Source organism: Streptomyces sp. NPDC022910 (assembly GCF_055561075.1).
Genome location: NZ_JBVHHL010000023.1, coordinates 1 through 56,519, shown reverse-complemented (window position 1 = coordinate 56,519; position 56,519 = coordinate 1). Strand labels below are relative to the sequence as shown.

The 56,519-nt window shown below is 70.4% G+C and carries 48 protein-coding genes, 1 tRNA gene and 5 pseudogenes (1 of these 54 running past the window's edge); 26 read left to right on the top strand and 28 right to left on the bottom strand.

Annotation, left to right across the window (positions count from 1 at the left end):
• A protein-coding gene (locus ACZ3TS_RS22170) for a GntR family transcriptional regulator (protein WP_467620378.1) crosses the window boundary here: on the top strand, positions 1-184 show its 3' portion. 488 nt of this gene lie to the left of the window's left edge; only the last 184 of its 672 coding nucleotides appear in the window; its start codon lies beyond the left edge, outside the window; its stop codon occupies positions 182-184.
• A 431-nt stretch (positions 185-615) separates the two neighbouring features.
• Here ACZ3TS_RS22170 and ACZ3TS_RS22165 read toward each other — a convergent pair whose 3' ends face one another.
• A complete protein-coding gene (locus ACZ3TS_RS22165) occupies positions 616-1,317 on the bottom strand; it encodes a uracil-DNA glycosylase (protein WP_467620375.1) in 702 nt (233 codons plus the stop codon).
• A 108-nt stretch (positions 1,318-1,425) separates the two neighbouring features.
• On the opposite strand from ACZ3TS_RS22165, the gene ACZ3TS_RS22160 reads away from it, so the two are divergent.
• The gene (locus ACZ3TS_RS22160; RefSeq protein WP_467620372.1) at positions 1,426-2,154 is read left to right on the top strand and encodes an RNA-binding S4 domain-containing protein; all 729 of its coding nucleotides are present in this window, start codon (positions 1,426-1,428) and stop codon (positions 2,152-2,154) included.
• Between the two features lie 78 nt (positions 2,155-2,232).
• On the opposite strand, the gene ACZ3TS_RS22155 is transcribed toward ACZ3TS_RS22160, so the two are convergent.
• The 3 genes from ACZ3TS_RS22155 to ACZ3TS_RS22145 all read right to left on the bottom strand — a co-directional run bounded on the left by ACZ3TS_RS22155 (position 2,233) and on the right by ACZ3TS_RS22145 (position 4,618).
• A complete protein-coding gene (locus tag ACZ3TS_RS22155) occupies positions 2,233-2,682 on the bottom strand; it encodes a DoxX family protein (protein ID WP_467620369.1) in 450 nt (149 codons plus the stop codon).
• A gap of 119 nt (positions 2,683-2,801) precedes the next feature.
• Positions 2,802-3,527 carry a class I SAM-dependent methyltransferase gene (locus ACZ3TS_RS22150; RefSeq protein WP_467620367.1) on the bottom strand — a complete coding sequence of 242 codons (726 nt, stop codon included), beginning with the start codon at positions 3,525-3,527 and terminating at the stop codon, positions 2,802-2,804.
• A 107-nt stretch (positions 3,528-3,634) separates the two neighbouring features.
• Positions 3,635-4,618, bottom strand: a complete 984-nt coding sequence (locus ACZ3TS_RS22145; protein WP_467620364.1) for an acyltransferase domain-containing protein — start codon at positions 4,616-4,618, stop codon at positions 3,635-3,637.
• Positions 4,619-4,734: 116 nt separating this feature from the next.
• On the opposite strand from ACZ3TS_RS22145, the gene ACZ3TS_RS22140 reads away from it, so the two are divergent.
• Positions 4,735-5,001 carry a DUF6343 family protein gene (locus tag ACZ3TS_RS22140; protein WP_467620361.1) on the top strand — a complete coding sequence of 89 codons (267 nt, stop codon included), beginning with the start codon at positions 4,735-4,737 and terminating at the stop codon, positions 4,999-5,001.
• A gap of 70 nt (positions 5,002-5,071) precedes the next feature.
• On the opposite strand, the gene ACZ3TS_RS22135 is transcribed toward ACZ3TS_RS22140, so the two are convergent.
• The 5 genes from ACZ3TS_RS22135 to rpsA form a co-directional block, all read right to left on the bottom strand.
• Entirely contained in the window at positions 5,072-5,452 is a 381-nt protein-coding gene (locus tag ACZ3TS_RS22135; RefSeq protein ID WP_467620359.1) for a tetratricopeptide repeat protein, read from the bottom strand.
• Between the two features lie 50 nt (positions 5,453-5,502).
• Positions 5,503-6,111 carry a dephospho-CoA kinase gene (gene coaE, locus ACZ3TS_RS22130; RefSeq protein ID WP_467620357.1) on the bottom strand — a complete coding sequence of 203 codons (609 nt, stop codon included), beginning with the start codon at positions 6,109-6,111 and terminating at the stop codon, positions 5,503-5,505.
• A 52-nt stretch (positions 6,112-6,163) separates the two neighbouring features.
• Entirely contained in the window at positions 6,164-7,102 is a 939-nt protein-coding gene (locus ACZ3TS_RS22125) for a PAC2 family protein (RefSeq protein WP_467620356.1), read from the bottom strand.
• Positions 7,103-7,232: 130 nt separating this feature from the next.
• Positions 7,233-8,759, bottom strand: coding sequence for a flavin monoamine oxidase family protein (locus ACZ3TS_RS22120; protein WP_467620521.1), 1,527 nt, complete (start codon positions 8,757-8,759; stop codon positions 7,233-7,235).
• Between the two features lie 309 nt (positions 8,760-9,068).
• Complete coding sequence (gene rpsA / locus ACZ3TS_RS22115; RefSeq protein ID WP_310775576.1) at positions 9,069-10,559, bottom strand: 30S ribosomal protein S1; 1,491 nt, start codon at positions 10,557-10,559, stop codon at positions 9,069-9,071.
• Between the two features lie 288 nt (positions 10,560-10,847).
• Here rpsA and ACZ3TS_RS22110 point away from each other — a divergent pair, with 288 nt between their 5' ends.
• The 3 genes from ACZ3TS_RS22110 (at position 10,848) to hrpB (ending at position 14,860) form a co-directional block, all read left to right on the top strand.
• Complete coding sequence (locus ACZ3TS_RS22110; protein ID WP_467620518.1) at positions 10,848-11,768, top strand: class I SAM-dependent methyltransferase; 921 nt, start codon at positions 10,848-10,850, stop codon at positions 11,766-11,768.
• A 136-nt stretch (positions 11,769-11,904) separates the two neighbouring features.
• On the top strand, positions 11,905-12,231 hold the full coding sequence (locus tag ACZ3TS_RS22105; protein WP_467620353.1) for a hypothetical protein: 327 nt from the start codon (positions 11,905-11,907) through the stop codon (positions 12,229-12,231).
• A gap of 25 nt (positions 12,232-12,256) precedes the next feature.
• Positions 12,257-14,860, top strand: a complete 2,604-nt coding sequence (hrpB, locus tag ACZ3TS_RS22100; protein ID WP_467620350.1) for an ATP-dependent helicase HrpB — start codon at positions 12,257-12,259, stop codon at positions 14,858-14,860.
• Here hrpB and pgfA read toward each other — a convergent pair.
• From pgfA to ACZ3TS_RS22085, 3 genes are all read right to left on the bottom strand, one after another.
• Positions 14,850-15,842, bottom strand: a complete 993-nt coding sequence (pgfA, locus tag ACZ3TS_RS22095) for a cell envelope lipid trafficking protein PgfA (protein ID WP_467620348.1) — start codon at positions 15,840-15,842, stop codon at positions 14,850-14,852. The two genes, hrpB and pgfA, sit on opposite strands and share 11 nt — an antisense overlap.
• A 72-nt stretch (positions 15,843-15,914) precedes the next feature.
• Positions 15,915-16,049: an SPW_0924 family protein gene (locus tag ACZ3TS_RS22090; protein WP_467620345.1), complete on the bottom strand. Its 135-nt coding sequence runs from the start codon at positions 16,047-16,049 to the stop codon at positions 15,915-15,917.
• Positions 16,050-16,192: 143 nt separating this feature from the next.
• Complete coding sequence (locus ACZ3TS_RS22085; protein WP_467620342.1) at positions 16,193-17,899, bottom strand: lytic transglycosylase domain-containing protein; 1,707 nt, start codon at positions 17,897-17,899, stop codon at positions 16,193-16,195.
• A 274-nt stretch (positions 17,900-18,173) separates the two neighbouring features.
• Here ACZ3TS_RS22085 and ACZ3TS_RS22080 point away from each other — a divergent pair, with 274 nt between their 5' ends.
• Positions 18,174-19,025, top strand: coding sequence for a DUF4184 family protein (locus ACZ3TS_RS22080; RefSeq protein ID WP_467620340.1), 852 nt, complete (start codon positions 18,174-18,176; stop codon positions 19,023-19,025).
• Here ACZ3TS_RS22080 and ACZ3TS_RS22075 read toward each other — a convergent pair.
• Both ACZ3TS_RS22075 and polA read right to left on the bottom strand, forming a co-directional pair.
• Entirely contained in the window at positions 18,955-19,416 is a 462-nt protein-coding gene (locus tag ACZ3TS_RS22075) for a hypothetical protein (protein WP_467620337.1), read from the bottom strand. The two genes, ACZ3TS_RS22080 and ACZ3TS_RS22075, sit on opposite strands and share 71 nt — an antisense overlap.
• A 254-nt stretch (positions 19,417-19,670) precedes the next feature.
• On the bottom strand, positions 19,671-22,397 hold the full coding sequence (polA, locus tag ACZ3TS_RS22070; RefSeq protein WP_467620334.1) for a DNA polymerase I: 2,727 nt from the start codon (positions 22,395-22,397) through the stop codon (positions 19,671-19,673).
• Between the two features lie 495 nt (positions 22,398-22,892).
• Between polA and ACZ3TS_RS22065 the strand changes: the two genes are divergently transcribed.
• The 8 genes from ACZ3TS_RS22065 (at position 22,893) to ACZ3TS_RS22030 (ending at position 32,477) form a co-directional block, all read left to right on the top strand.
• Complete coding sequence (locus ACZ3TS_RS22065) at positions 22,893-25,172, top strand: FdhF/YdeP family oxidoreductase (protein WP_467620331.1); 2,280 nt, start codon at positions 22,893-22,895, stop codon at positions 25,170-25,172.
• 55 nt (positions 25,173-25,227) lie between these two features.
• Positions 25,228-25,716, top strand: coding sequence for a PaaI family thioesterase (locus ACZ3TS_RS22060; RefSeq protein ID WP_467620328.1), 489 nt, complete (start codon positions 25,228-25,230; stop codon positions 25,714-25,716).
• Positions 25,717-25,872: 156 nt separating this feature from the next.
• Positions 25,873-26,541 (top strand): hypothetical protein, encoded by a 669-nt coding sequence (locus tag ACZ3TS_RS22055; RefSeq protein ID WP_467620326.1) that lies wholly within the window; start codon positions 25,873-25,875, stop codon positions 26,539-26,541.
• A gap of 226 nt (positions 26,542-26,767) precedes the next feature.
• A complete protein-coding gene (locus tag ACZ3TS_RS22050; protein WP_467620515.1) occupies positions 26,768-27,991 on the top strand; it encodes a branched-chain amino acid ABC transporter substrate-binding protein in 1,224 nt (407 codons plus the stop codon).
• Between the two features lie 142 nt (positions 27,992-28,133).
• The gene (locus ACZ3TS_RS22045; RefSeq protein WP_467620323.1) at positions 28,134-29,060 is read left to right on the top strand and encodes a branched-chain amino acid ABC transporter permease; all 927 of its coding nucleotides are present in this window, start codon (positions 28,134-28,136) and stop codon (positions 29,058-29,060) included.
• Positions 29,061-29,065: 5 nt separating this feature from the next.
• The gene (locus ACZ3TS_RS22040; protein WP_467620320.1) at positions 29,066-30,871 is read left to right on the top strand and encodes a branched-chain amino acid ABC transporter permease; all 1,806 of its coding nucleotides are present in this window, start codon (positions 29,066-29,068) and stop codon (positions 30,869-30,871) included.
• Between the two features lie 5 nt (positions 30,872-30,876).
• The gene (locus ACZ3TS_RS22035) at positions 30,877-31,764 is read left to right on the top strand and encodes an ABC transporter ATP-binding protein (protein ID WP_467620317.1); all 888 of its coding nucleotides are present in this window, start codon (positions 30,877-30,879) and stop codon (positions 31,762-31,764) included.
• Positions 31,761-32,477 (top strand): ABC transporter ATP-binding protein, encoded by a 717-nt coding sequence (locus ACZ3TS_RS22030; protein ID WP_467620314.1) that lies wholly within the window; start codon positions 31,761-31,763, stop codon positions 32,475-32,477. Before ACZ3TS_RS22035 ends, ACZ3TS_RS22030 begins: the two co-directional genes overlap by 4 nt.
• Before the next feature lie 87 nt (positions 32,478-32,564).
• Here the strand turns inward: ACZ3TS_RS22030 and ACZ3TS_RS22025 are convergent, their stop codons facing one another.
• On the bottom strand, positions 32,565-33,215 hold the full coding sequence (locus ACZ3TS_RS22025) for an ANTAR domain-containing response regulator (RefSeq protein ID WP_467620311.1): 651 nt from the start codon (positions 33,213-33,215) through the stop codon (positions 32,565-32,567).
• A gap of 103 nt (positions 33,216-33,318) precedes the next feature.
• Here ACZ3TS_RS22025 and ACZ3TS_RS22020 point away from each other — a divergent pair.
• Both ACZ3TS_RS22020 and ACZ3TS_RS22015 read left to right on the top strand, forming a co-directional pair.
• Positions 33,319-33,393, top strand: a tRNA-Leu gene (locus ACZ3TS_RS22020).
• Positions 33,394-33,498: 105 nt separating this feature from the next.
• Positions 33,499-34,264, top strand: a pseudogene (locus tag ACZ3TS_RS22015) (helix-turn-helix domain-containing protein).
• 57 nt (positions 34,265-34,321) lie between these two features.
• Here ACZ3TS_RS22015 and pyk read toward each other — a convergent pair.
• Entirely contained in the window at positions 34,322-35,758 is a 1,437-nt protein-coding gene (gene pyk, locus ACZ3TS_RS22010; protein WP_467620309.1) for a pyruvate kinase, read from the bottom strand.
• A 189-nt stretch (positions 35,759-35,947) separates the two neighbouring features.
• Positions 35,948-36,664 (bottom strand): SIMPL domain-containing protein, encoded by a 717-nt coding sequence (locus tag ACZ3TS_RS22005; protein ID WP_467620306.1) that lies wholly within the window; start codon positions 36,662-36,664, stop codon positions 35,948-35,950.
• 139 nt (positions 36,665-36,803) lie between these two features.
• On the opposite strand from ACZ3TS_RS22005, the gene ACZ3TS_RS22000 reads away from it, so the two are divergent.
• Positions 36,804-38,600, top strand: a complete 1,797-nt coding sequence (locus ACZ3TS_RS22000) for a bifunctional metallophosphatase/5'-nucleotidase (RefSeq protein WP_467620304.1) — start codon at positions 36,804-36,806, stop codon at positions 38,598-38,600.
• Positions 38,601-38,684: 84 nt separating this feature from the next.
• On the opposite strand, the gene ACZ3TS_RS21995 is transcribed toward ACZ3TS_RS22000, so the two are convergent.
• The 5 genes from ACZ3TS_RS21995 to ACZ3TS_RS21975 form a co-directional block, all read right to left on the bottom strand.
• Positions 38,685-40,094, bottom strand: coding sequence for a lysine N(6)-hydroxylase/L-ornithine N(5)-oxygenase family protein (locus ACZ3TS_RS21995; RefSeq protein WP_467620301.1), 1,410 nt, complete (start codon positions 40,092-40,094; stop codon positions 38,685-38,687).
• Complete coding sequence (locus tag ACZ3TS_RS21990; protein WP_467620298.1) at positions 40,091-41,446, bottom strand: pyridoxal phosphate-dependent decarboxylase family protein; 1,356 nt, start codon at positions 41,444-41,446, stop codon at positions 40,091-40,093. Before ACZ3TS_RS21990 ends, ACZ3TS_RS21995 begins: the two co-directional genes overlap by 4 nt.
• 185 nt (positions 41,447-41,631) lie before the next feature.
• The gene (gene pepN / locus ACZ3TS_RS21985; RefSeq protein WP_467620296.1) at positions 41,632-44,202 is read right to left on the bottom strand and encodes an aminopeptidase N; all 2,571 of its coding nucleotides are present in this window, start codon (positions 44,200-44,202) and stop codon (positions 41,632-41,634) included.
• A 277-nt stretch (positions 44,203-44,479) separates the two neighbouring features.
• Entirely contained in the window at positions 44,480-44,827 is a 348-nt protein-coding gene (locus ACZ3TS_RS21980; protein WP_467620293.1) for a chorismate mutase, read from the bottom strand.
• 214 nt (positions 44,828-45,041) lie between these two features.
• Positions 45,042-45,821 carry a S1 family peptidase gene (locus ACZ3TS_RS21975; protein ID WP_467620292.1) on the bottom strand — a complete coding sequence of 260 codons (780 nt, stop codon included), beginning with the start codon at positions 45,819-45,821 and terminating at the stop codon, positions 45,042-45,044.
• 229 nt (positions 45,822-46,050) lie between these two features.
• Between ACZ3TS_RS21975 and ACZ3TS_RS21970 the strand changes: the two genes are divergently transcribed.
• A complete protein-coding gene (locus ACZ3TS_RS21970) occupies positions 46,051-46,947 on the top strand; it encodes a hypothetical protein (protein WP_467620512.1) in 897 nt (298 codons plus the stop codon).
• A 103-nt stretch (positions 46,948-47,050) separates the two neighbouring features.
• Positions 47,051-47,794, top strand: a complete 744-nt coding sequence (locus ACZ3TS_RS21965) for an ankyrin repeat domain-containing protein (RefSeq protein WP_467620289.1) — start codon at positions 47,051-47,053, stop codon at positions 47,792-47,794.
• Positions 47,795-47,880: 86 nt separating this feature from the next.
• Here ACZ3TS_RS21965 and ACZ3TS_RS21960 read toward each other — a convergent pair whose 3' ends face one another.
• Positions 47,881-48,501: an MFS transporter gene (locus tag ACZ3TS_RS21960; protein ID WP_467620287.1), complete on the bottom strand. Its 621-nt coding sequence runs from the start codon at positions 48,499-48,501 to the stop codon at positions 47,881-47,883.
• 203 nt (positions 48,502-48,704) lie between these two features.
• Positions 48,705-49,226: pseudogene (locus ACZ3TS_RS21955) on the bottom strand (MFS transporter); the annotation flags it as partial.
• A 232-nt stretch (positions 49,227-49,458) separates the two neighbouring features.
• On the opposite strand from ACZ3TS_RS21955, the gene ACZ3TS_RS21950 reads away from it, so the two are divergent.
• Positions 49,459-49,974, top strand: coding sequence for a MarR family winged helix-turn-helix transcriptional regulator (locus tag ACZ3TS_RS21950; RefSeq protein WP_467620284.1), 516 nt, complete (start codon positions 49,459-49,461; stop codon positions 49,972-49,974).
• Positions 49,975-50,038: 64 nt separating this feature from the next.
• On the opposite strand, the gene ACZ3TS_RS21945 is transcribed toward ACZ3TS_RS21950, so the two are convergent.
• Both ACZ3TS_RS21945 and ACZ3TS_RS21940 read right to left on the bottom strand, forming a co-directional pair.
• Entirely contained in the window at positions 50,039-50,947 is a 909-nt protein-coding gene (locus ACZ3TS_RS21945) for an SDR family oxidoreductase (protein WP_467620282.1), read from the bottom strand.
• Between the two features lie 120 nt (positions 50,948-51,067).
• A complete protein-coding gene (locus tag ACZ3TS_RS21940; RefSeq protein ID WP_467620279.1) occupies positions 51,068-51,835 on the bottom strand; it encodes an SDR family oxidoreductase in 768 nt (255 codons plus the stop codon).
• Between the two features lie 82 nt (positions 51,836-51,917).
• Between ACZ3TS_RS21940 and ACZ3TS_RS21935 the strand changes: the two are divergent.
• From ACZ3TS_RS21935 to ACZ3TS_RS21920, 4 genes and pseudogenes are all read left to right on the top strand, one after another.
• Positions 51,918-52,660, top strand: a pseudogene (locus tag ACZ3TS_RS21935) (enoyl-CoA hydratase family protein).
• The gene (locus tag ACZ3TS_RS21930; protein WP_467620276.1) at positions 52,661-53,521 is read left to right on the top strand and encodes a CoA transferase subunit A; all 861 of its coding nucleotides are present in this window, start codon (positions 52,661-52,663) and stop codon (positions 53,519-53,521) included.
• On the top strand, positions 53,518-54,273 hold the full coding sequence (locus tag ACZ3TS_RS21925) for a CoA-transferase subunit beta (RefSeq protein ID WP_467620274.1): 756 nt from the start codon (positions 53,518-53,520) through the stop codon (positions 54,271-54,273). Before ACZ3TS_RS21930 ends, ACZ3TS_RS21925 begins: the two co-directional genes overlap by 4 nt.
• Positions 54,273-54,788: pseudogene (locus tag ACZ3TS_RS21920) on the top strand (NAD(P)H-dependent flavin oxidoreductase); the annotation flags it as partial. The gene ACZ3TS_RS21925 and the pseudogene ACZ3TS_RS21920, both read left to right, overlap by 1 nt.
• 4 nt (positions 54,789-54,792) lie before the next feature.
• Here the strand turns inward: ACZ3TS_RS21920 and ACZ3TS_RS21915 are convergent.
• Positions 54,793-55,404 carry a TetR/AcrR family transcriptional regulator gene (locus tag ACZ3TS_RS21915; protein ID WP_467620272.1) on the bottom strand — a complete coding sequence of 204 codons (612 nt, stop codon included), beginning with the start codon at positions 55,402-55,404 and terminating at the stop codon, positions 54,793-54,795.
• Between the two features lie 42 nt (positions 55,405-55,446).
• Complete coding sequence (locus tag ACZ3TS_RS21910; RefSeq protein WP_467620270.1) at positions 55,447-56,232, bottom strand: SDR family oxidoreductase; 786 nt, start codon at positions 56,230-56,232, stop codon at positions 55,447-55,449.
• A 60-nt stretch (positions 56,233-56,292) separates the two neighbouring features.
• On the opposite strand from ACZ3TS_RS21910, the pseudogene ACZ3TS_RS21905 reads away from it, so the two are divergent.
• Positions 56,293-56,436: pseudogene (locus ACZ3TS_RS21905) on the top strand (acyl-CoA dehydrogenase); the annotation flags it as partial.
• Between the last annotated feature and the right edge of the window lie 83 nt (positions 56,437-56,519).

Here is a 56,519-nt window from a genome sequence, read left to right as displayed (position 1 = left end):
CACCCGCCAGAACGAGGAATGGCCGCAACTCCTCACCGAACACCGGGACTTGTACGAGGCGATCGCCTCCGGCGACCCGGATCGCGCCCGGGCGCACGCCCTCGCGCACGTCCAGGCCAACTATCGCTCGACGGTGCGGCACCTGTTCGGGGAGACCGGCGTGGAACAGCGGCGCCCGGAGTGAAGCGTCAACCGGCTGTCAACACGTTTCCGACCTTTCCGACACCAACGGGCGAGGGAACATGGTCGGCAGACGGGGCTGTTGAGCGGAGCGGCGATCGCCGGCGTGGGCGCGATGACCGGCGTCAGCGCGGTGACCGGCTACGCCGCCGATGCCTCCGGCGAGCTCGCGCGCTACCGGTGGAGCGTCGACACGGGGTCGGCGAAGACGTACACGGTCGCCCAGCGGCCGATTGCGGGGCTCGCGTCGTCCGAGCCCACGCTCACGTCGCCCGAGCCGCGTCCGGGGAGGACGCCGCTCGGTGGCGGTGTACGTGCCCGTCGCCGCCACCAGGGCCCTGGTCCCCATCGCGCGCCCGATGCCGTCCACCGCGATCAGCTCGAAGCCGCGCGAGGCGTGATGGAGCCACCACACCGTGGCCCCCTCACCCCGGTCTACCGCTCGGTCGGCAGCCCCGCCGCCTCCGCCGCCGTGCGCAGCACGGCCCGCAGCATCTCGGGGGTGAGCCGTCCCGTGAAGGTGTTGCGCTGGCTGACGTGGAAGCAGCCGAAGAGCTCCAGTCCGTCCAGCGAGACCCGGGCCCCATGCCCGAAGACGGGCCGGGGCCGTGGCACCGGCCGGCCCGCCTCCGCGAGAGCGCTCAGAGTGGACTGCCAGCCGAAGGCGCCGAGCGCGACCACGGAGCGCAGCGACGGGCGCAGCAGTCGCAGCTCCTGGACGAGCCACGGCCTGCAGGTGTCCCGTTCCTCAGGCGTCGGCTTGTTGCCGGGCGGGGCACAGTGCACCGGTGAGGTGACGCGCACGCCGTACAGCTCCAGACCGTCGTCGGCGGACACCGACGTGGGCTGCGACGCCAGCCCCACCGCGTGCAGTGCCGCGTACAGCACGTCTCCGGACCGGTCCCCGGTGAACATCCGCCCGGTCCGGTTCCCGCCATGGGCCGCGGGCGCGAGACCGACCACGAGCAACCTGGCGTCCGGCGGTCCGAAGCCCGGTACCGGCCGTCCCCAGTACGTCCAGTCGGCGAACGCGGCACGCTTGGTACGAGCCACCTCCTCCCGCCACGCGACCAGGCGCGGGCAGGCACGGCAGCCCGTGATCCGCTCGTCCAGCCCGGCGAGACTGCTGCTGTCCATGCCTCCACCGTAGGGCCGGGCGGGGGCGGCCCCGAGCCGGGGCTGCCTACGGCCGCCGTGTGGAAAAGCCGTCCGGTCCACCCAGCTCAGGGGACTAAGGTCGGGAACATGGCTTCTGCAGGTGCGGACGACGACAGGCCGGGCGGGACCGACACGACCCGTGCGGCTGACACGGGCCAGGAATCCGGGACGAGCCGGGAATCCGGGACGAGCCGGGCCCCCGAGGCGGACGGCCGGAACCCCGGCGCGGCGGAGGAGGGCCGGGCGGCCGACTCCTCGGGCCCCACCGACCCGAAGGCCGTGGGCACGAAGAAAGCCGACGCGGAGGCCGCCGCCGAGGCGGCCGGTCCGTCGAGCGGAGAGAGCGTGCGCATCGACAGCTGGATCTGGTCCGTGCGGCTCGTCAAGACCCGCTCGATCGGTGCCACCGCCTGCCGGGGCGGTCATGTGCGGGTGAACGGCGAGCGTGTGAAGCCCGCGTACGCGGTCCGCGTCGGCGACGAGGTGCGTCTGCGGCACGAGGGCCGGGAGCGGGTCGTCATCGTGAAGCGTCTGATCCGCAAGCGGGTCGGGGCCCCGGTGGCCGTCCAGTGCTACATCGACAACAGCCCGCCCCCGCCGCCGCGCGAGGCCATGGCTCCGGCCGGCATCCGCGACCGCGGCGCCGGTCGCCCCACCAAGCGCGACCGCCGTGAGATGGAACGCCTCCGCGGCTTGAAAGCGGCACCGGGCGGTGGCTTCGCGGACGCCTACGGGGCTCAGGACCGGTCGGGGAGCCAGCGGCGGTCCGGAGGTCGGAGCCGGCCGGGTGGCCGGGGCGGCTCCGAAGGGCTCTGAGGGCTCTGAGGACGGGACAGGACGGGACGGATCTGATCCGTCCCGTCCCCGACGCCCTCGGTTTCGTGTGCGGGGTGGTCATGCCCGGCGGTGTACCAGGCGCATCAGGTCTGCCGTGCGGTGGCGGCGGGCCCAGGCGATCAGGAGCAGCGGGACCATGAGGATCAGCGGGGTCGCCGCGTACTGACCCTCGAAGACGGTGAGCTGGACGATGAACGCGCCCACCATCAGCCCGGACAGCGCCACCGCCGCGACCGACGACAACACCGGGATCAGCAGCGCGACCGCTCCGGCCAGTTCGAGTGCGCCGATGATGTACATCCCCGTGCTCCCCCAGCCGATCTTGTCGAACGGCTCGGCGGCCGACGGGTCGGCGATCAGCTTGGGCAGCGCGCTCGCGATCCCGTAGAAGAGCGCGAGCGCGATCTGCAGAGCGCGCAGGGAGATCTCGGCGCGACGGCTCCGGCTGTACCCGCGACCCACAGAGGTGGTGGCGGCGTGGGTGGCGGAAGCGGTGGTCTCGGACATGGGGTCCTCCTCGGGGAAACGGATCAGCGGTGCTTCACAGAGGTAGACCCGCCCCGGTCCCCCAACTCATCGCCTCCCGGCCGGACCCTTCACAGGCACGCGACCCGGTGCCGCTGCGTTCACCGGGCCCGCCGCCCTCCCGGCTGCCGCTCCGCCCACCCCCTCTGCTCCGTCCGCACCGCCCTCACCCACACCCGGTCCTCCGTCAGATAGCGGTCCACCCTCAGCTGTGCCTCCCCCAGCGCCTCCTCGAACTGTTCCTCGCTCAGCGGCCGGGTCAGGAACGTCTGTGTCCAGGTCGCGTCGGAGAACTCGTACTCCGCGCGTACCGAGTTGACCCCGTCCCCGACCGGCTGCGAGGACACGATCCGTACGGTGAAGCCTCCCGGGTCGACCCGCTCGCGTGGCACGTCCGAGTGGTAGTCCTCACCCTCGCGCTGGATCAGCACGCACCCGTCGTCGGCCACATGCCGCGCGCAAGCCCTCAGCAGTCCTCGCCGCACCTCCACGTCCCCCGCGTGCACGAGGAACGATGCCAGCATCACCACGTCGAACGTGTCGTCCAAAGCGAGGGCCTCGATCGGGCTGCATATCGTGCGCGCGCCGCGCACACGCTCCAGCATCTCCGGCGACTCGTCCACCGCCGTGACCGTGAAACCGCGCTCCAGCAGCGGATGGGTCATCCGCCCCACACCACTGCCCAGTTCCAGAATGTGCGCGCCCGCGGGCACCGCCGCGGCGATGATGTCCGGCTCGTCCCCGACGGGCAGTCGCGAGTACAACTCGACCGCGCAGCCGTCGGGTGTGATCGCGCCGGGGCCCGTGCCCTGGTAACCGTCCCGCATTTTCACCCTCATGCCCGTCCAACGGACCGCCTTCCGCGCCCCGTTCCCCCTCCCCCATCACCCGATGGGGTGAACGTTCGACGGCGGAACATCTGCACGGGGATCTGTCAGAGAACGAACCAGCCATGCCCTCCGTACCAATGCCCGCCGGCCCGCAGATGGTCCCCCACCGCCCGCTCGACACTGCTCCGCCGTGGCAGCCCTTCCACCGGCAGTTCGGGGTCGCCGAAGACGAAGCCGACCGGCACGCCGTCGTCCGGCGTCGTCTCCTGGTACGCGAGCTCGAAGCGGTCCTGGAAGCGGATGATGTTGGAGTCGGCCGGCAGATAACGCTTGAGCTGCGGATCCAGCAGCCAGGAGTGGCACAGGGCGATCTCGTGGCGCTCGTCGGGGTAGTGCTCGGCGAAGAAGTCACGGGCCAGCGCGAGGGACCGCTCGCAGGCGGACGGCGACAGCGGGCCGTGGAAGTCGGGTATGTGCAGGCTCAGACAGGGGTCGCCGGGGCCCAGCCCCCGGCCCGCCGCCGCGACGGCCCGCCCCGTGCGCTGCCCCAGCCGCGCGCGCTGGAACTGCAGCCGCCCCAGCTGGAACAGCTCCCCGTGAAAGTGCAGCGCCAGCCACCACGGGAACAGCAGCCCGCCCGTGCCGCGCCGCCGCCGGTGCACGGCCATGTGCCGGCCGAGGTCGGCCAGCGTGCGGCGGGTGACCTCCTCCGGGACACCGCGCTCCCGGTGGTAGGCGCGCACGTGAGGAAGCGCGGCGACGAAGACGTACAGGTGGAAGAACCGACCGAGCGCCCCTGCCGAGTCGGGGAACGACGGCGGTTCCCAGCCCTTGCCTATCTCCCCCATGTCCCGAACGAAACGGGCGACGCACCGCGTCAGCAGCGTCATCGCCTCGGTGTCCTGCGCCAACCGGACGCGCAGCGCGACGAGGTCGTTGATGTCCTGGTGGGGTACGGAAAGGTCGAGCAGGACGTCGGGCAGCTCGTCCGCGTCGGGCAGGGCCGCCTCTACGGGCGCGTCGCCCTCGCTCGCGAGGTCCTTCAGCCATTCGGCGAGCCTCGCGTCCGCCCGCAATGCCTTCAGCACCGTCGCCTCCCCCAGGGACCCGCCCCGCGCCTTCCGCGGCCTTCCGGATCCGGTCGCCGCTCCATGGTGAACGTGCACCTCGAAGGGTACTTGTCCGGATAGGAGTGGTGATCTGGATGCGTACGGGCAGTGAACCAACGACAGCGCGCAGTGCCCTGCGGGCACGCTTCTGGCTGAGCGTCTGGGGCCTGATATGGGCCACCTTCGGAACGGTCGTCTTCGCCCTCGTCGGACTCCCAGGCTGGGCGGTCGCATGTGGCGTGCTGTGGCTTGTGGTGGCCGTCGACATGGCCTTGATCCTGCGGCATCTGCACCAGGGTCCCCACTGGCAGCCGGGCCGCGAGGTCCCGCCGTATCCGCCACCGGAAGACCGTCGCCGGTGACCCCGCCGCGGGGCCTGGGCCGCCCTCTGAGCTGTCGCTGCCACGCGCCGGGCGCGGCGCGGCCGCGCGCCTACGAGTCGAAACGCGCCGCCTTCAGGTACTGAGGGTTCGGATCCAGCGCGGCCGCCAACCGAAAGTGACGCTTCGCCTGCTCGGGCCGCGCCAGGCGCTCGTACGTGCGGGCGAGTGCGAAGTGCGCGAACGCGTTGTCCGGCTCGCGCTCCAGCACGATGCCGAACTCCAGCTCGGCGGGCCGAAGTTGCGCGGCGGCGAAGAACGCACGCGCGCGCAGCAGCCGCGCCGCCGTGTTCTCGGGGTGGGCGGCGATCACCGCGTCGAGCAGCTTCACCGCGCCCCGTGGGTCCCGCGCGGCGAGCAGTTGCTCGGCGGCGCGGAAGTCGATCACATGCGTCTCCGGAGTACGTCCGGTCGGATCGCTGGTCTCGGGCACGGCAGAGTCCTTCCCTTGCTGGAGGAATTCAACGCCCCCGGGGGCAAGCGCTATTCCTGTGGGCGCTGTGCCCTGCGCACGAGATCCGCCCATACGTCCCTTACGCTCCGCTCCAGCTGCTCCAGCGGCACGTCGTTGTCGATGACGATGTCCGCGATCTCCAGGCGCTTCTCGCGTGTCGCCTGGGCGGCCATGCGCGCGCGTGCGTCCTCCTCGGTCATGCCGCGCAGGCGGACGAGCCGATCGAGCTGGGTGGCGGGGCTCGCGTCGACGACGATCACCACGTCGTAGAGCGGGGCGAGCCCGTTTTCGGCGAGGAGCGGGACGTCATGGACGACCACGGCGTCGCCGGGTGAGGCGCTCTCCAGTTCGCGGGAGCGTGCGCCCACCAAGGGGTGCACGATCGAGTTCAGGACGGCGAGCTTCTCCGGGTCGGCGAAGACGATGGAGCCCAGCTTGGGCCGGTCCAGTCCGCCGTCCGGCGCGAGGACCTCTGCCCCGAAGGCTTCGACGACCGCGGCCAGCCCGGTCGTTCCGGGTGCGACGACCTCGCGCGCGATACGGTCCGCGTCGATCAGCACGGCCCCGCACTCCACGAGCAGCCGCGACACCTCGCTCTTGCCGGCACCGATACCGCCGGTCAGGCCCACCTTCAGCATGACGGGAAGCCTACGGCCTGCCACCGACGGTCCCGGTGACAGGCCCCTGCGGTCAGCCGTCGCCCTCGCGCTCGGCCAGGAAACGCTCGAATTCCTGCCCGATCTCGTCCGCGGACGGGATCTCGACGGGCTCGGCGAGCATGTTGCCGCGCGTCTCGGCACCCGCGGCGGCGTCGTACTGGTGCTCGAGGCCCTGCACGAGCGCGACCAGTTCCTCGTCGCCCTCCTGGATCTGCCGGTCGATCTCCGTCTGCGTGCGGTACGCGTCCGTGCGCAGGGAGTGGGCGACGCTCGGCAGAACGAGTCCCGTCGCGGCCGTGATGGCCTCCAGGACGGTCAGAGCCGCGTCCGGATACGGGGAGCGGGCGATGTAGTGCGGCACGTGCGCCGCGACGCCCAGGACGTCGTGCCCGGCTTCCATGAGCCGGTACTCGACCAGGGACTCGGCGCTGCCGGGGACCTGGGCCTCCTCGAAGAGGCTGCCGTGGCCCGGCACCAGGTCGTTGCGGTTGCCGTGCGGGGTGACGCCCACCGGCCGGGTGTGCGGCACGCCCATGGGGATGCCGTGGAAGTTCACGGACAGACGGACGCCGAGCCGCTCCACGATCTGCCGGACGGCCGCGGCGAAGCGCTCCCACTCCACATCCGGCTCCGGGCCGGACAGCAGCAGGAAGGGCGCCCCGGTGGCGTCCTGGACGAGGCGCACGTCGATCGTGGGCTCCTCGTAGTCCGTCCAGCGGTCACGCTTGAAGGTGAGCAGCGGGCGCCGCGCGCGGTAGTCCACGAGCCGGTCGTGGTCGAAGCGGGCCACGACCTGGTGGGGCAGTGAGTCGAGAAGCCGGTCGACGATCTGGTCGCCGGTCTCCCCCGCGTCGATGTAGCCGTCGAAGTGGTAGAGCATGACCAGTCCGGCCGACTCCTGGGCAAGCGCCATGTCGACGACGGCCAGGCCCTTCGGCTCCCATGCGTACAAACCCTGCGGATCAAGCACTGTAGACCGCTCCTCCTCGTGTTCGTACTCCACAACGCGGGGCGGGACACGGTCATTCCCGACCGTGCCCCGCGACCACGACACTCAGTCACTGCTCAGGACTCTCCTGCACCCTAAGACCCCGGATGACCTACGAGGAGAGCACGCGCGCGTGGAGCGCGGTGACCGCCCTGCGGGCGGACGTGAACGCCCCGTGCTGCCAGGCGTCGGTGTAGCTGAGCCAGTCGCCGGCGAAGTAGACGCGGCCGGTGGGCTCGTTCAGGGGCTTGTAGCGGGCGTCGTCGGGGCCGCCCGGTGTGTCGTGCCAGGCGGCCTCCAAGTGGGGCGTCTGGCGCCAGTGGTGGGAGAAGGAGGAGGCGAGTTCGGTCCGGTACTTGTCCCCGTAGATCTTCACGCCCGCGGCCACCGCCCGCTGCTCGCGCTCCTTGGGCGTGAGCTTGGCGTAGGAGTCCGCGTCGCCGCCGTAGTTGTAGTAGCCGATCAGCACGCCTCGTTCGCCCTGGAAGCCGTACGAGGGGTGCCAGATGTGGGTGACGTCCTGATCGGTCTCGGTGATGCCGCCGTAGATGCCGTGGTCGAGCTCCCACCAGCGGGACCTGTACTCCAGGCCGATCTTGGCGGCCGAGGACGGGGTGATGGCCTCCAGCGCGGTCTGAACGCCGGAGCCCAGGTTGTGCGGGACCTTGGCGAGGATGTTGGGCGGCATCGCGGCGACGCAGTAGTCGGCCTCGACGACCTTCGTGCGGCCGCCCTCGGTGTAGGTGACGGAGACGCCGCTCCCCTTGTCGGTGATCTTCGAGACGACGGCGCCCGTACGGATCCGGTGGGCGCCGATCGCCCGGGTGAGCGCCTTGGGTATCTGGTCCATGCCGCCGACCGGCTGGAACATCAGCATGGCCTGGTCGAAGCCGAACTCGAAGGAGAAGTAGCGGCCGACGCCGCTGGCGAAGACCTCGGAGGCGGTGGGTATGTCGCCGAGAAGCACACCGGGGGTGCCGGCGGCGGCCGGAACGACCGAATAGCCGCGCCGTTCGCCGCCGTCGTAGGTCAGTTTGTCGCCCAACTCCCCCCAGTCCTTCAGGAACTCGACAAGCATCTCCTGGTCGGAGGCGGTCAACTCCTTGTCCAGGGCCCCCTTGTCGGTCGCCTTGGCGAGCAGCTCGGAGACATAGCCGTACACGTCGGCCTTGGCGGTCCGGTACCGCTCGGGCTTCGTCATCCCGGACTTCTCGTTGAAGAGGTACGCGTCGGCGTTGACGTTGGTGAACACCTCGATGGGAACGCCGAGTTCCCGACAGTAGTCGAGGGTGACCATCCACTGGGGGATGCGGGCGGGACCGGCGTTCATGTACTGGCCTTCGCCGAAGTGAGCGGTCTGCTTGTTGCCGTTGAGGTCGGTGGTCGAATCGCCGCCGCGGACGGTGAAGTTGCGGCCGCCGGTGCGGTCTCTGGCCTCCAGGACCGTACAGTCGTAGCCCGCCTTGCCGAGTTCGTAGGCGGTGGCGAGTCCGGCGATGCCGCCGCCGACGATGACGACTTTCGCGGCGGCACGTCCGGTGAGGGTGAAGTCGCTCGGCTTGAGGGCGCGGAACTGCTGGTCGCGCTGGGCCGCCTCGGCGGTGGGGGCGAGGCCGAGGGCGCCCATGGTGGCGAACATCGCGCCGGCGCCACCGGTGAGACCGACATTCCGCAAGAACGATCGCCGACTCGTACCCGGCAGGCTGTGAGGCTGTGCCATGTGGTGAGCTCCCCTTTCGATCTTGAACGACCGGGGAAGCGTGTCAATGGCCGGTTACGGTCCCACTGGTGTTCGTGTATCCCGCACGTTGCTGCGCGCGCACACGTTCAACGGGCTGCACATAGCGGGGCCGCCACCGCAGACCCGGAGCAGCGGACGACGCACCGAGGGCCCGCACCCCAGTGGGGTGCGGGCCCTCGGTTATGGGCTAAGCCTCAGCGGTGAGCGTCAGCTCTGGCCGCCGGCCAGCTTCTCGCGCAGGGCAGCCAGCGCCTCGTCCGAGGCGAGCGCACCGGAGGTGTCGCCGCCCTCGGAGGAGTACGAACCGCCGGTCGCGGCCGGAGCGGCGGCCTCGCCACCCTCGGCAGCGGCGGCAGCGTCGGCCTCGCGGGACTTGATGACCTGCTGCTGGTGCTGCTCGAAGCGCTGCTGCGCCTCGGCGTACTGGCGCTCCCACTCCTCGCGCTGCTTCTCGTAGCCCTCGAGCCAGTCGTTGGTCTCGGGGTCGAAGCCCTCGGGGTAGATGTAGTTGCCCTGGTCGTCGTAGGACGCAGCCATGCCGTACAGGGTCGGGTCGAACTCGACCGAGGCCGGGTCGGCACCGAAGGACTCATTGGCCTGCTTCAGCGAGAGGCTGATGCGACGGCGCTCGAGGTCGATGTCGATGACCTTGACGAAGATCTCGTCGTTGACCTGGACGACCTGCTCCGGGATCTCCACGTGGCGCTCGGCCAGCTCGGAGATGTGGACCAGACCCTCGATGCCCTCGTCCACGCGGACGAACGCACCGAACGGAACCAGCTTCGTGACCTTGCCGGGCACGACCTGGCCGATCTGGTGGGTGCGGGCGAACTGCTGCCACGGGTCTTCCTGGGTCGCCTTCAGCGACAGGGAGACGCGCTCGCGGTCCATGTCGACGTCGAGGACCTCGACGGTGACCTCCTGGCCGACCTCGACGACCTCGGACGGGTGGTCGATGTGCTTCCAGGACAGCTCGGAGACGTGGACCAGACCGTCGACGCCACCCAGGTCCACGAAGGCACCGAAGTTGACGATCGAGGAGACCACACCGGAACGGACCTGACCCTTCTGCAGGGTCGTGAGGAACGTCTGGCGGACCTCGGACTGGGTCTGCTCGAGCCAGGCGCGGCGGGACAGAACCACGTTGTTGCGGTTCTTGTCCAGCTCGATGATCTTCGCCTCGAGCTCCTTGCCGACGTACGGCTGGAGGTCTCGGACGCGGCGCATCTCGACAAGAGAGGCCGGGAGGAAGCCGCGGAGGCCGATGTCGAGGATGAGACCACCCTTGACGACCTCGATGACGGTACCGGTGACGATGCCGTCCTCTTCCTTGATCTTCTCGATGGTGCCCCAGGCACGCTCGTACTGTGCGCGCTTCTTCGAGAGGATCAGGCGGCCTTCCTTGTCCTCCTTCTGGAGGACAAGGGCCTCGATCTCGTCGCCGACGGCAACGACCTCGTTCGGGTCGACGTCGTGCTTGATCGAGAGTTCGCGGCTCGGGATGACACCTTCGGTCTTGTAACCGATGTCGAGCAGGACCTCGTCCCGGTCGACCTTCACGATGACGCCGTCGACGATGTCGCCGTCGTTGAAGTACTTGATCGTCTCGTCGATCGCCGCGAGGAAGGCTTCCTCGTTACCGATGTCGTTGACCGCTACCTGCGGGGTGGTGGCGGTGGTCTCGGTGCTGCTCGTCATGTGGGAAAGGGCTCCGGTACGGACATTGAAGTCGTAGGTACTGCTTACGCCGGGAGCCCGTTTCGCTCTGTAGAAGCCGGACAGCCAAGGAAGCGCCACCTTTGGACACCAGGTGTCCGATGGCGCCTCGAGAACCGAGGGGACATACAACAGATGCGAGCGCAGCCTGCTACGTCTGAGGTGCGCAGGCCCGCAGCGCAACTTGTAGCATACGGGGGCAGCCGGACAGGGTCAATGCGCGAAGCCGCACACCCGGGGCGGATCACCGCATTCCTGGCACAAGACGCCATGCGACGCCCCGCACATCGGGCAACGCCACGGGGCACGGAAGCCCAGGACACCTCTTCCGTGACACCGCCGAGGCGGGTTGGACGGAAGAGTACGACGAGGGAGCCGATCATCCAAGAGCCCGAACAGTTCGAGCCTGAGGCCACCCGGCGTACGGCGGGGGCCACGGAGAGTTCCAGGGCCAATCGGGGCTGGTGGGACCGGAACGCGGACGAGTACCAGATCGAGCACGGCACGTTCCTCGGCGACGACCGCTTCGTATGGGGCCCCGAGGGCCTCGACGAGGTGGAGGCCGAGCTGCTCGGCCCGGCGGAGGACCTCAAGGGCAAGGACGTCCTGGAGATCGGGGCCGGGGCGGCGCAGTGCTCGCGCTGGCTGGCCGGCCAGGGCGCGCGTCCGGTGGCCCTCGATCTGTCCCACCGCCAGCTCCAGCACGCCCTCCGCATCGGCGGGGCCTTCCCCCTCGTCCAGGCCGACGCGGCCGCCTTGCCCTTCCCGGACGCGTCCTTCGACCTGGCGTGCTCCGCCTACGGGGCGCTGCCGTTCGTCGCGGACCCGGTCCTGGTCCTGCGCGAGGTGCACCGGGTGCTGCGTCCCGGCGGCCGTTTCGTCTTCTCGGTGACGCACCCGATCCGCTGGGCGTTCCCGGACGAGCCGGGGCCCGAGGGTCTGTCGGTGTCGGCCTCGTACTTCGACCGCACTCCGTACGTGGAGCAGGACGAGCGGGGCCGGGCGGTGTATGTCGAGCACCATCGGACGCTCGGCGACCGGGTCCGGGACATCGCGGCCTCCGGTTTCCGGCTCGTCGATCTGGTCGAGCCGGAGTGGCCGGCCTGGAACACGACGGAGTGGGGCGGGTGGTCACCCCTGCGCGGCAGCCTGATACCGGGGACGGCGATATTCGTGTGCGACCGGGGCTGAGGGGGCGGTTCCGGCCAATCCGCGGCGATGGCGGCCCCACGCGTATGGCCGGGGTACGGGCAGGGCACAAACGACTGGTCGGCAAGTCGTCCCTCAGGGCTGCGCTGCGCAGTACGGGGCGTTCGGGGGTGGGCGCATGCACATCTGCCCGGTCTGCGAGCAGAGTGACAGGACCACGAAGCTCAGCGCCCACTGGAGGACGCTGCCGCCCGAGGGGCGGGCCCAGGCACCACACCTCGCACGTCCCTCGCTGCACGACGAGCGCTGGACGGCGCCGCTCGGACTGCTGACCCTGGGCTGCGCACTGCTCGTCTCCGAGGCGTGGCTGGGGTTCGTCGGGGTGGCCGGCGGGGGCCTGTGGTTCGTGTCGCTGCGTGACAAGGTGGCCCAGACGGCGAGGCAGCGGGCCGACTGGCACAGGAAGCTCTTCTGCCGCCGGTGCCACCACGCTTTTCTGCCCTGACGGTGCCGCCTGGAACACTGGTGCGGTGATCCGCCACGACGCCCTCGACCGCCTCCCCGTCCGTTCCGCCGTCCCCGCTCTTCGCGGCGCGCTGGACGAACAAGGTGTCGCGGTGCTGTGCGCGCCGCCCGGTACCGGCAAGACGACGCTCGTGCCGCTGGTCCTCGCCGGACTGGTCGGCGAGGGCCCGCCACGCCGTGTGGTGGTCGCCGAGCCTCGGCGGATCGCCGCTCGGGCCGCGGCCCGGCGGATGGCGTGGCTGCTCGGGGAGAAGCCCGGGGAGAGCGTCGGCCACACCGTGCGCGGCGAACGGGTGATGGGACGGCACGCGCGCGTGGAGGTCGTCACGACCGGTGTACTGCTCCAGCGGCTGCAGCGGGACCAGGAGCTTGCGGGCGTGGACATGGTCGTGCTCGACGAGTGCCACGAACGGCACCTGGACGCCGACACGGCCGCCGCCTTCCTGTTGGACGTACGGGAGGCCCTGCGGCCCGGGCTGCGGCTGGTGGCGGCGTCCGCGACGACGGACGCGGAGGGCTGGGCGCGGCTGCTGGGCGGTGCTCCTGTGGTCGAGGCGGAGGGGGTGTCGTACCCCGTCGAGGTGGTCTGGGCGCCTCCCCCGGCGCGTCCCGTAAGGCCGCCGCACGGGATGCGTGTGGACCCGGCGCTGCTGAACCATGTGGCGTCGGTGGTGCGCCGGGCGCTCGCCGAGTGCGAGGGCGACGTGCTGTGCTTTCTGCCCGGCGTGGGGGAGATCGCGCGCGTGGCGGGCCAGCTGGGCGACCTGCGCGATGTCGAGGTGCTCCAGGTGCACGGGCGGGCGCCGGCGGCCGTCCAGGACGCGGTGCTCTCCCCTGGCGCCGGACGGCGGGTGGTGCTGGCGACGTCCGTCGCGGAGTCCTCGCTGACCGTGCCCGGGGTACGGGTGGTGGTCGACTCCGGTCTCGCGCGGGAGCCGCGGGTGGACCATGCGCGCGGGTTGAGCGCCCTGACGACGGTACGGGCCTCGCAGGCCGCGGGCCGGCAGCGCGCAGGCCGGGCGGGGCGCGAGGCCCCGGGCCGGGCATATCGCTGCTGGTCCGAGATGGAGGACACGCGGCTGCCCCGCTTCCCCACGCCGGAGATCAGACTGGCCGACCTGACGGCGTTCGCCTTGCAGGCGGCGTGCTGGGGCGACCCTGACGCGTCCGGGCTGGCACTCCTGGATGCACCGCCGGGCGGGGCCATGGCGGCTGCGCGGACGGTACTGACGGCGATCGGCGCGGTGGACGCGGCGGGGCGGGCCACGGAACGGGGCGTTCGGATGTCCCGGCTGGGTCTGCATCCGCGGCTGGCCCGGGCGTTGCTGGACGCGGCCCCGGAGATCGGCGTGGACCGGGCCTCCGAGGTGGTCGCCCTGCTCAGCGAGGAGCCGCCGCGGGAGTACGGGGACGACCTGGCGGCCTCGTGGCGGGCGGCCCGGCGCGGGGGCGACGCGTACGCGGCCCGCTGGCGCGACGAGGCGCGCCGGCTGCGGGCCGCGGCGGGCGACGTTTCCGACGTTCCTCCCCGGAGTGGCCTTGCCTCCGGATCCCAGGCCGTTGCCTCCGGCCTCGAAGCTGTTGCCTCCGACCTCCACGGCCCCTCCTCGGGCGCTCACGGCGCGGCGCGGGGGCAGGACGATCATGTGGTGGGACTCGTGGCAGCTCTCGCCTTTCCCGAGCGGCTCGCGCGGGCCGATGCCGGTTCGTATCTGATGGTGAACGGCACCCGCGCCGAACCGGCGGACGGCTCGCGTCTGCGCGGAGCCCCGTGGCTCGCCGTCGCCGTCGCCGACCGGCCCGTCGGGTCGGGGCACGCGCGCGTGAGGCTCGCCGCCGTGGTCGACCAGGATGTGGCGCGACGGGCCGCCGCCGCTCTGCACTCCGAAGGCGACGAGGTGCACTGGGCCGACGGGGACGTGGTCGCCAGGAGCGTCGAGCGGCTCGGGGCCGTCGAGCTGACCGTGCGGCCGCTGAGGGAGCCTGCCTCCGTCCTCGTCCGCGAAGCACTTCTGGAAGGGCTGCGGGCGGAGGGCTTCGAGCTGCTGCGCTGGTCTCCGGAGGCCCGCCTTCTGCGGCAGCGGCTTGCCTTTCTGCGACGGCACCTGGGTGAGCCCTGGCCGGACGTCACCGACGACGCGCTTCACGCGCGTGTGGACGAGTGGCTCGAGCCCGAGCTGAGCCGCGCCCGGCGGCGAGCCGGCCTCGCGCGGATCGACGCCGGACAGGCCCTCGCCCGGCTGCTGCCCTGGTCCACCGGGGATGCCACCCGGTTCGACGAGCTCGCCCCCGAGCGGATCACGGTGCCCAGTGGGTCCAGAATCCGGATCGACTACGCGGACCCCGAGCGGCCCGTCCTGGCCGTCAAAGTGCAGGAGATGTTCGGGCTGCAGGAGTCACCGGAGATCGCGGGTGTCCCGGTTCTCGTGCATCTGCTCTCCCCCGCGGGGCGCCCCGCCGCCGTCACCGCCGACCTCGCGTCCTTCTGGCGGGACGGCTACCGGGCCGTACGGGCGGAGCTGCGGGGCCGCTACCCCAAGCACCCCTGGCCCGAGGACCCGGCGGGTGCGGAGCCGACCCGGCACACGAACGCGCGGCTCAGGCGGTGACCGGCTCCGGTTCCACGGCCTCGGTGGGCGCCGCCTCGCCCGGGCGCCGCCCGCGTGCCTCCAGGTAGAGGGACAGCGACAGCAGACAGACACCCAGGACGAGGAAACCCCAGGGCAGGTAGGACGTCAGCATCAGCACCAGCAGGCGGTTGTGCTTGACGAGGGCGACCGTCGACCTGATGTAGTCCTCGCGCATCTTCACATGGCCCGCGAACGCCGTGACCTTGTCCCGGCCCCCCAGGAGCGTGCCGCCGCGCAGCTCCTCCTTGTGGATCTCTTCGCCGTAGACGGGCGCACCGGTCACGGGCTCTACCCAGAACTTGCGGACCGTGGTGTACCAGCGGGTCGTGCCGGTCTTCGCGACCGACTCGGGCGTGATGCCCTGAACAGGCATGGCCTTGGGGAAGGGGACCTTCGTCCAGGGGATGGTCTGTTCGAAGTAGTACACCTTCACCCCCCGGAAGGTCTGCGTGCCCCGGTAGTGGATGGGCGCCGTGATGCGCGCCTGCGCGTCGAAGTACTCGTAGTCCCTCTTCTGCGTCAGGAACGGCCATTTGAACTCGATGCCGTCGCGCCTGACGGGGTCGCCGTCGACCATCTCGCCGGTCGCGTGGACGGGTTCCTGGCTGTGCGCGTCGAAGATGTAGCGCTCGGGGATGCGGGAGACCATCTTGCCGTCGGGACCCCGCACATAGGACAGGCCGTCCCAGACCACCACGTCCCGGCCGGCCGTCTTCTCGATCTTCTCCGCGGCCTCCACGTTCCCCTTGAGGGTCTGCACGATGGTGACCTCGGGAACCGTGCGGGACTGCATGGTGCCGTAGTCGAGGAGGGTGGCGTTCTTCGCCTCCAGGACCATGTCCTGGTACTGGTTCGCGGGGACCTCGGCCATGCGTGGGAAGACGTACCAGCGCAGCAGCGGGGACAGCGCCGTGAAGAACACGGCGAAGGCGAGCAGGATCAGGCCGGCCTTGCGGCGCATCTCGGGGTCCTCCCTGTGCGTGCGGTGGGTGTCCGGGTCCCGTCGTGCGTCACGGCGCTCGGGACCCGTGCGTCACGGATGGCTGGGGACCGTCGTCAGCAGCGGCTTCGGGGACGTCTTGCCGGTTGGCGAGCCCGTGGCCGTCAGGGTGAACACCAGCGCGAGCGCCGCGCCGAGTCCGATCGCGGCTGCGATGAGGGCGCGCATACGGGCCTCCCGGGACCGTAACTGATACGTCGTCAGGCCCGGCACCGTAGCAACGGGCGCGCGAGATGAGAACACGTCGCACGCACGACGGCGGCGCCCCTCCGAAGTGGAGGGGCGCCGCCGTCGTACGCGAAGGAAGGCGCCTACGAGCTGGGGCTGGGCGACGGGGTGGCCGCGGCGACGTTGAGTTCGACCGTCAGGGTCGCGCCGCCCGCGGTGGTGATGCGGAGCAGGAACGTGCCGGTCGCGTCGTCGGCGTACAGCTTGGGAAGCGTCAGCAGACCGTTCGCGTCGGTCTTCAGGCCCGTGAGGGTGCGTACGGTCGTGCCGTCCGCGTCCTTGAAGTAGGGACCCTTGTCGTTCTCGGTCGGGTCGTCGGCCGACTTGATGAGGGTCGCGGTGGCCGCGACGCCGTCCGCCACGGCACCCTTGTAGGTCGCCTTCACCTCTACCTGGTCCGCGAACTCGCCCCCCGGGGCGCAGGTCAGCTCGGTGGTGCTGGTGCGGGCGAGGGCGTCAGCCTGGCGTTCGGTCACGGTGGCCGGGTAGTCGAGGCCGGTGACCGTGCGGCCCACGACGAGGGCGCGGACCTTGAAAGCGCCGGTCGTCTGCCCGGCGACGAGCGCGGGCGCGGTGGCCTTGCCCGAGCTGTCGGTGACGACGGTGGCCACGGTCTCGCCACCCGTGAAGGCGGCGTCCGTGTCGCCGCTGATCGTGAACCGCACGCGAACCTTCGGCACGGCCTTGCCTGCCTTGGTCACGGCCTTCACCACGACCTTCTGACCGAACGTGTCGCCCGCCATGGCGGAGAGCGTGCCGGTGCCGCCGTCCGCCAGGTGGTCCACCGTGTCGGTGGGGGTGGGCGGCGGCGTCGAGGGCGTCGGCTTGCCCGGCGTGGGCGGGGTCGGGCTGGGGCTGGGGCTGGCGGAGCTGCCGTTGCCCGGCTTGTGGGTGCCGGGCTTCGGGCTCTTCGACGGCGGGGTGGGGCTCGCTCCGGAGTTCTCGTCGCTGCGGTGCGACGGCAGCGTGCCCGTGCCGTCCGGGATCGAGTGGGTGCCCTTGCGGTAGTACTCGTACCAGGACAGAACGGTGTTCAGATACTCCTGCGAGTTGTTGTAACCGAGTATCGCCGCGTTCATGTCGGACTGGACCGACAGGTCACGGTCGAAGCGGCAGAGGTAGTGGCCGGCGGCGAGGGCGGCATCGTAGATGTTGTTGGGGTCCTTGACGCCGTCGCCGTTGCCGTCGCGGCCCGCCCACGCCCACGTCGAGGGGATGAACTGCATGGGGCCGACCGCGCGGTCGTAGACGCTGTCGCCGTCGTAGGCACCGTTGTCGGTGTCCTTGATCGACGCGAAGCCGTTGCCGTTGAGGACCGGGCCGAGGATCTTCGAGTACGTCGTGCCGCTCGCGTCGACCCGGCCGCCGCGTGCCTGGCCGGACTCGACCTTGCCGATCGCGGCCAGCAGTTGCCAGGGCAGATTGCAGCCCGGCTTGGACTGCCGGAGTTCGGCCGCGGCCTTCTTGTAGGCGCCGAGGACGGTGGCGGGGATACCCGCCTCCGAGCCACCGGTCGTACCCGTCGTGGGGCCGCTGCTCGGGCTGGGCGACTCGGTGGGGCTGTTGAGCGGCGGGAGGTCGGTGTAGTAGCCGCCGTTGCCGGTGGCCGTGTCACCTCCGCTGCCGCCACCGGTCGCTTCAGGCGCGGCCTGGGCACCGGTGGTCTCTCTGCCCTGGTCGTCGGTGGCCGCTCCCGGAGCCTGGGAGGCGGCCAGAGCCGCGACCGCGGCCGCGGCCGCAGCGGTGGTTGCCGCTCCCTTGCGCAGCCTCCTGCCGAATTGCGCCGTCATTGAGTGAACCCCTCCCGTCGACGACCCTGCGTTCGCCCGTTTGTGGTGCTACGTGCGTTCGACCACGCGCCCGGCGCAGCGACCAAGTGACCCTACGACAACTTCCGTCGCCCCGGCACCGGTTGGTGCCCGGTTTTCACCAGTTGGTCATGTCCGGTTGGGTGGAACGCAGGAGCCGGGCCGATCGCCTCACCTTTTTCATGCGTCCCTCATACTGGACATCCGTGATCGCCGGGTGGTTGTACCCGGCCACCGACTGCCGCCGGGAGCCGACTTGCCGTTCACTCTCAGCCATGCCGCGGCCGTGCTCCCCGCCGTGCGCGGGGACGGCTCCGGCCGCGGGCGGCTGGTGCCCGCGGTCCTCGTAGCGGGGTCCTTCGCGCCCGACATGACCTATTTCGCGGCGAGTGCGGTGCCCGGCGCGATGGAGTTCGGCGTCGTCACGCACTCCTTCGCCGGGGTGTTCACGGTCGATGTGCTCATCGCGTTCGCGCTGGTCTGGGCCTGGCTGGCACTGCGGGAGCCGCTGGTGGCGCTGCTGCCCCGGGCCTGGCAGGGACGGGTGGCGTCGCTGGTGCGCTGTGGCACTCCGCAGCGAGGAGTCTCGCTCGCTCTCGCCTTCCGGTGGTACGTCTCCGCGGCGCTGGGTGCGCTGACGCATGTCGTGTGGGACGCGTTCACGCACCTCGACCGGTGGGGGACCCGCTTGTTTCCCGTGCTGGAGCGGCAGATCGCGGGTTCGCCCCTGTTCTGGTATCTGCAGTACGGAAGTTCGGCGGTCGCGGCGGTGGTGATCGCGGTGTTCGTGGCGGTGGCACTGCGGCGTCTGCCGGCCGGTTCACCGATCGTTTCGCGGGTACCGCTGCTGTCCTGGGCCGACCGATGGCTGGCGGCTGCGGTGATCGGCGGGTGCGCGGCGGCGGGGGCGGCGCAACGGGCGTCACGGTGGTGGGCCTACTGGGGGGCGACCGCGAAGCCGTGGGAACTGATCCCGACGGTGTGCTTCGGCGCGGGCGCGGGTCTCGTCGTGGGGCTGGCCCTGTACGCGGCCGGGGTCAGGTCGTTGCGTCCGGCCGCCGCCGACCCTGCGGGCACTGCGGAGCCGATCCGGCCGCCGACCCACTGACCGCCTTGGCTGGGCGGGCCGGAAAGCGGGGGCGGTGGACGGCGAGGCCGTGCAGCAGTTCCCGGGCAGCGGTGAGGAGTGCCCGGAGCCGTGCCGTGGCCGTGGCATCCGCGGGGTGTTCCTGCCGGTGCCCGACGCGGGAACAGGACGGGCCCGAGCCGCGCAGCAGGGCCCTGGGGAAGGCCCTCAGCCGGGAGGCGAACGCGGTTCGGACGTTCTGGAGGCCTCTTGCCACCCTGGCCGTGAGCGCGGAGGCGCGGGCGGCGAGGGAGGGAGCCGGCAGCCGGCCGGTGCCCGCACCGAGTGCGTAGGCCGGGAGGTGGGGCAGCAGAGCGGCGCATACGACGGCCCCGCGGATCGCCGTGCGACGGGGAAGCACGCGTATACCCATGGGGCATCTCTACGCCGCCTTCGACGCGGGGGCCTTTTCGCGGGGGCCGGCCGAGTGACGGCTCCCTCCGGGGTGCGGTCGCGGTCTGCGGTGCCCGGACCGGGGGTCGTGCCCCGTTGCTCGACGTCGCGGCGGACAGCGCCGCCTCTCGGCATTTCACCCGGCACTGAGCGCGGGGGTGTGAGGGACGGAGCGCACCGAGATGCGAGCCGTCTCCCGAAGGACAGCTCGCACCCGTCACCCCGCCGCCTCGGCTAGTGCGCCGCCGACTCCCAGTCCCCTCCGGCTCCCACCGACACATCCAGCGGCGCCCTCAGCTGTACCGCGCCCGCCATCTCACGGCGCACGAGTTCCTCCGTCTTCTCGCGCTCGCCCGGCGCGATCTCCAGGACGATTTCGTCGTGGACCTGGAGGAGGATGCGGGACTGGAGGCCGGCCCCGCGAAGGGCCCGGTCCACGTTCAGCATGGCGATCTTGACGATGTCCGCGGCCGTGCCCTGGATCGGGGCGTTCAGCGCCATCCGCTCCGCCGTCTCCCGGCGCTGACGGTTGTCGCTGTTCAGGTCGGGCAGGTAGCGGCGGCGGCCGAAGAGCGTCTCCGTGTAGCCCGTGGCCCGCGCCTCGTCCACCACGCGCCGCAGATAGTCCCGCACACCGCCGAAGCGCTCGAAGTACGTGTCCATCAGGGCACGGGCCTCCGCCGCCTCGATGTTCAGCTGCTGGGACAGGCCGAACGCGGACAGACCGTACGCGAGGCCGTACGACATCGCCTTGATCTTGCGCCGCATCTCCGCGTCCACCGCGTCGCGGCCGACCCCGAACACCTGAGAGGCGACCGTGGTGTGCAGGTCCTCCCCGGACGTGAACGCCTGGATCAGGCCCTCGTCCTCGGAAAGGTGAGCCATCACGCGCAGTTCGATCTGGCTGTAGTCCGCCGTCATCAGCGATTCGAAGCCCTCGCCGACCACGAAGCCGCGCCGGATCGCCCTGCCCTCGTCCGTGCGCACCGGGATGTTCTGCAGGTTCGGGTCCGTCGACGACAGGCGGCCGGTCGCCGCGACCGTCTGGTTGAACGTGGTGTGGATGCGACCGTCCGTCGCGACCGTCTTGATCAGGCCCTCGACCGTCACCCGCAGCTTCGCCTGCTCGCGGTGACGCAGCATGATCACCGGCAGTTCGTTGTCCGTCTGGGCCGCGAGCCACGCCAGCGCGTCCGCGTCCGTCGTGTAGCCCGTCTTGGTCTTCTTGGTCTTGGGCAGGCCCAGCTCACCGAAGAGGACCTCCTGGAGTTGCTTGGGCGAGCCCAGGTTGAACTCGTGCCCCGCCGCCGCGTACGCCTCCTTCACCGCCTGCTGGACGGCACCCGCGAACAACTGTTCCATGGCCTCCAGGTGGGTGCGGTCCGCGGCGATGCCGTGCCGCTCCATACGGGCCAGCAGCGCGGAGACGGGCAGTTCCATGCCGCGCAGCAGGTCGGCCGCGCCCACCTCCCGCAGCTTCTCCTCGAACGCCTGGCCGAGGTCGAGGATCGCGCGGGCCTGGATCATCAGCGCCTCGGCCTCGGCGCCCTCGTCCGTGCCGAAGGCGAGCTGCCCGTCGGCCGTGGCCGCGGGCGCCAGCTCACGGCCCAGGTACTCCAGCGACAGCGCGTCCAGCGCGAAGGAGCGACGGCCCGGCTTCACCAGGTACGCGGCGAGTGCCGTGTCCATGGTCACGCCCTCGACGGACCAGCCGTGCTCGGGGGCGACCCGCATCGCGCCCTTGGCGTTGTGCAGCACCTTGGGTTTCGCCGGGTCGGCGAGCCACGCCGCGAATGCGTGCTCGTCCGCTTCGTCCAGCTCCGCGGGGTCGAACCATGCCGCCGCCCCGTCGGCCGCGGCGAGCGCGATCTCGGCCACCGCGCCCGTGCCCAGCGCCCACGAGTCGACCGTGGCCACCCCGAGGGTCTGCTCGCCGTGCTCGGCGAGCCACGGCTTCAGCTCGCCCGCGCCCAGGACCGAACCGTCCAGTTGGACGCCGTCCGCCGCGACCGGGGTCACCTCGGCCTCCTCGGCACCTGGGTCGACGGCGAAGAGCCGCTCGCGCAGCGAGGGGTTCCTGATCTCCAGGGTGTCCAGGACCATCGCGACGGACTTGCGGTCGTACGGGGCCCGCTGCAGGTCGGCGACCGCCTTCGACAGCTCCACCTGCCGCTCGAGCTCCGTGAGCCGGCGGTTGAGCTTCACCGACTCCAGGTGGTCGCGCAGATTCTGCCCGGCCTTGCCCTTGACCTCGTCGACGCGCTCGACCAGGTCCGCGAACGAACCGAACTGGTTGATCCACTTCGCGGCCGTCTTCTCGCCGACGCCCGGGATGCCCGGCAGGTTGTCCGACGGGTCGCCCCGCAACGCCGCGAAGTCCGGGTACTGCGCCGGCGTCAGTCCGTACTTCTCGAAGACCTTCTCCGGGGTGAACCGGGTCAGCTCCGAGACGCCCTTCGTCGGGTACAGCACCGTGGTGTGCTCGGTGACCAGCTGGAAGGAGTCGCGGTCACCGGTGACGATCAGCACCTCGAAGCCCTCGGCCTCGGCCTGGGTGGCGAGGGTGGCGATGACGTCGTCCGCCTCGTACCCCTCGACGGCGAAGCGCTGGGCGTGCATCGCGTCCAGCAGCTCGCCGATCAGCTCGACCTGTCCTTGGAACTCGTCCGGGGTCTTCGAACGGTTCGCCTTGTACTCGGTGAACTCCTCGGAGCGCCAGGTCTTGCGCGAGACGTCGAACGCCACCGCGAAGTGCGTGGGCGCCTCGTCGCGCAGCGTGTTCGCCAGCATCGACGCGAAGCCGTAGATCGCGTTCGTCGGCTGGCCCGTCGCGGTCGTGAAGTTCTCCGCGGGCAGCGCGAAGAACGCGCGGTAGGCCAGTGAGTGCCCGTCCATGAGCATCAGCCGGGGACGGCTGCCGCCGGAGGTCTTCTCGGTCTTCTTCGATGCTGTCTCTGCCACGCCCCCGATCCTGCCACGACCCACTGACACTCGGCCCCGCCCGCGGGTGCCTCCGGCGGGCGCGAGGCGGATTCCGGGGTTCCGGCCGGTTCGGCGCCGCCGGACCACGCCCTCGTGGCGACCCGCCGTCGCGGCGGCGATGCGGAGCCGCAGCGCGGCAGGGCGACGCAGGGCCGCAGGGCCGCAGGGAGCCGCAGGGCCGCAGGGAGCCGCAGAGCCGCAGGGAGTCGGAGCCGCGGGAGGGCGCGGGAGTCCCGACGGCGGCACCGAGTCGCAGCACGGCGCGCAGCCGCACGACGCAGCACGGACCCGCATCATGCAACGCGCAGCCGCACGACGCAGCACGGACCCGCATCATGCAACGCGCAGCCGCACGCCGTCGGCCGACCGCAACCATCGCTGCCGTCCTCGGCCCGACCGGGCGCGATCGCTGTCACCGCCGCGTGCGAGGATCGGAGGCATACCTCACAGGTGTACGCGAAGGGGAGGGCCGAGATGGCCGGCAAGCCGCCCAAGAGTGACCCGGTTCAGGACGCGCCGCAGGTCGCCGGTCCGAGGCACGCGGCGGCGGGGCTGCCCGCCATCGGACACACCCTGCGCATCGCCCAGCAGCAGATGGGTGTGCGCCGCACAGCGCTCACCCTCCTGCGCGTGAACCAGAAGGACGGCTTCGACTGCCCGGGCTGTGCCTGGCCCGAGCCCGACCACCGGCACACAGCGGAGTTCTGTGAGAACGGCGCGAAGGCGGTCGCCGAGGAGGCCACGCTGCGCCGGGTCACGCCGGAGTTCTTCGCCGCGCACTCCGTGGCCGACCTCGCGAACCGCAGCGGCTACTGGCTGGGACAGCAGGGTCGCCTGACGCATCCCATGTACCTCCCCGAAGGGGGAGATCACTACGAGCCGGTGAGCTGGGAGCGCGCCTTCGACATCGTGGCCGAGGAGATCGCCGCGCTCGGCTCCCCCGACGAGGCCGTCTTCTACACCTCGGGCCGCACCAGCAACGAGGCCGCGTTCCTCTACCAGCTCTTCGCCCGCGAACTGGGCACCAACAACCTCCCCGACTGCTCGAACATGTGCCACGAGTCGTCCGGCTCCGCGCTCTCCGAGACGATCGGCATCGGCAAGGGCAGCGTCCTGCTCGAGGACCTCTACAAGGCGGACCTGATCATTGTCGCCGGGCAGAACCCCGGCACCAACCACCCGCGCATGCTCTCGGCCCTGGAGAAGGCCAAGGCGGGCGGCGCGAAGATCATCAGCGTCAATCCGCTGCCCGAGGCGGGACTGGAGCGCTTCAAGAACCCGCAGACCCCCCAGGGCATGCTCAAGGGCGCCGCCCTGACCGATCTGTTCCTGCAGATCCGCATCGGCGGCGACCAGGCCCTCTTCCGCCTCCTCAACAAGCTGGTCCTCCAGACGGAGGGCGCGGTCGACGAGGACTTCGTCCGCGAACACACCCATGGCTTCGAGGAGTTCGCCGAGGCCGCCCGCGCCGCCGACTGGGACGAGACGCTCAAGGCGACCGGTCTCACCCGCGAGGAGGTCGAGAAGGCGCTGCGGATGGTCCTCGCCTCCCGGCGCACCATCGTCTGCTGGGCCATGGGCCTCACCCAGCACAAGCACTCGGTGCCCACCATCCGCGAGGTCGTCAACTTCCTTCTGCTACGCGGCAACATCGGCCGCCCCGGTGCGGGCGTGTGCCCGGTGCGCGGTCACTCGAACGTGCAGGGCGACCGCACCATGGGCATCTTCGAGCGCCCCGCGCCCGCCTTCCTGGACGCCCTGGAGAAGGAGTTCGGGTTCGCACCGCCGCGCGAGCACGGCTACGACGTCGTACGGGCCATCCGTGCCCTGCGCGACGGCGAGGCGAAGGTCTTCTTCGCGATGGGCGGCAACTTCGTGTCCGCCTCCCCCGACACCGAGGTGACCGAGGCGGCCATGCGCCGCGCCCGGCTCACCGTGCACGTGTCCACCAAGCTGAACCGCTCGCACACCATCACGGGAGCTCGTGCCCTGATCCTGCCCACCCTCGGACGCACCGAGCGCGATCTGCAGGGCAGCGGCGAGCAGTTCGTGACCGTCGAGGACTCCATGGGCATGGTGCACGCCTCCCGCGGCCGCCTGGAGCCGGCGAGCCCCCATCTGCTGTCCGAGCCGGCCATCGTGAGCCGTCTGGCCCGCCGCGTGCTCGGCGCGGACAGCAACGTCCCGTGGGAGGAGTTCGAGAAGGACTACGCGACCGTCCGCGACCGCATCGCGCGCGTGATCCCCGGCTTCGAGGACTTCAACGCGCGCGTGGCCCGCCCCGGCGGCTTCACCCTCCCCCACGCGCCCCGCGACGAGCGCCGCTTCCCCACCGCCACCGGCAAGGCCAACTTCACGGCGGCCCCTGTGGAGTACCCGAAGCTCCCCGCGGGCCGGCTCCTGCTGCAGACCCTGCGCTCGCACGACCAGTACAACACCACGATCTACGGCCTCGACGACCGCTACCGCGGCATCAGGAACGGCCGCCGCGTCGTCCTCGTCCACCCCGAGGACGCCCGTGCGCTGAGCCTGGCGGACGGCTCGTACGTCGACCTGGTCGGTGAGTGGAAGGACGGCGTCGAGCGGCGCGCCCCCGGCTTCCGCGTGGTGCACTACCCCACCGCCCGCGGCTGCGCGGCCGCCTACTACCCGGAGACGAACGTCCTGGTCCCGCTGGACGCCACCGCCGACACGAGCAACACCCCCGCGAGCAAGTCCGTCGTGGTCCGCCTGGAACAATCGGCGACCGACTGAGCGTTTGCTCAGCCACAGCCGAGTGACCGATCACCGACGAACGGAGCCGTGCCCCATGGGCGAGCAGCACACCGTGAAGTTCCCGCAAGAAGTCGTCGACGAGTACGCCGCGCTCGGCGTCGACCTGCCCGCCCTCTTCTCCGCCGGGCACCTCGGCACCCGCATGGGCGTGCAGATCCTCGAGGCCTCCGCGGAGCGGGTGGTCGGCACCATGCCCGTGGAGGGCAACACCCAGCCGTACGGACTGCTGCACGGCGGGGCCTCCGCCGTGCTCGCCGAGACCCTCGGCTCCGTCGGCTCCATGCTCCACGGCGGCAGTTCCAAGATCGCCGTCGGCGTCGACCTGAACTGCACCCACCATCGCGGGGCGCGCTCCGGCCTCGTCACCGGCGTCGCCACCCCCGTCCACCGGGGGCGCTCGACCGCGACGTACGAGATCGTGATCAGCGACGAGGACGGCAAGCGCGTGTGCACCGCCCGTCTCACCTGCCTGCTGCGCGACGTGAAGCCGGGCGACGGGGACCACATCCGCGCCGCAGGCTGACCCCCGGGGGGTGCCCGAAGCCCACGGACACCCCCTCAGCCATCAGCGCCTCCCGGCACATACGCGCCCGCTCGACCGGCCACGCTCGCAAGCCACATCACCGCACCTTCCCGGCCGGCTCCCGCACCCCTACCGTGGCCTCATGGGGCCCCGGCGATGAGCGGCATCGGACCGGTCGAACCCGTCGAGTCGACCGAACCTGAGCCCGGTCACGACGTCGTCGGCAGCGACGCACCCCGCCTGTCCGACCGATGGACCCGGCTGCCTGCAGGCACCCGCAGAGCCGCTCTGGGCGCCGCCGCTGCCCTCGCCGTCACGGGCGCACTGCTGCTCCTGCCCGCACCGCCCTCCACCGCACCCCCCGAACCGGTCATGCCGCCCTGGCCCGTGAACGTAACGGAGTTCTCCTACGCGGGAGTTGCCCACCGGGCCACCACCGCATCCCCCGTCAGCGCCTTCCGGTTCGACATCTCCGTCCGCAGCGGGCCGCCCGTGACCGTCTACGGCATCAGGGCCGGGTTCACCGGACTCCATGCCCGGACCATGCCCAACGCGTCCATTACCGTGCGCTCCGGCACAAGACGCCGCATCGCACTCGAGATATCCGTATTCGACTGCTCCGGACTGCCACTGAATCCGGATCTTCCTTTTCTTGATGTAACGCTACGTAACACGCGCGCAATACAGGAGCACAGTTTCATCTTTGACGGCGCCTACTCCCGCGACCTTTCCGCGCTGCTCCACACCGCCTGCGACACCCCTCGCCGAGGGGCCCGCGCAAGACCAAGCGGAAGTGCGCGTTCTCAAAATGCGGACTACATGTAAATTCCACCAAAACGGCCAAGAGCCGCCATCCCTGATACCCATCAACCGGCACGTCATAACAAGAAAGTCACAAGCCAGCCCGCGACGATGCCCCATCCCTCGGACCAGGCTTAGAGTCACGGCCAGTCACCGCTCCATCGGGAGTTCGGTACCAGCGTGGCACTTGCGCAGCCCCACAGGACGGCGGCCACGCCCGCGGAAAGGACTGATTGTGCAACAGCGTTCTCTGGTGATCCTCACCTCCGTGCTCACCACTGGAGCTCTGACCCTCACCGCGTGTGGCTCCCGCGACGACAACAACAAGAGTGGCGACAGCGGCTCCTCCACGACCCTCACCATCGGCGTGGACGCCCCGCTCTCCGGCGAGAACTCGACCACGGGTCTCGGCATCCAGTACGGCGTCCAGATCGCCGTCGACGACGCCAACAAGAAGAACACCGTTCCCGGCGTGAAGTTCAAGGTCAAGGCCCTGGACGACAAGGCGCAGCCGGCCAACGGCCAGCAGAACGCCACGGCACTCGTCGGCGACAAGAGCGTCGTCGGCGCCGTCGGCCCGCTCAACTCCGGTGTGGCCCAGTCCATGCAGCAGGTCTTCGCCTCCGCCAACATGGTCGAGATCTCCCCCTCGAACACCAACCCGACCCTGACGCAGGGCAAGGACTGGCAGACCACGAAGACGCGTCCGTACAAGACGTACTTCCGCACCGCCACCACCGACGCCCTCCAGGGTGGCTTCGCCGCCGACTACGCCTACAACGGCCTCAAGAAGAAGAAGGCCTTCGTCGTCGACGACAAGCAGACCTACGGTGCCGGCCTCGCCAAGATCTTCAACGACTCGTTCAAGAAGCTGGGCGGCGCGGTCGTCGGCACCGACCACGTCAACACCGGTGACAAGGACTTCGGTTCGCTCGTCACCAAGATCAAGAACTCGAAGGCCGACATCCTCTACTACGGCGGCCAGTACGACGAGTCCGAGCTGATCACCAAGCAGCTCAAGGACGCCGGCGTCAACATCCCGCTGTTCGGCGGCGACGGCATGTACGCCACCACCTACATCGAGACCGCCGGCAAGGCCGCCGAGGGCGACCTGGCCACCGCGGTCGGCGTGCCGGTCGACACCCTGCCCGCCGCCAAGACGTTCGTCGAGACGTACAAGGCCAAGGGCTACAAGGGTGACTACGGCGCCTACGGCGCCTACGCCTACGACGCCGCCACCGCCATCATCAACGCGGTCAAGACCGCCAAGGACGCCAACGGCGGCAAGCTGCCGACCGGGGACGACCTGCGTTCCAAGGTCGTCGACGGCGTCCAGAAGAGCGACTTCGACGGCATCTCCGGTCACGTCTCCTTCGACGAGTACGGCGACACGACGAACAAGCAGCTCACCGTTTACCAGGTCGAAAAGGGTGCCTGGAAGGCTGTCAAGACCGGTACGTACAACCCCAGCTGAACGAGTACGTAACCCAGCCGACCCCTAGTACTGCACCGACGGGCCGCGCGGAAGGAGGACCCCGACCGCGCGGCCCGTTTTCACACCCCGTCCTGCACACGACAGTGCACTACACGACCACCAGCGACATGGAGGCCACGCGGTGAACACCCTGCCGCAGCAGCTGGCCAACGGGCTGCTCCTAGGCTCGATGTACGGGCTGATCGCCATCGGCTACACGATGGTGTACGGCATCGTCCAGCTCATCAACTTCGCACACGGCGAGATCTTCATGACCGGAGCCTTCGGCGCTCTCACGGTCTCGCTGATCCTCCCCTCCGGCACCCCGATGTGGGCCCTCGTGCCCCTGATGCTGATAGGCGGCGGAATCGTCGCCGTCCTCATCGCCGTCGGAGCGGAACGGTTCGCCTACCGGCCACTTCGCGGAGCACCGAGGCTGGCACCGCTCATCACCGCCATCGGCCTCTCCCTGGCGCTCCAGGAAGTCGTCCGCAACTTCTACCCCCAGGCCGACCGCGCCCGCGCCTTCCCCGGCCTCGACACGACGCACGACCTCGGCTCCGTCACCATCAAGGACGCCGACATCTTCCTCATCGTCGCCGCAGCCGTGTGCATGGCCGCCCTCGCCGTGTTCGTCCGCCGCAGCCGCACCGGACGCGCCATGCAGGCCACCGCGCAGGACCCCGACACCGCGCAGCTGATGGGCATCGACACCAACCGCATCATCGTGATCGCCTTCGCCATCGGCGGCTTCTTCGCCGCCGTCGCCGCCGTCGCCTACGGCCTCAAGTACGGCAGCATCGACTACCGCATGGGCTTCCTCATGGGCCTCAAGGCCTTCACCGCGGCCGTCCTCGGCGGCATCGGCAACATCTACGGCGCCATGCTCGGCGGCGTCGTCCTCGGCATCGCCGAGACCCTCGCCTCCGCCTACATCAACAACATCCCCGGCATGCAGCAGCTCGGCGGCGCCAGCTGGGCCAACGTCTGGGCCTTCTGTCTCCTCATCCTCGTACTGCTGTTCAGGCCCCAGGGCCTCCTCGGCGAGCGCGTCGCGGACAGGGCGTGATCACCATGACCGACACGAAGACCCCCGAGATCCCCGAGACGCCGACGGTCACCGAGCGCGGCCTCATCCCGCTGCCGACCGTCGCCGCCCGCGCCCTCACCCTCGTCGGCGGCATCGCCACCGCAGCGTCCGCCTTCCTCGCCTGGACCTGGACCCCCGACTTCCCCGGCGACCTCACCGTCTACGGCTACCCGGGCGGCCTCCAGTGGCTCACCTTCGTCGGCGGCATCCTCGTAGCCCTCTTCGCCCTCGCCGGATACGGCGTCAAGGGCCTCAGCTGGCTCACCCCCGCCCGCAACAACGCGCCCACGGTCCTCGTCGCCCTCGGCGCCCTCGGCACCACCTGGTTCACCGTCATCGCGATCGCCGCCAAACTCGGCGGCCTCGTCAACCTCGAACCGGGCGCCTACGTCGCGGCCGTCGCCTCCCTGCTCCCCATCCTCGGCGCCCTCGCCCTGTCCCAGCCCGGAGCAGGCGAACAACCCGCCAAGGAAACCCTGCGCGCCTACATCGCCAAGCCGGACCGCATCCCCCCGGCCGGCGCCACCGCCCCCTGGGTCCAGCGCGCCGTCATCACCGCCGTCACCATCGTCGGCCTCTTCGCCTTCGCCTATGGCATCGACACCGAATACGGCGAACTCTTCATCGGCTACCTGATCGTCGTCGTCTTCGCCGTCTGGGCGGCGCACACCGCGGGCCTCCTCGACCGCTTCTCGCACCTCGTCGCGGCCAACCGCAGCTTCACCCTCGCGATGGGCTTCGTCGCCGCGATCGCCTTCCCCTTCACCCAGACCGACGACCACTACGCCAACATCGGCGTGAACATCCTCATCTTCGGAACCGTCGCACTCGGCCTGAACATCGTCGTCGGCCTCGCGGGCCTCCTCGACCTCGGATACGTCGCCTTCCTCGGCGTCGGCGCCTACACCGCCGCCCTCGTCTCCGGCTCCGAGTTCTCCCGCTTCTCCGGCGTCCAGTTCCCCTTCTGGGCCGCCGCCCTGGCCGGCGCCGCCGCGTCCCTCGTCTTCGGCGTCCTCATCGGCGCCCCCACCCTGCGGCTGCGCGGCGACTACCTGGCCATCGTCACCCTCGGCTTCGGAGAGATCTTCCGCATCGCCGTCAACAACATGGACGGCGACTCCGGACCCGACATCACCAACGGCCCCAACGGCATCCCGTCCATCCCCGACCTGAACTTCTTCGGGTTCAACTTCGGCGAGTCGCACGACCTCGGCAGCTTCACCATCGGCCGCTTCGCCAACTACTACCTCCTGATGGTCCTCATCATGGCCATCGTCGTCCTCGTCTACACCCGCGCCGCCGACTCCCGCATCGGCCGCTCCTGGATCGCCATCCGCGAGGACGAGACCGCCGCCACCGCCATGGGCATCAACGGCTTCCGCGTCAAGCTCATCGCCTTCGCCCTCGGCGCCTCCCTGGCCGGACTCGCCGGAACCGTCAGCGCGCACGTGACCTACAGCGTGGTACCCAACCCCTACCAGTTCGCGGGCTCCACGCCCCCCAACTCGGCCTTCCTCCTCGCGGCCGTCGTCCTCGGCGGCATGGGCACCGTCGCGGGCCCCCTGCTGGGCGCGGCACTGCTGTACCTGCTCCCGGAGAAGCTCGTCTTCCTCCAGGACAAGTCGCTCCTCGCCTTCGGCATCGCCCTCATCCTGCTGATGCGCTTCCGGCCGGAAGGCATCATCGCCAACCGCCGCCGCCAGCTCGAATTCCACGAGACCGGCCAACTCGACGTACCCCAACAAGCGACGCTGACCGACGAACCGGCCGTCACCAAGGCAGGGGCGTAAGAACCATGACCACTCCTGTACTCGAAGCCCGCGACGTCACGATGCGCTTCGGCGGCCTGACCGCCGTACGCTCCGTCGACTTCACCGTCAACAGCGGCGAGATCGTCGGCCTCATCGGCCCCAACGGCGCCGGCAAGACCACCTTCTTCAACTGCCTCACCGGCCTGTACATCCCGACGGAGGGCACGGTCTCCTACAAGGGCACGGTCCTGCCCCCCAAGCCCCACCTGGTGACGCAGGCCGGCATCGCCCGCACCTTCCAGAACATCCGGCTCTTCGCCAACATGACCGTCCTGGAGAACGTCCTCGTCGGCCGCCACACCAGGACCAAGGAAGGCCTCTGGTCGGCCCTGCTGCGCGGCCCCGGCTTCAAGAGGGCAGAAAAGGAGTCCGAGGCACGCGCCACGGAACTCCTCGAATTCGTCGGCCTCGCCGCCAAGCGCGACCACCTCGCCCGCAACCTCCCCTACGGCGAGCAGCGCAAGCTGGAGATCGCGCGAGCACTGGCGAGCGAACCGGGACTGCTCCTGCTGGACGAGCCCACGGCCGGCATGAACCCGCAGGAAACGCGAGCCACCGAGGAACTCGTGTTCGCGATCCGCGACAAGGGCATCGCCGTCCTCGTCATCGAGCACGACATGCGCTTCATCTTCAACCTCTGCGACCGCGTCGCCGTCCTCGTCCAGGGCGAAAAGCTCGTCGAAGGCACCTCCGAGGTCGTCCAGGCCGACGAGCGCGTCATCGCCGCCTACCTCGGCACCCCCTTCGAAGGCGAACCCGGAGAAGAGGAAGCCGCCGAGGTCGCAGCGGCCGAAGCCGTCGCCGACGCGACCGACGCGACCGACGCGACCGCGGACAGCACCACCGGCAGCACCAAGGGAGAGACCCAGTGACCGCACTGCTCGAGGTCGAAGACCTCAGGGTGGCCTACGGCAAGATCGAAGCCGTCAAGGGCATCTCCTTCAGCGTCGAAGCCGGCCAGGTCGTCACCCTCATCGGCACCAACGGCGCCGGCAAGACGACCACCCTGCGCACGCTGTCGGGCCTGCTCAAGCCCACCAGCGGCAAGATCACCTTCGACGGCAAGCCGCTGACCAACGTCGCCGCCCACAAGATCGTCGCGCTGGGGCTCGCCCACTCCCCCGAGGGCCGGCACATCTTCCCGCGCCTGACGATCGCGGAGAACCTCCAGCTCGGCGCCTTCCTCCGCAAGGACAAGGAAGGCATCGAAAAGGACATCCAGCGGGCCTACGAGCTCTTCCCGATCCTCGGCGAACGACGCAAGCAGGCCGCAGGCACCCTCTCCGGCGGCGAACAGCAGATGCTCGCCATGGGCCGCGCCCTCATGTCCCAGCCGAAACTGCTCATGCTCGACGAACCCTCCATGGGTCTCTCGCCGATCATGATGCAGAAGATCATGGCCACGATCGCCGAGCTGAAGTCCCAGGGCACCACCATCCTGCTCGTCGAGCAGAACGCCCAGGCGGCCCTGTCCCTCGCCGACCATGGCCACGTGATGGAGGTCGGCAACATCGTCCTGTCCGGCACGGGACAGGACCTGCTGCACGACGAGTCGGTACGCAAGGCGTACCTCGGCGAGGACTGAGCACGCCGCTCCCGGCATACGAAGAGGCCCGCACCCCGAAGCTTCAGGGGGTGCGGGCCTCGCCGTACACGCGTGCCGCCGCGGACGTCAGCCCTTCGCGGCCTTCTTCTCCTCCGCGTCCTGGATGACCGCCTCGGCGACCTGCTGCATCGACATGCGCCGGTCCATGGAGGTCTTCTGAATCCACCGGAAGGCGGCCGGCTCGGTCAGCCCGTACTCCGTCTGCAGGATCGACTTCGCCCGATCGACGAGCTTGCGCGTCTCCAGCCGCTGTGTGAGGTCCGCGACCTCCTTCTCCAGCGTCTTCAGCTCGTTGAACCGCGAGACGGCCATCTCGATCGCCGGAACGACATCGCTCTTGCTGAACGGCTTCACGAGATACGCCATGGCACCCGCGTCCCGCGCCCGCTCGACCAGGTCGCGCTGCGAGAAGGCGGTGAGCATCAGCACCGGGGCGATGCGCTCCTCGGCGATCTTCTCGGCCGCCGAGATGCCGTCGAGCTTCGGCATCTTGACGTCCAGGATCACCAGGTCGGGCTTGTGCTCACGGGCCAGCTCGATGGCCTGCTCACCGTCGCCGGCCTCACCGACGACGCTGTAACCCTCTTCCTCGAGCATCTCTTTGAGGTCGAGCCGGATGAGCGCCTCGTCCTCGGCGATGACGACACGGGTCGTCAGCGGAGGCACGTGCGACTTGTCGTCGTCGGCAACGGGCTGGGGCGACTCGGGGGCGGTCACTCGGGCTCCTCGTTCCAGGGCAGGCAGGTACTGCTCCCAAGAGCGTACCTAGCTGCGGTAAGGTGGTCAGGCAGCGGGTCGAGGGTAACCTTCGATTCGTTGGGCCCCGGTAGCCCAATTGGCAGCAGGCAATGGATTCAAAACCCATACAGTGTCGGTTCGAGTCCGACCCGGGGCACTTTTCCTTAAATTCCAAGGTCGGAATCCAAAAGCGGATGTTCCGTTCTCGTGAACATTCGCTTCTCGGTGCGCACGGTCACGAGCAGTCGCAGAGAGTGTCCACGTGTACGACATGAGCACACGTAAACGAGCTCTGACTCTGGTCGCTCAGGGACGCAGTCTGAACTCGGTGAGCAAAGAGACCGGTATTTCCCGGGCGGCCATCCGCTCCTGGCAGATACGCCTCGAACCCCTCGAACGAGAACGCTCAACTCCGTGCCCCCCGTGGCCGCGACACACCCGGCGCACCTGATGAGCCCGCCTCTTACGCGTACTTATCGGGCCTCTACCTCGGAGACGGCTGTGTAAGCCCTCTCCGAACAGGCAGCTATTTCCTCCGCATTGCGTGTGCCGACGCTTGGCCGGGTCTCATCGACGCCTGCGCCGACGCCATGCAAGCGGCGTGCCCCGCCAACAAGGTGTTCCGTGTTCAGCGGAAGGGTTGCCAGTACGTCACCTGCTACAGCAAGCACTGGCCGTGCCTGTTCCCCCAGCACGGCCCCGGCAAGAAGCACGAGCGCCGGATCGCCTTCGAGCCCTGGCAGCAAGCCATCGTCGACACCCACCCCTGGGACTTCATCCGTGGCTTGATCCACTCGGACGGTTGTCGCATCACCAATTGGACAGCCCGCCTGGTGGCCGGGAAACCGAAGCGCTACGAGTATCCGCGGTATTTCTTCACGAACCTGTCCAGTGACATCGTCCGGCTCTTCACGGACACACTCGACCGCGTGGGCGTCGAATGGAAACTGGCCAACCCCCGCAACGTCTCCATCGCCCGCAAAGCCTCCGTAGCCTTCCTCGGCACCCACGTGGGCCCCAAGTACTGACCATACTCAGCAAGAAGGGCCCCTTCGAAAGAGGGGCCCTTCCGCACACACCTCGTCTTACTTCGGGCTGTCGTCCTCCCCGATGTGGTGCACCCGCACCAGGTTCGTGGAGCCCGACACCCCGGGCGGTGACCCCGCCGTGATCACCACGATGTCGCCCTTCTCGCAGCGGCCGTACTTCAGCAGCAGCTCGTCGACCTGCTCGACCATCGCGTCCGTGGAGTCGACGTGCGGGCCCAGGAACGTTTCCACACCCCATGTGAGGTTGAGCTGGGATCGCGTGGCCGGCTCGGGGGTGAAGGCGAGGAGCGGGATCGGGGAGCGGTAGCGGGAGAGGCGGCGGACCGTGTCGCCTGACTGGGTGAAGGCGACCAGGAACTTGGCGCCGAGGAAGTCACCGATCTCCGCCGCGGCGCGGGCGACCGCGCCGCCCTGGGTGCGCGGCTTGTTGCTCTCGGTCAGCGACGGGAGGCCCTTGGCGAGGATGTCCTCTTCCGCTGCCGCGACGATGCGCGCCATGGTCCTGACCGTCTCGACCGGGTAGTTCCCGACGCTCGTCTCGCCGGAGAGCATGACCGCGTCCGTGCCGTCGATCACGGCGTTCGCGACGTCCGACGCCTCGGCGCGGGTCGGGCGCGAGTTCTCGATCATCGAGTCGAGCATCTGGGTGGCGACGATGACGGGCTTGGCGTTGCGCTTGGCGAGCTTGATCGCGCGCTTCTGGACGATCGGGACCTGCTCCAGGGGCATCTCGACACCCAGGTCGCCACGGGCCACCATGATGCCGTCGAACGCCGCGACGATCTCGTCGATGTTCTCGACGGCCTGCGGCTTTTCGACCTTGGCGATCACGGGGAGGCGGCGGCCTTCCTCGTCCATGATGCGGTGGACGTCCTTGATGTCCTTGCCGCTGCGGACGAAGGAGAGGGCGATGACGTCGCAGCCGGTGCGCAGGGCCCAGCGGAGGTCGTCCTCGTCCTTCTTGGAGAGGGCGGGCACGGAGACGGCGACGCCCGGCAGGTTGAGGCCCTTGTGGTCGGAGACCATGCCGCCTTCGACGACCGCCGCGTGGACCCGGGGGCCGTCGACCGAGGTGACTTCCAGGCACACCTTGCCGTCGTCGACGAGGATGCGTTCGCCGGCGGTGACGTCGGCGGCCAGTCCGGAATAGGTGGTTCCGCAGGTCTGGCGGTCGCCTTCGACGCCGTCCTCGACGGTGATCGTGAAGGTGTCTCCGCGTTCAAGGAGTACGGGGCCTTCTGCGAAGCGGCCGAGTCGGATCTTCGGGCCCTGAAGGTCGGCGAGGATTCCGACGCTGCGGCCGGTCTCGTCGGACGCCTTTCGCACGCGCTGGTAGCGCTCCTCGTGCTCGGCGTAGCTGCCGTGGCTGAGGTTGAAGCGGGCGACGTCCATTCCGGCTTCGACCAGTGCCTTGATCTGGTCGTACGAGTCGGTGGCGGGGCCCAATGTACAGACGATCTTTGCTCGGCGCATGGTTCGAGCCTACGACTTACCGGCCGGTAGAGAATTGGTGCGGCGTGACTACCCAACAACCTTTAAGTGAAGCGTTATTGACAAGTGTTGAATTGTGCGGTGGCGCGCTCCGATGAGCATCCCGGAGGGAATTGTGAACCTTTTCGGAACACGCCCCGCATTCTCGTGACTACGGATGACCGCAGATGGCTACAGTCGCGGCGGTGCCATGGTGAATCGGGCGTTGACCTGGGCGTGGACCTGTTGCCTCTGGGGTTCGAGGTCGATGGGGCGGGGCCGGTCCCCGGCCTCCTCGCCGGCCACGGCCGTCCGGGCCATGGAACGGCTTCCGTAGGCGTGGGGCGGGGTGCTCTCGGCGCCGATGTCCGCGAGCTCGACGAGGGCCGTAAGGGTGGTGCCGAGCGCTTCCGCGTATTCGCGGGCGCGCTGCACCGCCTCGTGCACGGCCTGCTGTCGCGCCGTGCGGTGCGTGGGTGAGTCGGGGCGCAGGGCCCACCAGGGGCCGTCCACCCGGGTGAGTTCGAGGTCGGCGAGCCGGGTGGTGAGTTCGCCGAGTGCGGTGAAGTCGCCCAGTTCGGCGTTGATGTGGACGTGGCCGTGGTAGGCGCGGACGCGTTCGCCGTGGCCGTGGGGTGTGAGTTCCGGGGTGATGGAGAGGGCCCCGGTCTCCAGCCGTTCGACCGCGTCCGCGTAGGTCTTGATGAGGCCGAGGGCTGTGGCGTTGCGGCGGGTGAGGTCGTCGAGGGCGGTGCGCCGGTCGGCGCCGCGGGCGGTGACGGTGATGCCGATGCGGGCGATTTCCGGGTCGACTTCGAGGTGGGCCTCTCCGCGGACGGCGATGCGCGGGGCGTCGGGGGTGCCGTAGGGGACTGCGGGCGGCTGGGGGTCCGGGGGGCTGGCGGTCATGCGTCCCACTCTGTCACCGGCGGGTCCGTGCGGGGGCACGTGCCGGTCACCAGATCGAAACCTTCGGGGTCTGTTGCGCCTCGTCATGCTCGGGTCAGAATCTACGCGCGTCGTTGACATTTCCCGAGGGGACCCAGACATGCCGTTGAACCGCCGGAAGTTCCTGAAGAGATCCGCTGTGACCGGGGCGGGGGTGGCGCTGGCGAGCGCCGCGGCGGCTCCGGCGGCCCAGGCCACGCCGGCGAAGAAGGGCCCCAAGCGGTACTCCCTGACCGTGATGGGCACGACCGATCTGCACGGGCATGTCTTCAACTGGGACTACTTCAAGGACGCGGAGTACACGGACAAAGCGGGCAACGCACAGGGCCTGGCCCGGATTTCGACCCTGGTTGACCAGGTCCGGGAGGAGAAGGGCCGCTGCAACACGTTGCTGCTGGACGCCGGCGACACGATCCAGGGCACCCCGCTGACGTACTACTACGCGAAGGTCGAGCCGATCACGGCCGAGGGCGGCCCGGTGCACCCGATGGCGCAGGCGATGAACGCGATCGGGTATGACGCGGTGGCGCTCGGCAATCACGAGTTCAACTACGGCATCGAGACGCTGCGGAAGTTCGAGTCGCAGTGTCGCTTCCCGTTGCTCGGCGCCAACGCGGTCGACGCGAAGACGCTGAAGCCGGCCTTCCCGCCCTACTTCATGAAGAAGTTCCATGTGCCGGGCGCCCCGCCGGTGAAGGTCGCCGTTCTCGGTCTGACCAACCCGGGCATCGCGATCTGGGACAAGGCGTACGTGCAGGGCAAGCTGGCGTTCCCGGGTCTGGAGGAGCAGGCCGCGAAGTGGGTGCCCAAGCTGAAGGCGATGGGCGCGGACGTGGTTGTGGTGTCTGCGCACTCGGGTTCCTCCGGTACGTCCTCCTATGGTGACCAACTGCCGTACGTGGAGAACGCGGCCGCCGATGTCGCCAAGCAGGTGCCGGGCATCGACGCGATCCTGGTCGGCCACGCGCACGTGGAGATCCCGGAGCTGAAGGTCACCAACGAGCAGACGGGGAAGACGGTCGTCCTGTCCGAACCGCTGTGCTTTGCCGAGCGGTTGACGCTCTTCGACATCGAGCTGGTCTTCGCGAAGGGGCAGTGGGAGGTCGAGTCGGTCTCCGCGTCGCTGCGGAACGCCAACACGGCCGCCGACGACCCGAAGATCACCAAGCTGCTCACGGACGAGCACGCGAAGGTCGTCGAGTACGTCAACCAGGTCGTCGGCAAGGCGACCGAGACGCTGACGACGGTGGAGGCTCGCTACAAGGACGCCCCGATCATCGACCTGATCACCAAGGTCCAGGAGGACGTGGTCAAGGCGGCGCTGGCGGGCACCGAGTACGCCGCTCTGCCGGTGATCGCTCAGGCGTCGCCGTTCTCGCGCACCTCGGAGATCCCGGCGGGGAACGTGACGATCCGGGACCTGTCGAGCCTGTACGTGTACGACAACACGCTGGTCGCGAAGCTGATGACGGGTGCGCAGCTGCGGGCGTACCTGGAGTACTCGGCGGAGTACTTCGTGCAGACGGCCGCCGACGTGACGGTCGACGTGGAGAAGCTGACCAACGCGAACGGCCGCCCGGACTACAACTACGACTATGTCTCGGGTCTGCAGTACGAGATCGACGTCGCTCAGGCGGCGGGTTCGCGTGTCAAGAACCTGGCCTACAACGGTGCCGTTCTGGACGACGCGCAGCAGTTCGTGCTCGCGGTGAACAACTATCGCGCCAACGGCGGCGGTGCCTTCCCGTATGTGGCCTCGGCCCAGGAACTGTGGTCGGAGTCGACGGAGATCCGGACCCGGATCGCGGAGTGGGTGACCGCGAAGGGTGTCCTGGACCCGAAGGACTTCGCGTCGGTGGACTGGAAGCTCACCCGCAACGGCGTGCCGCTGTTCTGACGATCCGGGAGTGACCGGAAGTGATGCGTCCACGACGCCGGCGACGGCCTCCGCGCCGGCGTCGTGGACGTGCGGGCTCGCCTGTTACCGCCCCTCGACGAGCGGTGTGAGGGCCATCGGCCGTCGGGCGGGCGGGATCCGGTCCGGCTGCTGGAGCCCGAAGGTGGTGAATGCGGTACGCCGGGGCAGCGGGTAGGGCTCCTTGCCGGTCAGGGAGTTGAGGATGGTGGCGCTGCGCCAGGCGGCGAGGCCGAGGTCGGGCGTGCCGACTCCGTGGGTGTGGAGTTCGGCGTTCTGGACGTGGACGGAGCCGGTGACCGAGGGGTCGAGGACCATGCGGAACTGGTCGTCGATGCGGGGGCGTCCGCCGCTGTCGCGGCGCAGGTGGGGGGCGAGTCCGGCGAGGATTCGGCCGAGGGGGCGTTCGCGGTAGCCGGTGGCGAGGACGACGGCGTCGGTGATGAGGCGGGAGCGGGTGTTCTGCTGGACGTGCTCCAGGTGGAGTTCGATCTTGGTGGTGGCGATGCGCCCGGCGGTGCGGACGCGGACGCCGGGGGTCAGGACGGCGTCGGGCCAGCCGCCGTGGAGGGTGCGGCGGTAGAGCTCGTCGTGGATCGCTGCGATGGTGTCGGCGTCGATGCCCTTGTGGAGCTGCCATTGGGCGGAGACGAGGCGGTCGCGTACGGGTTCGGCGAGGGCGTGGAAGTAGCGCGTGTAGTCGGGGGTGAAGTGCTCCAGACCGAGCTTGGAGTACTCCATGGGGGCGAAGGCTTCGGTCCGGGCGAGCCAGTGGATCCGTTCCTGGCCGACGGGGCGGTGGCGCAGGAGGTCGAGGAACACCTCGGCGCCGGACTGGCCCGCGCCGACGACGGTGATGCGTTCGGCGGCGAGGAAGTCCGTGCGGTGGCGGAGGTAGTCCGCGGCGTGGATGACGGGCACGCCGGGGGCTTCGACGAGGGGTTCGAGGGGTTCGGGGACATACGGTTCGGTGCCGACGCCGAGGACGATGTTGCGCGCGTGCGTACGGCCCAGGGCTTCGGCCGCGCCGTCCGCTCCCAGTCGGGTGAAGTCGACTTCGAAGACGTCGTCCTCGGCGTTCCAGCGGACGGCGTCGACCTGGTGGCCGAAGTGGAGTCCAGGGAGATTGCCGGAGACCCACCGGCAGTACGCGTCGTATTCGGCGCGCTGGATGTGGAAGCGCTCGGCGAAGTAGAAGGGGAAGAGCCGGTCGCAGGTCTTGAGGTAGTTGAGGAAGGACCAGGGGCTGGCGGGGTCGGCGAGGGTCACCAGGTCGGCGAGGAAGGGGACTTGGAGGGTGGCGCCGTCGATGAGGAGGCCGGGGTGCCAGTCGAAGCCGGGGCGCTGTTCGTAGAAGGCGGTGTCGAGTTCCGCGAGGGGGTGGGCGAGGGCCGCAAGGGAGAGGTTGAACGGGCCGATGCCGATGCCGACCAGGTCGCGGGGCGCTTCGGTTTCGTGGCGTGGAGGGGTGGTCATCGGGGCGTGCTTCCTTCCACCAGATTCAGGAGTGCGGCCAGGTCGCCGGGCCGGGTGTGGGGGTTGAGGAGAGTGGCCTTGAGCCAGAGGCGGCCGTCCAGCCGGGCGCGGCCGAGGACGGCGCGGCCCTCGTGGAGGAGGGTGCGGCGGGCGGCGGCGACGGCGGCGTCGGACGCTGCGACGGGCCGGAACAGGACGGTGCTGATGGTGGGCGGGGCGTAGAGCTCGAAGGCGGGGTGGGCCCGGACGATGTCGGCGAACTCGTGTGCGTGGGCGCAGACGTCGTCGACGAGGGCGCCCAGTCCGGTGCGGCCCAGCGTCTTGAGGGTGACGGCGATCTTGAGGATGTCGGGGCGTCGGGTGGTGCGCAGGGAGCGCCCGAGGAGGTCGGGGAGGCCGGCTTCGGTGTCGTCGTCGGCGTTGAGGTAGTCGGCACGGTGCCGGAGGGTGTGCAGGTCGTGGGGGTCGCGGACGGCGAGGAGACCGGCGGCCACGGGCTGCCAGCCGAGTTTGTGCAGGTCGAGGGTGACGGTGTGGGCGCGCTCCAGACCGGTCAGCCGGGGACGGTGGCGGTCGCTGAACAGGAGTGTGCCTCCGTAGGCGGCGTCGATGTGGAGGCGGGCGCCGTGGGCGGCGCAGACGTCGGCGATCTCGGGCAGGGGGTCGATGAGCCCGGCGTCGGTGGTGCCCGCGGTGGCGGCGACGAGCAGAGGGCCGCTCCGGCCGGTGAGCGCGGCGTCGAGGGCGGCTGGGTCGAGGGTGCCGTCCGGGGCGGGGAGCACGAGGGGTTCGGGCAGGCCGAGCAGCCAGGCGGCGCGCGTCAGGGAGTGGTGGGCGCCGGCGCCGCAGACGAGCCGGACGCCGCCGTGGGCTTCGCGGGCGAGGAGGAGGGCCAGCTGGTTGGACTCGGTGCCGCCGGTGGTGACCAGGCAGTCGGCCGCTGTCACCTCCTGGGCGAGGGCCCGCGTCACCAGCGCTTCCAGTTCGGAGGCGGACGGGGCCTGGTCCCAGGAGTCGAGGGAGGGGTTGAGCGCACCGGCGGCCAGGTCCGCGGCGGCGGCGACCGCCAGGGGCGGGCAGTGCAGGTGGGCGGCGCACAGGGGGTGGGCGGGGTCGGCGGCGCCTTCGGCGAGGGCGCGGACGACGGCTCGTACGGCATCCGGGTCGCCCTGCCGCGGCAGTACGTCGCCGACGGCGTCACGGACCCTGGCGGCGACCGCTTCGGGGCCGCCACCGGGCAGGGGGCCACCACGGGCCCGTGCACCCTCCTCCAGGGCGTCGAGGACGGTTTCGAGCAGCGGCCGCAGGGCGCGGGGGCCTTCGGGCCCTGAGGCGAGGGGCGGCAAGCTCATGGAACGTCCTCCAGGCGCGCGGCGGGGAACCAAGCCTGCATGCACCGGGGTTGGGCCCGCCCGAAGACGACAACGATCCGACCCGAAAGGGGGTACCGCCGTGGGGAGGAAGTGCCCAGGGATGGCATATGCGCTGCCGGCCGGTGCGCGTCACGAGACGTGCACCGGCCGGCAGGGTGGGTCGGCTATGCCTCGCGGATACGCAACGCCCGTGCGAGGTCGTCGAGTTCGTCGACGAGCCTGCGGCGCAGCGCCGGGGTGAGGTCCGCCTCGCGCAGGCACTGCTCGCCCCGGTGGAGGGTGTCCGCGTGGACGGCGTGGTGGGGGAAGGCCCAGCGGCCGACGGCGGTGGCGATGGCGGGGCCACGGCGGGCCGCGACGGCGGGTGCGTCGCTCCAGTAGCGGTCGACGTACTCCTCGACGAGGTCGGCCTGTTCGGGCTGCCAGAAGCCCTGCGCGGTGGCGGTGAACAGGTAGTTGGACAGCTCGTCTGCGGCGAACATCGCATCCCAGGCACGGCGCTTGGCGTCGGCGTCGGGCAGGGCGGCGCGGCAGCGGGCGGCGCCTTCCTGACCGGTGGCGCTGGGGTCGCGGTCGAGCTCCTCGGCGATCGCCGTCTCGTCCACGGCGCCGAGGACGGCGAGGCGGCCGAGGATGCGCCAGCGCAGTTCGGGGTCGAGTTCGGGTCCGCCGGGCACGGTGTCGTCGGCGAGCCAGGCGGCGATGGTGTCGGGCTGCGCGGCGGCGTCGATGAAGTGGCGCACGGCGATCAGGCGCAGCCCGGGGTGGGAGCCGTCCTCGGTGCGGCGGATCAGGTCGCGGCACACGGCGGTGAGGGTGGACAGCGCGGCGGGCCGGTCGATGGGGGTACCTCCCTGCTCATGAGGGTCCCCCCGCTCGAGCGAAGCCGTCAGGGGGGGAGGAGTCGAGAGCTTGGGGGAGGACAGGTAGCGGTCGGCGATGTGGACGGAGGCGAAGGCGAGGACGCCTTCGACGAGGGCCAGGTCGCTCTCGTGCGGGAGGTGGGCTCGGGCGGTCTCCAGGTAGGCGCCGGCGGGGAGGTGGCCGTCGCGTACCGCATCCCGCAGGGCGTTCCACACGACCGCGCGGGTGAGCGGTTCGGGCAGGCCGGACAGGGCGCCCCGCACGGTCTGGAAGGACTCGGGGTCGAAGCGGACCTTGGCGTAGGTGAGGTCGCCGTCGTTGAGCAGCAGCAGGGCCGGGCGCTTGCCGAGGGACTGCGGTGCGCTCTGCGGGATGTCGAGGTCGAGGCGCTCGCGCAGGGTGAGGCCGCCGTCGTCGGCGAGGGTCTGGTCGTAGAGGCCGACGGAGATGCGGTGCGGCCGGCTGCCGTGGTGGTCCACGGTGAGGGACCAGGTGCCGTCGTCGGCCCGGGTGAGGCTCGGGGTGAGGGTGTCGACGCCGGTGGTGCGCAGCCAGGAGTCCGCCCAGGCGTGCACGTCGCGGTCGGTGGCGCTCGCGAGGGAGTCGGTGAAGTCGGCGAGGGTGGCGTTGCCGAATCGGTGGCGGGCGAAGTGGGCGTTGATGCCGGCGAGGAAGTCCTTCTCCCCGAGCCAGGCCACCAGCTGCCTGAGGGCGGAGGCGCCCTTGGCGTAGGAGATGCCGTCGAAGTTGAGCAGCGCGGAGGCGGTGTCGTCGACCGCTTCGGGGGCCACCGGGTGGGTGGAGGGGCGCTGGTCGGCGTCGTATCCCCAGGCCTTGCGGGCGACGCCGAAGTCGGTCCAGGTGTCGGTGAAGCGGGTGGCTTCGGTGAGGGTCTGGCAGCCCATGTACTCGGCGAACGACTCGTTCAGCCAGATGTCGTCCCACCAGCGCAGGGTGACGAGGTCGCCGAACCACATGTGGGCCATCTCGTGGGCAATGACCATGGCGCGGGTCTGGCGCTGGGTGTCGGTGACGGCGGAGCGGTAGACGAACTCGTCGCGGAAGGTGACGAGGCCGGGGTTCTCCATGGCTCCGGCGTTGAACTCGGGGACGAAGGCCTGGTCGTAGGAGTCGAAGGGGTAGGGCTCCTCGAACTTCTCGTGGTAGCGGTCGTAGCACAGGCGGGTGATCTCGAAGAGTTCGTCCGCGTCGAGGTAGGGGGCGAGGGAGCGGCGGCAGTGGATGCCGAAGGGCAGTCCGCGGTGTTCGGTGCGCACGGTGTGCCAGGGACCGGCGGCGACGGCGACCAGGTAGGTGGAGATGAGGGGGGTGGCTGCGGCGCGCCAGGTGCCGTCGCCCTGCTGGGTGGTGATGCCGTTGGCGAGGACGCTCCAGCCCTCGGGTGCCTTGACGGTCAGGTCGAAGACGGCCTTGAGGTCGGGCTGGTCGAAGGCGGCGAAGACCCGCTGGACGTCGTCCATGAACAGCTGGGTGTAGAGGTAGGTCTCGCCGTCGGTGGGGTCGGTGAAGCGGTGCATGCCCTCGCCGGTGCGCGAGTAGCGCATGGTGGCGTCGACGCGCAGTTCGTGCTCGCCCGCGGTGAGGCCGTCGAGCGGCAGCCGGTTCTCGGCGAGGGTCCCGGGGTCGAGGGGGTGTCCGTCCAGGGTGGCGGCGCGCAGCTCAGCGGGCTTGAGCTCGACGAACGTGTCCGAGGCGTCAGCGTCTGCGCGTACCGTGAAGTGGATCACGGTACGGGAGTCGAAGGTCTCGTCGCCGCAGGTCAGGTCGAGGGCGATCTCGTAGCGGTGGACGTCGAGGAGCCGGGCACGGGTCTGCGCTTCGTCGCGCGTCAGTACGGACATGGAGGACATGCTGCCTGATGCCGCAGACAGGGCACAGAGGTGTTCCGGTACACCTTCTGCGCCTACCACCTCTTCCCCTGCTCCTGGGTGCGGTCGGGTACCGGTTCGGTGGCGGGATCCTCAGGGCGGCCGGGAAGGCGCGTGTCCGGGTGCCTTCGGCGTCCGGGCCGCAACCGGTGAGCAGGAGGATCGGACCTGACCACGAGTCACCCGGCCGACCGGCCGTGGTGCGCCCGGTCGGACGTGGGGAGCGTTCAGCGCGGAATGCCGGGCCGGCTGCCGGATGTCACTCCCCCGGAGCGTCGGCGGTGGCCGTGGCGTCGTCGGCGATGCGCTCGTGGTGGCGGATGACCTCGGCGATGATGAAATTGAGAAGTTTTTCCGCGAACGCGGGGTCGAGCTTGGCGTTCTCCGCGAGCCGACGCAGCCGGGCGATCTGGGCGGCCTCGCGCGCCGGGTCGGCGGGGGGCAGCTGGTGCGCGGCCTTGAGGTGGCCGACCTGCTGGGTGCACTTGAAGCGCTCGGCGAGCATGTGGACGACGGCGGCGTCGATGTTGTCGATGCTGTCGCGCAGCCGGGCGAGTTCGGCGCGGACGGCCGGGTCGACGTCTCCGGCGGGGTGGCGGGTGGTCATGGCCGACCACCCTACGGGGCAGGCCGGTACTCGATCATCCCTGTCCGGAGTGCGGATGGTTCCTGGCGGTGTGCCGCTCGTGTCCGACGGGCGCCTGGAGGAGGGTGAGGCAATCAGGCCGGGCGCAGTCGGGGGCGTACGGGAGGGCGCCCGCGGCGGGGTCGGGCCGCGTGCACCCCCCGTACCCCTCGTGGGGGACAGCCGTGCGGGGCGGCTAGAGGCCGGACGCGGCCCGGGCTATGTCCGTCGCGAACGTCGAGACCTCGGTGTAGACGCCGGGGTAGCCGGCCCGTGCACAGCCCTCGCCCCAGCTGACGATGCCGACCTGGATGTACGCGCCGGTGTCGTCCTTGCGGAACATGGGCCCGCCCGAGTCGCCCTGACAGGTGTCGACTCCTCCCTGCGGGAACCCGGCACAGATCTCCTCGCCGGGCACCAGGTCGCTGCCGTACGCCCGCTGACAGGTGGCGTCGTCGACGAAGGGGACCGTGGCCTTGAGCAGATGACGCTGCTGGCCACCGCCCTCCCGGGCCGCGCCCCAGCCCGCGACGGTGAAGTCGCCGTTGTTGTACGCGGTCGTGGTGGCGATCTCGAGGGTGGGCAGGTCGATGGGCTGCGCCAGCTTGATCAGCGCCCAGTCCCGGCCCTTGCCGTTGTAGCCGGGCGCCTGCAGCACCTTGGTCGACCTCACCTTGACCGCGCTGCTGCTCTGCAGGTCGACGACGCCGGCCGTGGCGGTGATGGAGGTGTTGGTACCGGATCCGCTGACGCAGTGCGCGGCGGTCAGCACGATGGTCTTGGCATACAGGGCGCCGCCACAGCCCGTGGAGAGCCGCACCATGAACGGGAACTCGCCCTGCGTGGCACGGGCCCCACCGACGACGGGCTGGGGAGCCGCCTGCGCGGACAGGGGCTGCAGCGACAGGGCGGCGAGCGCGACGGTGACGGCCGCAACGGCTCTCTTGAGGCCGCCGATCAACTTCAGGAGCTTCAACGTGCTTCCTTCCGTGGGGGGTTGACCGCATGACGGCAGCACGCGAGGCATTAATGACATGCTCCCGCCAAGACTTGACGAATTATTTGAGAGCCGGGCGGGGGCGACAAGAACCGGTTCCGGCCAGACGGCGCGCGGCGCGACATCCCGGCGGCCGCGCACGCCCCGCCGCCGGGAGGAAGCGCGCCTACAGTGGAAGGCAGTGCTGGCGTCTTCAGGGGGTGCGGACGTGGCGAACGGCGGACCGGTCGAGCACGGCTATCCGCATCTGGACACGGTGCGGGCGGCGATCACCGCGCTGTACAAGCGGCTCACCTACGACACCATCCGCACCTTCGCGACCAGCGTGCCTCCCGCGGACGTGGCGTTCTCGGACCAGGACGACCTGCATCTGGGCGCGCAGCGCGTGGCGCGCGAGCTGGTGCGGCACTACCGCCTGCCGGAAGCCCGGATGATCGTCAGCTTCCGTGAGATGACCCATGCGGCGAACGTCGAACTCGCCGCGGGCCCCGAGTACTTCATCGAGCTGAACGACCGGTTTCGCACCCACCGAAGGGACATCGGCGCGGCCCTCGCGCACGAGGTGATGCACGTCTATCTGCACCGCCTCGACCTGTCCTTCCCCGGAACGCGCGACAACGAGATCCTCACCGACACGGCGGCCACCTACCTGGGTGCGGGCTGGCTGCTCCTCGACGCCTACCGCGAGGACGGGGCATCGTCGCAGAAGCTCGGCTATCTCACCCCGGAGGAGTTCGGGTACGTACTGGCCAAGCGTGCGCTGCTGTTCGGCGAGGACCCGGCGATCTGGTTCACCAGCCCCCAGGCGTACACGGCGTACACGAAGGGCATGGCGCAGGCCCGCCGCGACGAGCAACAGCCGCCCCTGACGGCGGCCGGCTGGGCGGGCCGCCGCCGCTACGCCAAGGACCGCCGCTACGCCCAGGACCACTCCGCCCCCGGCCCGCAGCCGGGCGTCCCGTACTCCTTCACCCCGGCCGGGCGCGGCCCGCTTGGCGTCTCCTTCCCGTGCCCGACCTGCCACCAGCGGATCAGGGTGCCCGTGCGAGGACGGGTGCGGGCCCGCTGCGGGCTGTGCCAGACGGTGCTGGAGTGCGACACCTGAGGTGCGGCCGGTGCTTGGTGTGGCATGAGAGACGGTTCCGAGGTGGCCCAGAACACCTCAAATGTCTTTGCGTGCGGAACCCTCCGCGAGCGAGGGTCGAAGCATGAACACGCACGAGCCGCCGGGGCTGTTCACCACGGTCCACGAAGGGGACGAGGACGCGGTCGTACGGCTGCTGCGCACGGGCGCGAGCCCCGAGTCGGTCGACGAGGAGGGCCAGACGGTCCTGTACCTGGCGGCGGTCAGCGACGCGCCGGGCATCGTACGGCTGCTGCTGACCGCCGGCGCCGATCCCGACCGTCTCAGCACGGGAGCCGACGCGCCGTTGTGCGGTGCCGCCTGCGGAGGCCACACCGAGGTCGTACGGGCGCTGCTGACGGCCGGGGCGACGCCGGATCTGGAGGAAGGGTACGGATTCCGGGCGCTGACCTGGGCGGTGCAACGCGGACACGCGGAGGTCGTCGGGGCGCTGCTGGCCGCGGGCGCGGACCCGGACCTGCCCGGCCCCACGGGCGAAGCGCCGCTGGTGGCGGCCGCCCGCCGCGGCTCGCCCGGCTGCGTACGGGCACTGCTGGCCCATGGGGCGCGGGCACGCCGGGAGGCGCTCGCCGAGGCCCGGCGCTGGATGCGGCTGGACATCGCGGCGGAACTCCGTGCGGGCCTGGAGGCGGCGTACGGACCGGGGCACGAGTACGTGACCCGCCGCTGGGAGGAGGAACCCGGCACCGAGACCGTCGAGGTCACGCTCCTGCGCGACGGCCGGCCCGCGGCGGGGAACGACCAGCAGACCGGACACGCCGTGATAGCGGGCCTCTTGGAGGCCGGGCCCGGCGCGCTCAAGGGGTGATCCCCCACGAGGTGGTCCCCTATGAGCGGAACCAGGAAAGCGGGGCGCGGGCCACACGGCCCACGCCCCGCTGCTCCGTTCCGCGCTCACCCCTCGTGCGCGGCCACCGCCCGCCTCGGCAACGCCGCGCACAGCGCCGCGCAGAGCACGAACACGGCCGTCACCCACGGCACCGCCCCGATCAGTGCCTGGCTCGGACCATGCGACAGACGTCCGAAGAACACCGTCCCGATGACCGCCGCCTCGAGCGCGCCACCGAACTGCTGAGCCGTGGAGAAGATCCCCGACGCGGCGCCCGCGAGGTCGCCGGGCACGGCGGACAGGACCACGTTCACCAGCGGCACCACGAGGAAGCCCAGCCCGGCCCCGGCGAGCACCAGCCCCGGCACCAGTGGCCACGCCCCCGTATGCGTCAGGGGCGCCCCGTGCACCGCCGCCCACACCAGCCCGAAGCCGCCGGCCATCAGCAGCGCACCGGCCCCGAGCACCAGCCGCCCGAACCGCACCGCCAGTCCGTCCGCCACGGGTGCCGTCAGGAAGCTGCCGACCGAGAACGCCACGGTCACCACACCCGCCTGGGTCGGCGTGTACGCCTCCCCGCCCTGGAGCCAGATCGCGAAGACCAGGAAGAAGCCCTGCATGCCCAGCGAGAAGAGGAGTTGGACGAGAACGCCGACGGAGAACGCCGGCAGCCGGAACGCCCGCACCGGCGCAGAGGCACCGTCACCGCCGCGCGCCGCCCGGACTCGTACACCCCGAGCCCGGCGGCCGCGGCCACTCCGGCGGCCAGGCAGATCCAGCCCCACACCGGCCAGCCGTTGCTGCGCCCCTGCACCAACGGCAGCACGATCGCCACGAGCCCCGCGGCCAGGACCAGGCTGCCGAACACGTCCGGACGCCCCACCGACCGCTCCTTGGTAGGGGGCACGAGCACGAGCCCGGTCACGAAGGTCGCCACCGCCACCGGCACGTTCACCAAGAACACCGACCGCCAGCCCCAGCCGAACAGATCGGCGTCCGTGAGCACCCCGCCCAGCAGCAGCCCGATCGCCGAGGCGAACCCGGCGACGGCCCCGTACATCCCGAAGGCGGCGCCCCGTTCCCGGCCCTGGAACAACGTCCGGAACGAGCCGAGCACCTGCGGCAGCAGAACCGCGGCCATGACTCCCTGCACCGCTCGCGCCGCGATCAGCGCCCCGGGTGACTGGGCGATTCCGCACCCCAGGCTCGCGAGCCCGAAGCCGGCCGTGCCGAGGAGGAAGAGGCGACGGCGGCCGAACCGGTCGCCGAGGTGCCCCGAGATGATCAAAGTGGCGGCGAAGCCCAGCAGACAGGCGGAGACCAGCCATTGGAGGGTGCTCTGCGCGGCGTGCAGGTCACGGCCGATGGACGGGATCGCGACATTCACGATGGTCCCGTCGAGCAGGTCCATCAGTGCCGCCACCATCATCACGGCGGCGGCAGCCCAGCGACGCGGATACGGTTCCGCCGCCGGCTGGTCGGTGGCGGCGAGGGTGGCGGTCATGGCGACTCCCGGGGAGTGGGGACATCTGAGGAGGCAGGCCCGTATTTGTTTCGTTCGGCCTAACGAAAGACTTGCACCCACGCATCCCTGATCGCAAGCCCTTAGTTCGGCCGAACGAAATATTTGCTAGCCTGGAGCCATGAGCAGCGGTGAGACGGACGGCACTGGCCAGGCCGAAGGCCCGGTCGCGCCCGTGGACGACGAGCGGCGGGCCAGGACGCTGGAGCGGCTCATGACCATCGGACGGCAGCACAGCGCGGTCACCGTGATGTTCCACTCGGCGGTCGCCGCGAAGCAGGGCCTGAACGCCACGGAGGAGAAGACCCTCGACTTCCTGGAGCGACGCGGACCGCTCACCGCCAAGGACCTCGCGGAACTGACCGGCCTCGCCCCCGCGTCCGTCACGGGGCTCGTCGACCGTATGGAGAACAAGGGCTTCGTCCGCAGGGTCAAGCACCCAACGGACAAGCGGCGCGTGCTCGTCACGCTGAACCAGGAGAAGATCGGCGAACTCGCGGTGTTCTTCGAGGACTGGGCACGCGACATCGTCGAGGCGTGCCGGGAGTTCAGCACGGAGGAACTGGAGACCGTGATCCGTTTCCTGACGGTGATGAGCGAGCGACAGCGCAACGCCGCGGCCCGTCTTTCCGGATAGAACGGCCCGTCTTTCCGGAAAGACGGGCCAGCGAGCCGGACGTTTCCCGGACGTACGCCGTGGCCTATTCCGCCCCGTACACCGCCTCCGGCGTCTCCGCCTGAGCCAGCAGCTTCAGTGCCGTCTTCCCCGCCTCGGACGGCGTCCGGCGGGCCCCCTTGTCGGCACTCGGGCCCCGCCGCCACCCCGCCATCACGGTGATCCGTCCTCCCTCGGCCTCGAACACACGGCCCGTGACCCCGGCGCTCGCGGCGGAACCGAGCCACACGACCAGTGGCGAGACGTTCTCCGGGGCCATCGCGTCGAAGCCGGAGCCGGGCGCGGCCATCGCGTCGGCGAATGTCCGTTCGGTCATCCGGGTGCGCGCGGCGGGCGCAATGGCGTTGACCTGAACGCCGTAGCGCCCGAGTTCCGCCGCCGCGACCAGCGTCAGAGCGACGATCCCGGCTTTCGCCGCGCTGTAGTTCGCCTGCCCCACCGACCCCGACAGGCCTGCTCCGCTGCTGGTGTTGACCACCCGCGCGGCCGGGACGCGCCCCGCCTTCGCCTCGGCCCGCCAGTGCGCCGCCGCGTGTCTCAGCGGCAGGAAGTGCCCCTTGAGGTGGACGCGGAGGACGGCGTCCCAATCGTCCTCGTCGAGGTTGACCAGCATCCGGTCGCGCAGGAAACCGGCGTTGTTGACGAGGGCGTCGAGCCGCCCATAGGTCTCCAGGGCGGTCGCCGCCAGGGACGCGGCCCCCGCGCTCGTCGCGATGTCGCCGGCGTGCTCGACCGCCTGACCGCCGGCCGCGCGAATCTCCTCGACGACCCGCCCGGCCGGGCTGTCCGCCCCGGGCGTGCCGTCGAGGCCGACCCCCAGGTCGTTGACGACGACCCTCGCGCCCTCGGCCGCGAACGCGAGGGCATGGGCGCGGCCGAGACCACGGCCCGCCCCGGTGACGATCACTACTCGGCCGTCGGCGATACCCGTCACGTCGTGTCCCCTTGTTCGCTCGTGTCCATGGATCGACTTGTCCATCTGTCGTCTCAGCCAGGTCTGTCGACGGCCCGCACGCGCCCGCAGACGGCCGTCGCGCCCTCTCACCGAGCGCCGTCAGGTGTGTTTGTTGGCGGTCGCCGCGTCCAGGAACGCCGGCCGCTCCCCTCCGCCGTGGACGAGCAGACTCGCCCCGGTGATGTACGCGGCGGCGTCCGAGGCGAGGAAGACGGCGGCTTCGCCGACGTCGGACGGCTCGGCGAGCCGCCCGAGCGGGACGGTCCGGGAGACGGCCGCGATGCCGTCCTCACCGCTGTAGTGGAGATGGGACAGTTCGGTGCGGACCATCCCGACGACGAGCGTGTTGACCCGCACCTCGGGCGCCCACTCCACCGCCATGGAGCGCGCCAGGCACTCCAGCCCCGCCTTGGCCGCCCCGTACGCGGCGGTGCCCGGCGAGGGACGGCTGCCGCTGACGCTGCCGATCATCACGACCGCTCCCCCGGCGCGTCTGAGATGGCCGTACGCGGCGAGGGAAACGGTCAGCGGTGCGACGAGGTTGAGTTCGACGACCCGCGCGTGCCGCTCGGGGCCCGCCTCGGCGAGGGGCCGGTAGGGTGCGCCGCCCGCGTTGTTGACCAGTACGTCGACGCGGGGCAGCGCCTCGAAGAAGTCGCTTACGGCGGCCGGTTCGCACACGTCGAGCGAGGCGAACTCCACTCCTTTCAGGGGGGCTTCGGGCGGCCGCCGGGCGCACACCACGACATCGGCCCCGGCTTCGACGAACGCGCGCGCGATCCCGGCCCCGACACCGCGGGTGCCGCCGGTGACGACGGCGGTCCTGCCGCGCAGGCTCCGGGCGGAGCCGTCGTGCGAGTTGTCCACAGGGCCTCCCGCCGTCCTGCGTTGGCTGCTAGCTTCGAATCGCACCTAACAAACGTTTGGTGGAAAGGTAGCTGATGTGCCCATGGGTGTCTCCACCTCGTGCCAGGAAAAGGCGTCGCCGTCGTCACGGTCGACTTCCCACCGGTGAACGCGCTGCCGGTGACCGGCTGGTTCGACCTGGCCGACGCCCTGCGGTCGGCGGGCCGCGAACCGCAGATCCGCTGTGTCGTCCTGGCCGCGGAGGGGCGCGGTTTCAACGCGGGTGTGGACATCAAGGAGATACAGACCGAGGGCGGCCGCGCCCTGATCGGGGCCAACCGCGGGTGCTACGAGGCGTTCTCGGCGGTGTACGAGTGCGAGGTTCCGGTCGTGGCGGCGGTGCAGGGTTTCTGCCTGGGCGGCGGGATAGGGCTCGTCGGCAACGCGGACGCGATCGTGGCGAGCGAGGACGCCGTCTTCGGACTGCCCGAGCTGGACCGCGGTGCCCTGGGCGCCGCCACGCATCTGGCGCGGCTGGTCCCTTCGCACCTGATGCGCACCCTGTACTACACCTCGCGCACGGCGAGGGCGGACGAATTGCACGCCCACGGATCGGTGTGGCGGGTGGTGCCGCGGGACGGACTGCGCGCTGCCGCTCTGGAGCTGGCCCGGGAGATCGCCGCCAAGGACGGCGAGCTGCTCCGGCTGGCCAAGGCCGCCATCAACGGCATCGACCCGGTCGACGTGCGCCGCAGCTACCGCTTCGAGCAGGGCTTCACCTTCGAAGCGAATCTCAGCGGCGTGGCCGGCCGCGTCCGGGACACCTTCGGCAAGGAGGGGGCGTAGATGAAGGACAAGACGATGACCGCCGACGAGGCCGTCTCCCGGCTGGAGAGCGGCATGACCCTCGGCATCGGCGGCTGGGGCTCGCGCCGTAAACCCATGGCCCTGGTACGGGCGCTGCTCCGCTCTCGGATCACCGACCTCACGGTCGTCTCGTACGGCGGCCCGGACGTCGGCATGCTCGCGGCCGCCGGACGGATCCGCAGACTCGTGGCCGCGTTCGCGACCCTCGACTCGATCCCGCTCGAACCGCACTACCGCGCGGCGCGCGAGAGCGGCGCGTTCGAGCTGATGGAGGTCGACGAGGCGATGTTCATGTGGGGACTGCACGCGGCGGCGAACCGGCTGCCGTTCCTGCCCGTGCGGGCGGGTGTCGGCTCGGACGTGATGCGGGTCAACCCCGGCCTGCGGACGGTCACTTCGCCGTACGAGGACGAATCCGGAGACCACGAGGAGTTCGTCGCCATGCCCGCGCTGCGGATGGACGCGGCCCTGATCCACGTCAACAGGGCCGACCGGCTGGGAAACGGCCAGTACCTCGGCCCGGACCCGTACTTCGACGACCTCTTCTGCGAGGCTGCCGACTCGGCGTACGTCTCGTGCGAGCAGATAGTGGACACGGTAGAGCTGACGAAGGAGGCCGCGCCGCAGACGCTGCTGGTCAAACGGCACACCGTGACCGGCGTGGTGGAAGCTCCGTACGGCGCGCACTTCACGTCCTGCTCCCCCGACCACGACCGGGACGAGGCCTTCCAGAGACACTACGCCAGCACGGCGTGGCCCGCGTTCGCCGAGCGGTTCCTCTCCGGTGACGAGCACGCCTATCAGGCGGCCGTCCGGGCCTGGCACACGGAGCAGCCATGAGCGCGGCCACCCGCGCGGAGTACTGCGTGATCGCCTGCGCCGAGGCCTGGCGCGGCGCGGGGGAAATTCTCGCAAGCCCGATGGGTCCGGTGCCGTCCGTCGGGGCACGGCTCGCCAAGCGCACGTTCTCGCCGGACCTGTTGCTCACCGACGGAGAGGCGATGCTCGTGGGCACCGACGGGACGGTGGAGGGCTGGCTGCCGTACCGGCAGCATCTGAGGCTGGTCACCGGCGGCCGACGACACGTGATGATGGGCGCGAGCCAGATCGACCGCTTCGGGAACCAGAACATCTCCTGCATCGGCGACTGGACACGGCCGCGACGGCAACTGCTCGGGGTGCGCGGGGCGCCGGTCAACACACTGAATCATCCGACGAGTTACTGGATACCGCGGCACTCACGGAGGGTGTTCGTCGAGCGGGTCGACATGGTGTGCGGGGTGGGGTACGACCGCGCCGCCCGGCATCCTGCCGGCGCCCGCTTCCACCGCATCCCGCGTGTGGTGTCCGACCTCGGCGTCTTCGACTTCGCCACCCCGGACCACTCGATGCGGCTGGCCTCACTGCACCCGGGGGTGACAATCGAGGAGGCGCGGGAGGCGACGGGATTCGAGCCGACGGTTCCGGACGAGGTGCCGTACACGCGTGAACCGACGCCGGAGGAGCTGCGGTTGATCCGTGAGGTGATCGACCCGCTGGGGATTCGGGAGCGCGAGGTTCCCGGTCGCCCCGCAGAGGGCGGAGATCGCTGATGGACACGGCGCTCACCCGGCTCGTCGGGGTCCGGCATCCCGTCGTCCAGACCGGCATGGGCTGGGTGGCCGGACCGCGCCTGGTCTCCGCCGCGGCGAACGCGGGCGCACTGGGCATCCTGGCCTCCGCGACCATGACGCTCGACCGCTTGCGGGAGGCGATACGGGAGGTCGCGTCGCGCACGGAGGCGCCGTTCGGGGTGAATCTGCGCGCGGACGCCGGGGACGCGCGGGACCGGGTCCGGATCATCGTCGAGGAGGGTGTGCGGGTCGCCTCCTTCGCGCTGGCGCCCTCGCGGGAGCTGATCGCCGAGCTGAAGGCGGCGGGGGTGGTCGTGATCCCTTCCGTGGGCGCCCGACGGCATGCCGAGAAGGTGGCGACCTGGGGTGCGGACGCGGTGATCGTGCAGGGCGGCGAGGGCGGCGGTCACACGGGCGAGGTCGCGACGACGGTGCTGCTGCCGCAGGTGGTGGACGCGGTGGACCTCCCGGTGGTGGCGGCGGGCGGCTTCCACATGGCTACTCACGTACGGCGATGCCGTCGAGCACCATCGACAGGTACTGCCGGGCGATCTCCTCCGGGCTGTGCTGTCCGCCGGGCCGGTACCAGGACGCGGCGACCCACACGGTGTCGCGCACGAACCGGTAGGTGAGCCGGACGTCGAGGTCGGACCGGAAGACCCGGGCGGCGACCCCGCGCTCCAGCGTGGACAGCCATGCCTTCTCGAACTTGCGCTGCGACTCGGCGAGGAACGCGAAGCGTTCCTGCACCGCGAGCTGCTTCGACTCCTTCTGGTAGATCGCGACGGCCGCACGGTGCCGGTCGATCTCCCGGAAGGACTCGGTGACCAGCGCCTCAAGGGTTTCGCGCGGGCCGAGTTCGGCGTCCAGGACGGTGTCGTAGCCGTCCCAGAGCTCGTCGAGGAACGTGCGCAGGATCTCCTCCAGCATCGACTCCTTGGAGTCGAAGTGGTAGTACAGGCTTCCCGCGAGCATCCCGGCGTGGTCCGCGATCTTGCGTACGGTGGTGGCGTTGTAGCCCTGCTCGGCGAAGACCTCGGCCGCGGTGTCTAGGAGTTCACGGCGGCGCGCGGGCGCGGCGGTCACCTGGGGCTTCTTCTTGGTCGGCACGGGTCCATTGTGATCCCGGGGGCACTGGTCCATCGCACGGCTCTAGGCGTGCTGGCTGCTGACGGCGACGACCTCGCCGGTCATGTAGGAGGAGTAGCCGGAGGCCAGGAAGACGATGACGTTGGCCACCTCCCACGGTTCCGCGTACCGCCCGAAGGCCTCGCGCGCGGTCAGCTCCTCCAGCAGGTCGGGCGTCGTCACCTTCACCAGGTGCGGATGCATGGCGAGGCTGGGCGAGACCGCGTTGACCCGGACCCCGTACTCGGCGGCCTCGATCGCGGCGCACCGGGTCAGTGCCATCACGCCGGCCTTCGCCGCGGCGTAGTGCGCCTGTCCGGCCTGGGCGCGCCAGCCGACCACGGAGGCGTTGTTGACGATCACGCCACCGCCCGTCTCCTTCATCGAGCGCAGGGCCGCCCGCACACAGCGGAACGTACCGCCCAGCGTCACGTCGAGCACCTTCGACCACTGCTCGTCGGTCATGTCGGCCAGGGCCGCGGTGCCGCCCAGTCCGGCGTTGTTGACGACGATGTCGAGCCGGCCGTGCGACCGGACGGCGTTGTCGAAGAGTGCCTGGACCTGGACCTCGTCGGTGACGTCACAGGCCACCGCCGTCACCGCCCCCTCGAACTCCCGGCCCAGCTCCGCCTCGTACTCCTTGAGTCGGCGGACATGGGCGTCGCTGATAAGTACGCGTGCGCCCTCCTCCAGGAACCGGCGCGCGGTCGCTCCCCCGATCCCCGCCCCGGCCGCCGCGGTGATGACGGCGGTGCGCCCCTTCAGCAGCCCATGCCCGGGCACGTACGACGGACCCTCGACGCCTGTCATGGGCACACGCTAACCTACCAAACACTTGTTAGGGAAGCCCGCTCTCGAAGGGTGCCGCCCGTGGACCTCACCCACTCCCCCGCCGACGAGGCCTTCCGCACCGAGGCCCGGTCCTGGCTCGCCGCGCACGTGCCCGCGGAACCGCTTCCGTCCCTGGAGACGGAGGAGGGGTTCGCGGCCCACCGCGCGTGGGAGGTAAGCATTCAGCAGGAATGCGGCTGATCGGTGACGGTGTGTGAGGTGTCCTGGTCAGGTGACTCTGCGCGATGGGTGGCATCCAGAGGTTG

Bases quoted from the DNA above. Each gene is read 5' to 3' on its own strand.
- ACZ3TS_RS22165 (WP_467620375.1), bottom strand. From the start codon at position 1,317: ATGGACAGCAGCAGTCTCGCCGGGCTGGACGAGCGGATCACGGGCTGC.
- ACZ3TS_RS22160 (WP_467620372.1), top strand. From the start codon at position 1,426: ATGGCTTCTGCAGGTGCGGACGACGACAGGCCGGGCGGGACCGACACG.
- ACZ3TS_RS22155 (WP_467620369.1), bottom strand. From the start codon at position 2,682: ATGTCCGAGACCACCGCTTCCGCCACCCACGCCGCCACCACCTCTGTG.
- ACZ3TS_RS22150 (WP_467620367.1), bottom strand. From the start codon at position 3,527: ATGCGGGACGGTTACCAGGGCACGGGCCCCGGCGCGATCACACCCGAC.
- ACZ3TS_RS22140 (WP_467620361.1), top strand. From the start codon at position 4,735: ATGCGTACGGGCAGTGAACCAACGACAGCGCGCAGTGCCCTGCGGGCA.
- coaE (WP_467620357.1), bottom strand. From the start codon at position 6,111: ATGCTGAAGGTGGGCCTGACCGGCGGTATCGGTGCCGGCAAGAGCGAG.
- ACZ3TS_RS22120 (WP_467620521.1), bottom strand. From the start codon at position 8,759: ATGTTCGCCACCATGGGCGCCCTCGGCCTCGCCCCCACCGCCGAGGCG.
- rpsA (WP_310775576.1), bottom strand. From the start codon at position 10,559: ATGACGAGCAGCACCGAGACCACCGCCACCACCCCGCAGGTAGCGGTC.
- ACZ3TS_RS22110 (WP_467620518.1), top strand. From the start codon at position 10,848: ATGCGACGCCCCGCACATCGGGCAACGCCACGGGGCACGGAAGCCCAG.
- ACZ3TS_RS22105 (WP_467620353.1), top strand. From the start codon at position 11,905: ATGCACATCTGCCCGGTCTGCGAGCAGAGTGACAGGACCACGAAGCTC.
- pgfA (WP_467620348.1), bottom strand. From the start codon at position 15,842: ATGCGCCGCAAGGCCGGCCTGATCCTGCTCGCCTTCGCCGTGTTCTTC.
- ACZ3TS_RS22090 (WP_467620345.1), bottom strand. From the start codon at position 16,049: ATGCGCGCCCTCATCGCAGCCGCGATCGGACTCGGCGCGGCGCTCGCG.
- ACZ3TS_RS22085 (WP_467620342.1), bottom strand. From the start codon at position 17,899: ATGACGGCGCAATTCGGCAGGAGGCTGCGCAAGGGAGCGGCAACCACC.
- ACZ3TS_RS22075 (WP_467620337.1), bottom strand. From the start codon at position 19,416: ATGGGTATACGCGTGCTTCCCCGTCGCACGGCGATCCGCGGGGCCGTC.
- ACZ3TS_RS22065 (WP_467620331.1), top strand. From the start codon at position 22,893: ATGGCCGGCAAGCCGCCCAAGAGTGACCCGGTTCAGGACGCGCCGCAG.
- ACZ3TS_RS22060 (WP_467620328.1), top strand. From the start codon at position 25,228: ATGGGCGAGCAGCACACCGTGAAGTTCCCGCAAGAAGTCGTCGACGAG.
- ACZ3TS_RS22055 (WP_467620326.1), top strand. From the start codon at position 25,873: ATGAGCGGCATCGGACCGGTCGAACCCGTCGAGTCGACCGAACCTGAG.
- ACZ3TS_RS22040 (WP_467620320.1), top strand. From the start codon at position 29,066: ATGACCGACACGAAGACCCCCGAGATCCCCGAGACGCCGACGGTCACC.
- ACZ3TS_RS22035 (WP_467620317.1), top strand. From the start codon at position 30,877: ATGACCACTCCTGTACTCGAAGCCCGCGACGTCACGATGCGCTTCGGC.
- pyk (WP_467620309.1), bottom strand. From the start codon at position 35,758: ATGCGCCGAGCAAAGATCGTCTGTACATTGGGCCCCGCCACCGACTCG.
- ACZ3TS_RS22005 (WP_467620306.1), bottom strand. From the start codon at position 36,664: ATGACCGCCAGCCCCCCGGACCCCCAGCCGCCCGCAGTCCCCTACGGC.
- ACZ3TS_RS22000 (WP_467620304.1), top strand. From the start codon at position 36,804: ATGCCGTTGAACCGCCGGAAGTTCCTGAAGAGATCCGCTGTGACCGGG.
- ACZ3TS_RS21995 (WP_467620301.1), bottom strand. From the start codon at position 40,094: ATGACCACCCCTCCACGCCACGAAACCGAAGCGCCCCGCGACCTGGTC.
- ACZ3TS_RS21990 (WP_467620298.1), bottom strand. From the start codon at position 41,446: ATGAGCTTGCCGCCCCTCGCCTCAGGGCCCGAAGGCCCCCGCGCCCTG.
- pepN (WP_467620296.1), bottom strand. From the start codon at position 44,202: ATGTCCTCCATGTCCGTACTGACGCGCGACGAAGCGCAGACCCGTGCC.
- ACZ3TS_RS21980 (WP_467620293.1), bottom strand. From the start codon at position 44,827: ATGACCACCCGCCACCCCGCCGGAGACGTCGACCCGGCCGTCCGCGCC.
- ACZ3TS_RS21965 (WP_467620289.1), top strand. From the start codon at position 47,051: ATGAACACGCACGAGCCGCCGGGGCTGTTCACCACGGTCCACGAAGGG.
- ACZ3TS_RS21950 (WP_467620284.1), top strand. From the start codon at position 49,459: ATGAGCAGCGGTGAGACGGACGGCACTGGCCAGGCCGAAGGCCCGGTC.
- ACZ3TS_RS21930 (WP_467620276.1), top strand. From the start codon at position 52,661: ATGAAGGACAAGACGATGACCGCCGACGAGGCCGTCTCCCGGCTGGAG.
- ACZ3TS_RS21925 (WP_467620274.1), top strand. From the start codon at position 53,518: ATGAGCGCGGCCACCCGCGCGGAGTACTGCGTGATCGCCTGCGCCGAG.
- ACZ3TS_RS21910 (WP_467620270.1), bottom strand. From the start codon at position 56,232: ATGACAGGCGTCGAGGGTCCGTCGTACGTGCCCGGGCATGGGCTGCTG.